The sequence below is a fragment of the Thiohalorhabdus sp. genome, assembly GCF_046545655.1.
Taxonomy (GTDB): domain Bacteria; phylum Pseudomonadota; class Gammaproteobacteria; order Thiohalorhabdales; family Thiohalorhabdaceae; genus Thiohalorhabdus.
Genome location: NZ_JBKGZG010000007.1, coordinates 1 through 54,551, shown reverse-complemented (window position 1 = coordinate 54,551; position 54,551 = coordinate 1). Strand labels below are relative to the sequence as shown.

The 54,551-nt window shown below is 69.1% G+C and carries 57 protein-coding genes (1 of these 57 running past the window's edge); 21 read left to right on the top strand and 36 right to left on the bottom strand.

The window, feature by feature from the left end; translation table 11 throughout:
- From ACLFRB_RS03080 to ACLFRB_RS03005, 16 genes are all read right to left on the bottom strand, one after another.
- Positions 1-273, bottom strand: the 5' end (the start) of a protein-coding gene (locus ACLFRB_RS03080) for a M3 family oligoendopeptidase (protein WP_411067532.1). It extends 1,539 nt beyond the left edge of the window; 273 of the gene's 1,812 nt are visible here — the first part of the coding sequence; the start codon lies at positions 271-273; its stop codon lies off the left edge, out of view.
- Positions 270-722: a DUF1841 family protein gene (locus ACLFRB_RS03075; RefSeq protein WP_411067531.1), complete on the bottom strand. Its 453-nt coding sequence runs from the start codon at positions 720-722 to the stop codon at positions 270-272. Before ACLFRB_RS03075 ends, ACLFRB_RS03080 begins: the two co-directional genes overlap by 4 nt.
- Positions 723-963: 241 nt before the next feature.
- On the bottom strand, positions 964-1,617 hold the full coding sequence (gene nth, locus ACLFRB_RS03070; protein WP_411067545.1) for an endonuclease III: 654 nt from the start codon (positions 1,615-1,617) through the stop codon (positions 964-966).
- A gap of 128 nt (positions 1,618-1,745) precedes the next feature.
- Positions 1,746-2,165, bottom strand: a complete 420-nt coding sequence (locus tag ACLFRB_RS03065; RefSeq protein WP_411067530.1) for a hypothetical protein — start codon at positions 2,163-2,165, stop codon at positions 1,746-1,748.
- 46 nt (positions 2,166-2,211) lie between these two features.
- A complete protein-coding gene (locus ACLFRB_RS03060) occupies positions 2,212-2,481 on the bottom strand; it encodes an HPr family phosphocarrier protein (protein WP_411067529.1) in 270 nt (89 codons plus the stop codon).
- A complete protein-coding gene (locus ACLFRB_RS03055; RefSeq protein ID WP_411067528.1) occupies positions 2,478-2,897 on the bottom strand; it encodes a PTS sugar transporter subunit IIA in 420 nt (139 codons plus the stop codon). The genes ACLFRB_RS03060 and ACLFRB_RS03055 overlap by 4 nt, the downstream gene beginning before the upstream one ends.
- An 8-nt stretch (positions 2,898-2,905) precedes the next feature.
- Positions 2,906-3,805: an RNase adapter RapZ gene (gene rapZ, locus ACLFRB_RS03050; protein ID WP_411067527.1), complete on the bottom strand. Its 900-nt coding sequence runs from the start codon at positions 3,803-3,805 to the stop codon at positions 2,906-2,908.
- Positions 3,796-4,767 (bottom strand): HPr(Ser) kinase/phosphatase, encoded by a 972-nt coding sequence (hprK, locus tag ACLFRB_RS03045; RefSeq protein WP_411067526.1) that lies wholly within the window; start codon positions 4,765-4,767, stop codon positions 3,796-3,798. Before hprK ends, rapZ begins: the two co-directional genes overlap by 10 nt.
- Positions 4,764-5,303 carry a PTS IIA-like nitrogen regulatory protein PtsN gene (ptsN, locus tag ACLFRB_RS03040; RefSeq protein WP_411067525.1) on the bottom strand — a complete coding sequence of 180 codons (540 nt, stop codon included), beginning with the start codon at positions 5,301-5,303 and terminating at the stop codon, positions 4,764-4,766. The genes hprK and ptsN overlap by 4 nt, the downstream gene beginning before the upstream one ends.
- On the bottom strand, positions 5,269-5,607 hold the full coding sequence (gene hpf, locus ACLFRB_RS03035; protein WP_411067524.1) for a ribosome hibernation-promoting factor, HPF/YfiA family: 339 nt from the start codon (positions 5,605-5,607) through the stop codon (positions 5,269-5,271). Before hpf ends, ptsN begins: the two co-directional genes overlap by 35 nt.
- Positions 5,608-5,643: 36 nt before the next feature.
- Positions 5,644-7,104 (bottom strand): RNA polymerase factor sigma-54, encoded by a 1,461-nt coding sequence (locus ACLFRB_RS03030; RefSeq protein ID WP_411067523.1) that lies wholly within the window; start codon positions 7,102-7,104, stop codon positions 5,644-5,646.
- 3 nt (positions 7,105-7,107) lie between these two features.
- Positions 7,108-7,830 carry an LPS export ABC transporter ATP-binding protein gene (gene lptB / locus ACLFRB_RS03025; protein ID WP_411067522.1) on the bottom strand — a complete coding sequence of 241 codons (723 nt, stop codon included), beginning with the start codon at positions 7,828-7,830 and terminating at the stop codon, positions 7,108-7,110.
- Positions 7,823-8,389: a lipopolysaccharide transport periplasmic protein LptA gene (gene lptA, locus ACLFRB_RS03020; RefSeq protein ID WP_411067521.1), complete on the bottom strand. Its 567-nt coding sequence runs from the start codon at positions 8,387-8,389 to the stop codon at positions 7,823-7,825. The genes lptB and lptA overlap by 8 nt, the downstream gene beginning before the upstream one ends.
- Entirely contained in the window at positions 8,376-8,963 is a 588-nt protein-coding gene (gene lptC / locus ACLFRB_RS03015; protein WP_411067520.1) for an LPS export ABC transporter periplasmic protein LptC, read from the bottom strand. Before lptC ends, lptA begins: the two co-directional genes overlap by 14 nt.
- A 2-nt stretch (positions 8,964-8,965) precedes the next feature.
- A complete protein-coding gene (locus ACLFRB_RS03010; RefSeq protein WP_411067519.1) occupies positions 8,966-9,523 on the bottom strand; it encodes a KdsC family phosphatase in 558 nt (185 codons plus the stop codon).
- Positions 9,520-10,485 carry an SIS domain-containing protein gene (locus tag ACLFRB_RS03005; RefSeq protein WP_411067518.1) on the bottom strand — a complete coding sequence of 322 codons (966 nt, stop codon included), beginning with the start codon at positions 10,483-10,485 and terminating at the stop codon, positions 9,520-9,522. The genes ACLFRB_RS03010 and ACLFRB_RS03005 overlap by 4 nt, the downstream gene beginning before the upstream one ends.
- A 76-nt stretch (positions 10,486-10,561) precedes the next feature.
- Here ACLFRB_RS03005 and folB point away from each other — a divergent pair, with 76 nt between their 5' ends.
- On the top strand, positions 10,562-10,918 hold the full coding sequence (gene folB / locus ACLFRB_RS03000) for a dihydroneopterin aldolase (protein WP_411067517.1): 357 nt from the start codon (positions 10,562-10,564) through the stop codon (positions 10,916-10,918).
- 16 nt (positions 10,919-10,934) lie between these two features.
- The gene (gene folK / locus ACLFRB_RS02995) at positions 10,935-11,441 is read left to right on the top strand and encodes a 2-amino-4-hydroxy-6-hydroxymethyldihydropteridine diphosphokinase (protein ID WP_411067516.1); all 507 of its coding nucleotides are present in this window, start codon (positions 10,935-10,937) and stop codon (positions 11,439-11,441) included.
- Between the two features lie 153 nt (positions 11,442-11,594).
- Here the strand turns inward: folK and ACLFRB_RS02990 are convergent, their stop codons facing one another.
- Positions 11,595-12,338 carry a pteridine reductase gene (locus tag ACLFRB_RS02990; protein WP_411067515.1) on the bottom strand — a complete coding sequence of 248 codons (744 nt, stop codon included), beginning with the start codon at positions 12,336-12,338 and terminating at the stop codon, positions 11,595-11,597.
- Between the two features lie 123 nt (positions 12,339-12,461).
- Here ACLFRB_RS02990 and ACLFRB_RS02985 point away from each other — a divergent pair, with 123 nt between their 5' ends.
- Positions 12,462-13,646: a class I SAM-dependent methyltransferase gene (locus ACLFRB_RS02985; protein ID WP_411067514.1), complete on the top strand. Its 1,185-nt coding sequence runs from the start codon at positions 12,462-12,464 to the stop codon at positions 13,644-13,646.
- Positions 13,647-13,880: 234 nt separating this feature from the next.
- Entirely contained in the window at positions 13,881-14,675 is a 795-nt protein-coding gene (locus tag ACLFRB_RS02980; protein WP_411067513.1) for an undecaprenyl-diphosphate phosphatase, read from the top strand.
- 9 nt (positions 14,676-14,684) lie between these two features.
- On the opposite strand, the gene ACLFRB_RS02975 is transcribed toward ACLFRB_RS02980, so the two are convergent.
- From ACLFRB_RS02975 to ACLFRB_RS02930, 10 genes are all read right to left on the bottom strand, one after another.
- Entirely contained in the window at positions 14,685-15,443 is a 759-nt protein-coding gene (locus ACLFRB_RS02975; RefSeq protein ID WP_411067512.1) for a MipA/OmpV family protein, read from the bottom strand.
- Positions 15,440-16,798, bottom strand: a complete 1,359-nt coding sequence (locus ACLFRB_RS02970; protein ID WP_411067511.1) for a hypothetical protein — start codon at positions 16,796-16,798, stop codon at positions 15,440-15,442. Before ACLFRB_RS02970 ends, ACLFRB_RS02975 begins: the two co-directional genes overlap by 4 nt.
- Positions 16,799-16,871: 73 nt before the next feature.
- Complete coding sequence (locus tag ACLFRB_RS02965) at positions 16,872-18,014, bottom strand: hypothetical protein (protein ID WP_411067510.1); 1,143 nt, start codon at positions 18,012-18,014, stop codon at positions 16,872-16,874.
- A 150-nt stretch (positions 18,015-18,164) separates the two neighbouring features.
- Positions 18,165-18,800, bottom strand: a complete 636-nt coding sequence (locus ACLFRB_RS02960) for an SCO family protein (RefSeq protein WP_411067509.1) — start codon at positions 18,798-18,800, stop codon at positions 18,165-18,167.
- Positions 18,801-18,810: 10 nt separating this feature from the next.
- Complete coding sequence (locus ACLFRB_RS02955) at positions 18,811-19,671, bottom strand: cytochrome c oxidase assembly protein (protein ID WP_411067508.1); 861 nt, start codon at positions 19,669-19,671, stop codon at positions 18,811-18,813.
- Positions 19,672-19,760: 89 nt separating this feature from the next.
- Positions 19,761-19,976: a DUF2892 domain-containing protein gene (locus ACLFRB_RS02950; RefSeq protein WP_411067507.1), complete on the bottom strand. Its 216-nt coding sequence runs from the start codon at positions 19,974-19,976 to the stop codon at positions 19,761-19,763.
- Between the two features lie 47 nt (positions 19,977-20,023).
- A complete protein-coding gene (locus ACLFRB_RS02945) occupies positions 20,024-23,293 on the bottom strand; it encodes an efflux RND transporter permease subunit (protein WP_411067506.1) in 3,270 nt (1,089 codons plus the stop codon).
- 81 nt (positions 23,294-23,374) lie between these two features.
- Positions 23,375-24,436: an efflux RND transporter periplasmic adaptor subunit gene (locus ACLFRB_RS02940; RefSeq protein WP_411067505.1), complete on the bottom strand. Its 1,062-nt coding sequence runs from the start codon at positions 24,434-24,436 to the stop codon at positions 23,375-23,377.
- 72 nt (positions 24,437-24,508) lie between these two features.
- On the bottom strand, positions 24,509-25,903 hold the full coding sequence (locus ACLFRB_RS02935; RefSeq protein ID WP_411067504.1) for a TolC family protein: 1,395 nt from the start codon (positions 25,901-25,903) through the stop codon (positions 24,509-24,511).
- Between the two features lie 182 nt (positions 25,904-26,085).
- Positions 26,086-26,409, bottom strand: a complete 324-nt coding sequence (locus tag ACLFRB_RS02930) for an ArsR/SmtB family transcription factor (RefSeq protein WP_411067503.1) — start codon at positions 26,407-26,409, stop codon at positions 26,086-26,088.
- A 194-nt stretch (positions 26,410-26,603) separates the two neighbouring features.
- Here ACLFRB_RS02930 and gpmI point away from each other — a divergent pair, with 194 nt between their 5' ends.
- The 7 genes from gpmI to ACLFRB_RS02895 all read left to right on the top strand — a co-directional run bounded on the left by gpmI (position 26,604) and on the right by ACLFRB_RS02895 (position 33,450).
- Positions 26,604-28,178 (top strand): 2,3-bisphosphoglycerate-independent phosphoglycerate mutase, encoded by a 1,575-nt coding sequence (gene gpmI, locus ACLFRB_RS02925; RefSeq protein WP_411067502.1) that lies wholly within the window; start codon positions 26,604-26,606, stop codon positions 28,176-28,178.
- On the top strand, positions 28,175-29,398 hold the full coding sequence (locus tag ACLFRB_RS02920; RefSeq protein WP_411067501.1) for a murein hydrolase activator EnvC family protein: 1,224 nt from the start codon (positions 28,175-28,177) through the stop codon (positions 29,396-29,398). Before gpmI ends, ACLFRB_RS02920 begins: the two co-directional genes overlap by 4 nt.
- Before the next feature lie 136 nt (positions 29,399-29,534).
- Positions 29,535-30,875 carry a S41 family peptidase gene (locus ACLFRB_RS02915; protein ID WP_411067500.1) on the top strand — a complete coding sequence of 447 codons (1,341 nt, stop codon included), beginning with the start codon at positions 29,535-29,537 and terminating at the stop codon, positions 30,873-30,875.
- Positions 30,876-30,887: 12 nt separating this feature from the next.
- Positions 30,888-31,868 (top strand): divergent polysaccharide deacetylase family protein, encoded by a 981-nt coding sequence (locus ACLFRB_RS02910; protein WP_411067499.1) that lies wholly within the window; start codon positions 30,888-30,890, stop codon positions 31,866-31,868.
- A complete protein-coding gene (locus ACLFRB_RS02905; RefSeq protein WP_411067498.1) occupies positions 31,865-32,434 on the top strand; it encodes a DJ-1 family glyoxalase III in 570 nt (189 codons plus the stop codon). The genes ACLFRB_RS02910 and ACLFRB_RS02905 overlap by 4 nt, the downstream gene beginning before the upstream one ends.
- A gap of 461 nt (positions 32,435-32,895) precedes the next feature.
- Entirely contained in the window at positions 32,896-33,153 is a 258-nt protein-coding gene (locus ACLFRB_RS02900; protein WP_411067497.1) for a hypothetical protein, read from the top strand.
- A gap of 33 nt (positions 33,154-33,186) precedes the next feature.
- A complete protein-coding gene (locus tag ACLFRB_RS02895) occupies positions 33,187-33,450 on the top strand; it encodes a hypothetical protein (RefSeq protein ID WP_411067496.1) in 264 nt (87 codons plus the stop codon).
- Positions 33,451-33,457: 7 nt separating this feature from the next.
- Here the strand turns inward: ACLFRB_RS02895 and ACLFRB_RS02890 are convergent, their stop codons facing one another.
- The 7 genes from ACLFRB_RS02890 to ACLFRB_RS02860 all read right to left on the bottom strand — a co-directional run bounded on the left by ACLFRB_RS02890 (position 33,458) and on the right by ACLFRB_RS02860 (position 41,231).
- On the bottom strand, positions 33,458-34,096 hold the full coding sequence (locus tag ACLFRB_RS02890) for an ABC-type transport auxiliary lipoprotein family protein (protein WP_411067495.1): 639 nt from the start codon (positions 34,094-34,096) through the stop codon (positions 33,458-33,460).
- A complete protein-coding gene (locus tag ACLFRB_RS02885) occupies positions 34,069-35,022 on the bottom strand; it encodes an MlaD family protein (protein WP_411067494.1) in 954 nt (317 codons plus the stop codon). Before ACLFRB_RS02885 ends, ACLFRB_RS02890 begins: the two co-directional genes overlap by 28 nt.
- 2 nt (positions 35,023-35,024) lie before the next feature.
- On the bottom strand, positions 35,025-35,804 hold the full coding sequence (locus ACLFRB_RS02880) for an ABC transporter ATP-binding protein (RefSeq protein WP_411067493.1): 780 nt from the start codon (positions 35,802-35,804) through the stop codon (positions 35,025-35,027).
- 23 nt (positions 35,805-35,827) lie between these two features.
- Positions 35,828-36,946, bottom strand: coding sequence for an MlaE family ABC transporter permease (locus ACLFRB_RS02875; RefSeq protein ID WP_411067492.1), 1,119 nt, complete (start codon positions 36,944-36,946; stop codon positions 35,828-35,830).
- 136 nt (positions 36,947-37,082) lie between these two features.
- A complete protein-coding gene (locus ACLFRB_RS02870) occupies positions 37,083-38,681 on the bottom strand; it encodes a GGDEF domain-containing protein (protein WP_411067491.1) in 1,599 nt (532 codons plus the stop codon).
- Positions 38,682-38,738: 57 nt separating this feature from the next.
- Positions 38,739-40,436, bottom strand: coding sequence for a 2-polyprenylphenol 6-hydroxylase (ubiB, locus tag ACLFRB_RS02865; protein ID WP_411067490.1), 1,698 nt, complete (start codon positions 40,434-40,436; stop codon positions 38,739-38,741).
- A 15-nt stretch (positions 40,437-40,451) separates the two neighbouring features.
- Entirely contained in the window at positions 40,452-41,231 is a 780-nt protein-coding gene (locus tag ACLFRB_RS02860; RefSeq protein WP_411067489.1) for a class I SAM-dependent methyltransferase, read from the bottom strand.
- 322 nt (positions 41,232-41,553) lie between these two features.
- Between ACLFRB_RS02860 and ACLFRB_RS02855 the strand changes: the two genes are divergently transcribed.
- The 9 genes from ACLFRB_RS02855 (at position 41,554) to ACLFRB_RS02815 (ending at position 51,498) form a co-directional block, all read left to right on the top strand.
- A complete protein-coding gene (locus ACLFRB_RS02855; protein WP_411067488.1) occupies positions 41,554-44,823 on the top strand; it encodes an LAGLIDADG family homing endonuclease in 3,270 nt (1,089 codons plus the stop codon).
- A 67-nt stretch (positions 44,824-44,890) separates the two neighbouring features.
- Positions 44,891-46,624, top strand: a complete 1,734-nt coding sequence (locus ACLFRB_RS02850) for a hypothetical protein (RefSeq protein ID WP_411067487.1) — start codon at positions 44,891-44,893, stop codon at positions 46,622-46,624.
- Between the two features lie 192 nt (positions 46,625-46,816).
- Positions 46,817-47,047 (top strand): type II toxin-antitoxin system Phd/YefM family antitoxin, encoded by a 231-nt coding sequence (locus ACLFRB_RS02845; RefSeq protein ID WP_411067486.1) that lies wholly within the window; start codon positions 46,817-46,819, stop codon positions 47,045-47,047.
- Positions 47,048-47,434, top strand: a complete 387-nt coding sequence (locus ACLFRB_RS02840) for a type II toxin-antitoxin system VapC family toxin (protein ID WP_411067485.1) — start codon at positions 47,048-47,050, stop codon at positions 47,432-47,434.
- An 81-nt stretch (positions 47,435-47,515) separates the two neighbouring features.
- Positions 47,516-48,172, top strand: coding sequence for a TSCPD domain-containing protein (locus ACLFRB_RS02835; RefSeq protein ID WP_411067484.1), 657 nt, complete (start codon positions 47,516-47,518; stop codon positions 48,170-48,172).
- 22 nt (positions 48,173-48,194) lie between these two features.
- A complete protein-coding gene (locus ACLFRB_RS02830; RefSeq protein ID WP_411067483.1) occupies positions 48,195-49,442 on the top strand; it encodes a DNA cytosine methyltransferase in 1,248 nt (415 codons plus the stop codon).
- Between the two features lie 6 nt (positions 49,443-49,448).
- Positions 49,449-50,636 carry a hypothetical protein gene (locus ACLFRB_RS02825; RefSeq protein WP_411067482.1) on the top strand — a complete coding sequence of 396 codons (1,188 nt, stop codon included), beginning with the start codon at positions 49,449-49,451 and terminating at the stop codon, positions 50,634-50,636.
- A 9-nt stretch (positions 50,637-50,645) separates the two neighbouring features.
- Positions 50,646-51,095, top strand: coding sequence for a very short patch repair endonuclease (locus ACLFRB_RS02820; RefSeq protein ID WP_411067481.1), 450 nt, complete (start codon positions 50,646-50,648; stop codon positions 51,093-51,095).
- An 88-nt stretch (positions 51,096-51,183) separates the two neighbouring features.
- Positions 51,184-51,498, top strand: a complete 315-nt coding sequence (locus ACLFRB_RS02815; protein ID WP_411067480.1) for a type II toxin-antitoxin system Phd/YefM family antitoxin — start codon at positions 51,184-51,186, stop codon at positions 51,496-51,498.
- A 54-nt stretch (positions 51,499-51,552) separates the two neighbouring features.
- Here ACLFRB_RS02815 and ACLFRB_RS02810 read toward each other — a convergent pair whose 3' ends face one another.
- Both ACLFRB_RS02810 and ACLFRB_RS02805 read right to left on the bottom strand, forming a co-directional pair.
- Complete coding sequence (locus tag ACLFRB_RS02810) at positions 51,553-52,005, bottom strand: CZB domain-containing protein (RefSeq protein ID WP_411067479.1); 453 nt, start codon at positions 52,003-52,005, stop codon at positions 51,553-51,555.
- Between the two features lie 233 nt (positions 52,006-52,238).
- Positions 52,239-53,831: a BCCT family transporter gene (locus ACLFRB_RS02805; RefSeq protein WP_411067478.1), complete on the bottom strand. Its 1,593-nt coding sequence runs from the start codon at positions 53,829-53,831 to the stop codon at positions 52,239-52,241.
- 130 nt (positions 53,832-53,961) lie between these two features.
- Here ACLFRB_RS02805 and ACLFRB_RS02800 point away from each other — a divergent pair.
- On the top strand, positions 53,962-54,551 hold a 590-nt coding region (locus ACLFRB_RS02800; RefSeq protein ID WP_411067477.1), incomplete at its 3' end, for a cation:proton antiporter.

The window sequence follows — 54,551 nt, the reverse complement described above, 5'->3', positions numbered from 1 at the left end:
CAGGGCCCCCACCTCCGGGTCGTCGGTGCGCACGGTGTGCAGGAGCTGGATGTAGACCGCCGGCCGGGCGAGCCGCTGCTCCAGGGCCTCCAGCTCCGCCACCGCCGCGGCCAGCTCCTCCGCCTCCAGCTCGGCCACCCGGCCGTGGTAGCGCTCGCGGAAGCCGCCCGCCGCCGATTCGGCGGCGTCCAGGTCCTGCTGGATCGCCGGATCCTCCGGCCCGCCATAGAGATCGGAGAGGTCCCAGCGGACCGCTTGCACGTCCGTGGTCATTGCGCGGGTCCCCCCTTGTCGCGGGCCAGCCGCTGGACGCACTCCAGGTAGCCCTGCTCGTCGGGCTGGGTGCCGGAGCGCTGCGCCTCCCACAGGGCCCGGCCCAGGCACTCCATGATCTCGTGCTCGGCGGCGTGGGTGTCGCCCATGCCGGCCGCCAGGCGCTGGTAGGCCTCGCGGATCCCCTGCGGGCGGTCGGTGCCCACCTGCTCGGCGATGGCGATGTGCATGCCCATGTGCAGGAAGGGGTTGGTCTCGCCGCTCTCCGGGGTCCACTCGTAGTCGGCGTAGCCGGCGCGGTCGCCCACCACCCGGTGGTACTCGGGGTGGCGGTGGAGGACGTCGATCACCAGCTGCTCCCCGGGCTCCAGGGGCTCGCCCTTGTGGAACTTCTCCCAGGAGCGGAAGAACACCTCGCGGGTCTCGGAGCGGTCGTTGCCGAATAGCATGGGGGGATCCTTGTTCGCGTTTTCGCAGGTCTAAATCGGAGTATTTACCACGGACGGCACGGAGGTCACGAAATGTGAGCTCTAGGCAGAGGCGCCTTCGTAGGAGCTCGCTTCAGCGAGCGATCCGATCCGATGCTCGTGTGGGCCGAATCGGGCGTTCGCTCGCTGAAGCGAGCTCCTACAGGAGGCGGGCTGTGGTTCTGAGTCTTCCCTTGCCGGTTTGGCGTTGTCGTTCTGCCGTTCACGAGGCCGCCGACTCGGCGTACTCCGCCTTCTCCGGCCACAGGCACAGGTCGTAGACCCGACACTGGGCGCACTTGGGCCGGCGGGCCGTGCAGGTGTAGCGGCCGTGGAGGATGAGCCAGTGGTGGGCGTGGCGCTTGTAATCCGCCGGCACGATGGCCTCCAGGGCCCGTTCCACGGCATTGACGTTCTTGCCCGGGGCCAGGCCGGTGCGGTTGGAGACCCGGAAGATGTGGGTGTCCACGGCGATGGTGGGGTGGCCGAAGGCGGTGTTGAGGATGACGTTGGCGGTCTTGCGGCCCACCCCCGGCAGGCGCTCCAAGGCGGCGCGGTCCTCGGGGACCTCGCCGCCGTGCTCCTCCACCAGGATGCGGGCGGTCTCCGCCAGGTTCCGGGCCTTGTTGTTGTACAGGCCCAGGTTGCGGATGTAGTCGCGGATGCCCTCCTCGCCCAGCTCCAGCATGGCCTGCGGGGTGCTGGCCACGCGGAACAGCTTCTCCGTGGCCTTGTTCACGCCCACGTCGGTGCTCTGCGCCGACAGGCTCACCGCCACCAGCAGCTCGAAGGGGGTGCTGTAGTTCAGCTCGGTGGTGGGGGCGGGGTCGGTCTCCGCGAGGCGGGCAATGAAGGCCTCGGCTTCCTCGGCGGTCATGGCGCGCGGGGCGTCGGACATGCGCTTGCTCCCTGGGCTGCGGGGCGGGCTCGGGCCAATTCCAAAGATGCAACAAGCAGGGCGGCCCCGCGGGACCGCCCTTGCGTGGGGCCGGAGGGGCCGGGCCCTCAGGTGTGGCGGAAGGCCGGGATGTCGTCCGTCTCTTCCTTGGGCTTCTGCTCCGCCTTCTTGCTCAGCTCGGCCACCTTCTCCTCGTGCCGGCGGGCGAACTCCTGCTTCTCCTCCTCGGGCATGGCCAGGTAGGCCGTCTTGCCGATGAAGTTGCCCAGATCGGCGGTGCGCACCGCCCACTTGTGGCCGTGGAGGTGGAAGTCCTCGCCGTGGTGCTGGCCGTGGGGGTAGTGCTGGAAGGTGGGGCCGAAGGCGGCCTTGAGGCCGTTGTCCTTCTCCATCCGCTCCAGGACGAAATCGTACAGGAAGCGGTAGTACTCCTCCTCCAGCTCCTCGTCGAAGCCGTGGTACTCGAAGAAGCTATGCATGGCATTGCGGTCGACGCGCTTCTCGAAAGGCAGCTCGTGTCCGCTCATGGTTCTTTCCTCGTCGCTGGGTTTGCCTAACGGTGATGCAACCCGGTCATTCTCCCTCGCCGAAGCGATCCTCCACCAGCTCGTTGATGGCGTCGGCGGCGGCCTCCTCGTCCGGGCCCTCCACGGTGAGCTCGAGCTCCGTACCGCGGCTGGCGCCCAGCATCATGACCCCCATGATGCTCTTGGCCGAGACCGTCTGGCCGTCGCGGGTGAGGCTGATCTCCGAGTCGTAGGCGGAGGCCAGGGAAACCAGCTTGGAGGCCGCACGCGCGTGCAGGCCCAGCTTGTTGATGATGCGCAAAGGCCGCCGGATCATAGGCGGCCCGGGGACGGGTGGCGCAGGGAGCGGCTACGGCCCAGAACCACCCCTTCCCGGCCTCCTTCCAGGGCCTTCTGCACCTGCTCCTCCAGGGGCCGGGAACGGTAGGTGAGCAGGCGCACCAGCATGGGGAGACTGACCCCCGCGATCACCTCGATCCGGCCCGGGTCCAGGAAGTCCATGCCCAGATTGGCCGGGGTCCCGCCGTACATGTCGGTGAGGATGATCACGCCCTCCTCCCCGGCCACCTCGGTCAGGGCGGCCCGGATGCGCTCGCGGGCCTCCTCGTAGGCGGTCTCCGGGCCGATGTCCACGGCCGCCAGGGCGGCCTCGTCGCGGCCTATGATGTGCTGGGCGGCCCGGACCAGCTCGTGGCCGAGGTGCTGATGGGCGATGATCAGGATTCCGGCCATGGGCGAAGTCATTGCGTTCCCGGATCCGGTTGATGCCCCCCCGGCTGCCCGGAGCCCAGCTCCCGGTGGCGCACCAGCACGTGCGGCGCCCGGTCGGCGAAGCGCTCGGCCAGGCGATCCACCATGTACACGGAACGGTGCCGCCCCCCCGTGCAGCCGATGGAGACCGTCAGGTAGCTGCGCGGCTCCTCGGAGTAGGCGGGCAGCCAGTCCTCCAGCAGGCGGTGGACGTCCGCCAGCCGCTGCTCCAGCTCGGGCTGGGCCTCCAGGTAGTCCCGGACCGGCTGGTCCAGCCCGGTGAGCTCGGCCAGGCCGGACTCGTAGTTCGGGTTGGGCAGAAAGCGTATGTCGAAAAGGAGGTCGCTGTCCATCGGTATGCCGTGCTTGAAGCCGAAGGACTGGAACAGCAGCGTCAGGGGGCGGTGGGCCGAACCGCCGGAGGCGAAGTCCTGAACCCGCCGGCGCAGGGTGTGGACGGAGAGCTCGCTGGTGTCCAGGACGCGGTCGGCGGCCTCGGCGAGCGGGGCAAGGTGGCGCCGCTCCAGGCCGATGGCCTCGGGCAGGCTGTGGCCGCCCTCGGCCAGGGGATGGCGGCGGCGGGTCTCGCTGAAGCGCCGCAGCAGGCTGGCCTCGTTGGCCTCCAGGAAGAGGCCGCGGATGTCCAGATCGCCCTCTTTCTCCAGGCCGTGCAGCACCTGCGGCAGGTCCTCCAGATGGGCGCGGGTGCGCACGTCCATGCCCACCGCGGCCTTGCGCACCGGCTTGGGCCCGGAGGCCAGCACCCGGGCCAGGTCGCACAGCAGGTCGGGCGGCAGGTTGTCGACGCAGTAGTAGCCGGCGTCCTCCAGGGCGTGGATGGCGCTGGATTTGCCCGAGCCGGAGATGCCGCTGACGATGATCAGTTCCATTCACCGCCCCGGTCGTCTTCCTGCAGCCGCTTGCGCAGCCGGTCCCGGAAGTCCTTCTCGGGGTTGAATCCCGAGGCCTTGTGGAAGTAGCTCTGCACGGCCACCTCCACCATCACGGCCAGGTTGCGGCCCGGCGTCACCGGCAGCACCACCCGGGGGATCTCGATGCCCAGGATGGACTGGGTATCCTGCTCCTGCTGGAGGCGGTCGATCTGGGAGAGGTCGTCGCCCTGGACCCGCTTGAACTGGATGATCAGCCGCAACCGCTTGCTGGCCACGATGGTGGCCGGCCCGAACAGGTGGCGGATGTTGAGGATGCCCAGGCCCCGCACCTCCATGTGGTCCTGGAGGAGCTCCGGGCTGCGCCCCACCAGCATGCCCGGGACCTCCGCGGCGAGCTCGGGGGCGTCGTCGGCGATGAGGTGGTGGCCGCGGGTGAGTAGCTCCAGGGCCACCTCGCTCTTGCCCACGCCACTGGGTCCGGTGAGCAGGGTGCCCAGGCCCATGACATCCAGGAAGACGCCGTGGACGGTGGTGCGCTCGGCGAGCACTCGGCTCAGGTAGTGGTGCAGGTGGTGCACCAGCCGGGGGCTGGGGAGGCGGGCCAGGAGCAGGGGGGTGCTGTGGGCCTCGGCCACCTCGGTGAGCTCGGGGGGCAGGTCCTGGCGGCCGCGGTCGCTGACCATCAGCGCCGACAAGCCCTTGCCGAACAGGCCCTCCAGGGCGCCGCGCCGCTCGTCCGAGGCCATCTTGTTGAGGAAGCTGATCTCGGCGCGGCCGAAGACTTGCAGGCGGTTGGGGTAGACAAAGTCCAGCTGGCCGGCGAGGGCCAGGGAGGGCTTCTGGACCATCTCCGACTCGATCTCGTGGCCCCCGGCCCCCCGCGCCGCCACCCATTCCAGGCCGAGGGGCTCGGCCTGGGCGTTGAAGACCTCCTCAACGGTGATGGTGGTGGCGCTCACGGGCTGGCCATTTCCTCGTCCTTGTCCACCAGGAGGTCGTAGAGCTCGGACCCCGGAGCCTGGCGCAGGCGCTCCCGGAACGCCCCGTCGTCGAGCATGCGCGCCAGCCGGGAGAGCACCTGCAGGTGCTGCTCGTTCTCCTCGTCCGGCACCAGCAGGGCGAACACCAGGGACACCGGCTGGTCGTCGAGGGCGTCGAAGTCCGTGGGCTCCTCGAGCCGCGTAAAGGCGCCGAGGGGCCGGTCCAGGTCGGCCATGCGCCCGTGGGGGAGGGCGACTCCGTGACCGACGGCGGTGGAGCCGAGCTGCTCCCGGCGCAGGAGGGTCTGGAACACCTCGCGCTCATCCAGGTCCGGGCGGTCGGCGTGGAACTCCTCCGCCAGCTGGTCCAGCAGGCTCTTCTTGCTGGAGGCGGCCAGATCGGTGCGGATCCGCCCCCGGGACAGGAGGTCCCGCACCCGGATGGGGCCCGGGTCCTCCCGGGGCTCGCCGTCCTCCGCCTCAGTCGGTGGCTTCGGGGGGCTGTTCCTTGGCATTGCGGGCTTCACGCTGGTGGTGGTCTTTGGCTTTGCCTTGGTGCCGGCGCGCCTGGCGGTCGATCTTGTCGGCCATCGCATCGATTGCCGCATACATGTCCTTGTCTTCGGCTTCGGCGTGCAGGGTCTCGCCCTCGACGGTGACGGTGATCTCGGCGATGTTGCGGATCTTCTCCACCGACAGCACCACGTGCGCCCCGGTGGCGTCGTCGAGGTGGCGCTCCACCCGGTCCACCTTTTCCCGGACGTAGTTGCGCAGGGCGTCGGTGATCTCCAGGTTTTGACCGCTAACCTCTAACTGCATTTGCTTCCTCCCTGTGGGGGGCGGGGGCCGCCCGGGTCAGCGCCGCGTCATCCGGCGCCGCTGGCTGGAGGAGGGGATGCCAAGGGCCTTGCGGTATTTCACCACGGTCCGGCGGGCCACCTGGAATCCCTGCTCCTCGAGGATCTCGGCGAGCTTGGCGTCGCTGTACGGCTTGCCCGGCTCCTCCTCCTCCACCAGCCGCTGGATCCGGGCCCGGATGGCGGTGGCGGAGACGCCCTCGCCGTCGGAGGTGCCCAGCTGGCTGGAGAAGAAGTACTTGAGCTCGAATACCCCCTGCGGGGTGTGCATGTATTTCTGGGTGGTGACCCGGGAGACGGTGGATTCGTGCAGGTCCACGGCCTCGGCGATGTCGCGCAGGACCATGGGCCGCATGGCGGTGGGGCCGTGCTCCAAAAAGCTCTGCTGCCGTTCGACGATGGCCGTGGCCACCTTGAGCAGGGTCTCGTTGCGGCTGGCCAGGCTCTTGATGAACCAGCGCGCCTGCTGGAGATGGTCCCGCACGTACTTGCGGGCCTCCTGGTCGGCGGCGGTGCCCCGCACCAGATCGGAGTAGGCGGCGTTGATGCGCAGCCGGGGGATGGCCTCGGCGTTCAGCTCCACCTGCCAGCGGTCGCCCCGGTGGTAGACCAGCACATCGGGGAGGACCGTGGGGGCGGTCTGGCCGCCCATGACCGAGCCGGGGCGGGGGTTGAGGGTGCGGATCAGGTCCACCGCGGTGTCCAGTTCCTCCTCCCCCACATCCAGTGCCTTGCGGATGCCCTTCAGGTCATGCTTGCCCAGGTTCTCCAGGTGGTGGGCTACCACCGCTCGGGCCGTCTCCAAGCCCGGGGTGCCCCGTTCCACGAGGTCCAGCTGCGCCCCCAGGCACTCCGCGAGGTCCCGGGCCCCCACCCCCACCGGATCCAGATGCATGACCCAGACGTGCACGGCGTGCACGTCTTCCTCGGGGACGTCGAGGGTTTCCGCCACCTCGGCGAGGGTCGCTGTCTGGTACCCCTCGTCGCTGATCCCGGAGACCAGGGCCTCGGCGATGGTCCGGTCCCCCGGGGAAAGGGGGGCCATGTGGATCTGCCACAGGAGGTGGTCGCCGAGGGTCTCGGGCGCGGAGTTGCGGGCCTCGATCCCGGGGAGCTCGTCCTCCTCGCCGGAGCCCCCCAGCCCGGGGCTGTCGGGGGCCACCCCGGCGTCCCAGTCGGTATCCACCGACTCGGCCGCGCCCCGGTCCTCGGCGTCCCGGTCGGGCTCGGAGGTCCGGTCCTCCACTTCCATGGAGGAGAGAGGCTCGGAATCGGCCTCGCCCTCGAGCTCGTCCTCGTTCCCGGGGGTGACCTCCTCCAGCAGGGGGTTCTCCTCGAGGGTTTCCCGGATCTCCTGGTCCAGTTCCAGGCGCGATAGCTGCAGCAGATGGATGGCCTGCCGCAGCTGCGGGGTCATCTTGAGCTGCTGGGAGACCTTGAGTTCGAGGGCTGGTTTCATAACCTACAGTTGGAAGTTCTCGCCCAGGTAGACGCGCCTGACGCGCTCATCACCAATGATAGCGTCTGGCCGCCCGGACGTCAGCACGGTGCCTTCGGAAAGGATGTAGGCCCGGTGGCAGATGCCGAGCGTCTCGCGGACGTTGTGGTCCGTGATGAGGATGCCGATGCCCCGCTCCTCGAGCTGGTGGATGATGTGCTGGATGTCCCGCACGGCGATCGGGTCCACGCCGGCAAAGGGCTCGTCGAGAAGGATGAACTGGGGATCGGTGGTCAGCGCCCGGGCGATCTCCACCCGGCGGCGCTCGCCGCCGGAAAGGGACTGGCCCTTCTGCCGGCGGACGTGCTCCACCCCCAGCTCCAGGAGCAGGCTCTCCAGGCGTTCCTCCATCTGGGCGCGGGGCAGGTCTAGGGTCTCCAGGATGGCCAGCAGGTTCTGCTCCACGGTGAGCCGACGGAAGACCGAGGCTTCCTGGGGCAGGTAGCCGATGCCCAGCCGGGCCCGGCGGTACATGGGCAGCTCGGTGATATCGGCCCCGTCCAGGGCGATGGAGCCGGCGTCGGGCCGCACCAGGCCCACGATCATGTAGAAGCTGGTGGTCTTGCCGGCGCCGTTGGGCCCGAGCAGGCCCACGATCTCACCGGGGTGCAGGGTCAGGTCAACCCCGGAGACCACCGTGCGGCCCTTGTACTGCTTGGTGAGGTTGGCGGCCTCGAGCTTACTCATCGTCCGGCGCGCCATCTTGCTGTCGGGATTCCCGCCCCCCCGGGTCGCTGCCGGGCTGGAACACGGCCCGCGCCCGGCCGTTGTCCTCTTCCTCGTTGCTGAAAACCTCGGTGCGCTCCTCGTCGAGGTAATAGCGGATGCGCGCCCCCTCCAGGGAGTTGGGCCCCTCCTCCAGATAGGCGGAGCCGGTGAGCAGCACGGTGCCCTCCCGGGCGTCGTAAAAGGCCTCCTCCGCCTCCCCGTGGCGCTCGCCCTGGTCCATGGTTACCGGGGAGCCGGAGGCCCGGATGGTGCGCATGCCCTGCTCGCCGTAGCTCACCACCACGCGCCGGGCACGCAGCACCATGTCCCCCTGGGTGGCCACCACGTTGCCGGTGTAGACGGCCTCCTCCTCGGCGTCGCGGACGGTCATCTCGTCGGATTCCACCACCAGCGGTTCCTCGCGGGTGGGGCCGTCCTGTGCGGCGGAGGGGGGCTCCTGGGCCGCCGCCCCGTGGCACAGGGCGGTGGCCAGGAGCAGGAGCATCAGGGATGGGAGGATGCGGTCAGCCGGGCTCACTCGGGGTCTTCCAGAAGGTGGTGTTGACCTGCTCGTGGATCCTTACGCGGCGTTCCTCGGTCCAGACGGTGGCGCCGATGCCGTCGGCGGTGCCGAAATCGGCAGTGACCTGCACCGGCTCTTCGGTGGAGGCCCGCTGCTCCTGCGGGAAATAATGCAGGGTTTCGGTGGTCATGCGATAGCCCTCCGGGTCGGCGACCCGGACGTCGCCCTCCAGGGTGACCTGGTTGTTGTCGTCAGCCACCCGGCCCCGCCGGGAGCGGACCGTCAGGGGCGGCCCGTCGGGGCGGCTCACCTCCAGGTGGACCGTGCGCAGACGGGTTTGACCGAGCTCGGGGAAGTGGGCGGCGTGGTCGGCGTTGAGCTGCCAGCGGTCCCCATCGGCGGAGCGTTGGCGCAGCCGCACGTCCCAGGCCTCCATGTCGGCTTCGGGGCCCGCCTCCTGGACGGCGGGGGCGCGGCCCCGGTCCTGCCAGAGCAGGGCCACGCCCACCCCCGCGCCCACCGCCACCACCAGGGCCAGGAGGAAGGGGCGTCCCCCCGGGGCCAGGCGTCGCCCCGTGCCCGCCGCCATGGTCAGGGGGCGTCCCCGAGGTAACCGGCCAGGATCTTCCCCTCCAGGCCCTTCGCCCGCAGCAGGCGGTCGGTCACCTCGCGCACGGCCCCCTGGCCGCCAAGGGACTCCGTACACCAATGGGCGCGCTCGCGCACGGCGGGATGGGCGTTGGGCACGGTCACCGCCAGCCCCGCCCGGGACAATATGGGCAGGTCCACCACGTCGTCGCCCACCATGGCCACCGCTTCGGGGGCCACATTAACCCGCTCCAGCAGCTCCTGGAAAGCCGGCGCCTTCTGCTCGCGGCCCTGGTAGAGGTGGGCGATGCCCAGCTCCTCGGCGCGGGCCGCCACCACCCCCGAGGTGCGGCCGGTGACCACGGCCACGGGCACGCCGTGGCGCTGCAGGAGCTTGATGCCGTGGCCGTCGCGCACGTGGAAGCGCTTGAGCTCCCTGCCGTCGTCGTCCAGGACGATGCCGCCGTCGGTGAGCACTCCGTCCACGTCCAGCACCAGCAGCTCCACCGCCGCGGCGCGCCGGTCCACCTCGGCCGGGCTCAGGGGCTGGAGGCCGCTCATATCACACCCGCCCGCAGGAAGTCGTGCATGTTCAGGGCCCCCACCACGCGGTGGTCGCCGTCCACCACCAGCAGGCCGTTGATGGCCTTCTCCTCCATGAACTGCAGGCCGCGGGCGGCCAGCTCGTCGGGGCCGATGGTGAAGGGGTCCGGGGTCATGGCGTCGCCGGCGGTGGTGGCCAGGAGGTCCATCTCCTCGTCCAGGGCGCGGCGCAGGTCGCCGTCGGTGATCAGGCCCACCAGCCGGCCGTCGCCGTCCTCCACCGCGGTCATGCCCAGCCGCTTGGAGGTCATCTCCAGCAGGGCCTCGCGCATGGAGGCGCTGGTGGCCACCCGGGGGATGTCCTCGCCGGTATGCATGAGGTCGCGGATGTGCAGCAGCAGCCGCTTGCCCAGGCTGCCGCCGGGGTGGAAGCGGGCGAAGTCCTCCGGGGTGAAGCCGCGCTCCTCCAGCAGGGCCACGGCCAGGGCGTCGCCCAGGGCCAGGGTCACGGTGGTGGAGGCGGTGGGCGCCAGGTTCATGGGGCAGGCCTCCGTCTCCACGCTGATGTCCAGCACCGCGTCGGAGCGGCTGCCGAGGGCGGAATCGGGCCGCCCCACCATGGCCACCAGCGGCACCTTGAGGCGCTGCAGCAGCGGCAGCAGGGCCACCACCTCCTGGGTCTCGCCCGAGGAGGAGATGGCCAGCACCACGTCCTGGCGGGTCACCATGCCCAGGTCGCCGTGGCTGCCCTCCGCCGGGTGCATGAAGAAGGCGGGAGTGCCGGTGCTGGCCAGGGTGGCGGCGATCTTGCGGCCGATGAGGCCCGACTTGCCCATGCCGGTGACCACCACCCGCCCCTGGGACGCCAGAATCAGCTCCACCGCCCGCTCGAAGGCCCCGTCCAGGCCGCGCTCGGCGGCGCGGATGGCGTCGGCCTCGATGGCGAGGGTGCGTCGAGCGTTCTCAAGGGCTCGGCTCATGCGGCGCTACCTGTGCTTGCGGGGCGACCGCCCCGGCCGTAGAGTGAGGGCGGATTCGGACCGGCTTGGGGTGCCCATGGACAAGGTGTTCATCACCGACCTGCGGGTCAGCGCGGTGATCGGTATTTTCGAATGGGAGCGGCGCATCCGCCAGACCCTGGCCGTGGATCTGGAGGTGGCGGCGGACTGCGCCACCGCGGCGGCCACCGACCGGGTGACGGAAGCCGTGGACTACAAGGCCCTGGCCAAGCGGGTCTCCGCCTTCCTGGGGGAGGGCGAGTTCCAGCTGGTGGAGACGGCCGCCGAGCGCACGGCCGAGATGGTGCGGGCCGAGTTCGGCGTGCCGTGGATCCGCCTCCGGCTGCACAAGCCCGGGGCCCTGAGCGGTGCCCGCGACGTGGGCGTCGAGGTGGAGCGCGGCCAATGCCCCTGACCCGGACCGCGGCCCCATGACTATCGCCTATGTCGGCATCGGGAGCAACCTGGATCCGGCCGTCCACGTGCGGGCCGGGGTGGAGGAGCTGCGAGCCCGTTTCCCGGAGGTGGCCTGCTCCCCCGTCTACCGCACCGAGCCCGTGGGCTTCGAGGGGCCCTCCTTCCTCAACCTGGTGGCGCGCCTGGCCACCGAGGACTCCCTGGAGGCGGTCCGGGATCGTCTCCGCGCCATCGAGGCCCGCTGCGGGCGGGAGCGCTCGGGCGGCGGGGCCAGGGATCCCTCCGGCAGCCGCACCCTCGACCTGGACCTGCTGCTGTTCGGTGACCGGGTCGCGGCCGAGCCGGTGGCCCTGCCCCGCGAGGACGTGACCCGCTACGCCTTCGTCGCCAAGCCTCTGGCCGAGCTGGATCCGGAAGGGCGGCTGCCCGGGGACGGGCGGACCTTCCGCGAGGTGTGGGCCTCTTTTCCGAAGGGCGCCGAGGCCGGCATGCGCCGCGAGGAGCTGGATCTGCCTTGTTGAGAGGGCCCCGGGCCTTTCTCCCCCAGGACCGATCGGCCTGCTGTAGGAGCCCGCTTTAGCGGGCGATGGGTTCGATCTTGCCCGGAAGCCAAGTTCGGATCGCTCACTGAAGTGAGCTCCTACAAACGCCACCCCACCGCGGGACCAGCGCCCTCAGTACAGCAGCCGGCCACCCTCGATGCCGAGCACCTGGCCGGTAATATAGTCGGCGCGGGCCAGGAAGTGAACCGCCTCGGCGACGGGCTCGGGCCCGCTGGACCGGCCCAGGGCCGTATGGCGCAGGAGGGCCTCCTTGTCGTGCTCGCTCTTGCCCGACTCCGGCCACAGGGCCGCCCCGGGGGCCACGGCGTTGACCCGCACCCGCGGCCCCATCTCCTTGGCCAGGGCGCGGGTCAGCATCACCAGCCCCGCCTTGGAGACGGAATAGACGGGGTGATGCTCCAGGGGGCGCTCGGCGTAGACGTCGGCCAGATTGATGATGGCCCCGCCGCGAACCTCCAGGTACTCCTGGGCCGCCTGGGCCAGGATGAAGGGCGCCTTGAGGTTGGTGCCCAGCAGGTCGTCCCAGGCCGCCTCGCTCGCCTCCCGCAAGGGGGTGGAATAGAAGCGGGCGGCGTTGTTGACCAGGATGTCCAGGCCGCCGAAGGCGGCCGCCACCGAATCCACCAGCGGACCCAGGTTGGCGGTGTCCTCCAGGGCGCAGCCGAAGGCCCGCGCCCGGGCCGGTCCCCGGGCCTCGAGCTCCTCGGCCAGGGCCTCCGCCTCGGCGCGGCTGGTATGGTAGTGGATGGCCACGTCCGCCCCCGCCGCGTGCAGCCGCCGGGCGGTGGCCCGCCCGAGGCGGTGGGCGGCCCCGGTCACCAGGGCCACGTGGCCGGCGAGATCGCCATCGGCCATAGGTCGTCCTTCAGAAGGTTGGGGAGCTCCCATCGCTTTCCCCGCCGTGCGGGGCCGGGCCCCGGCGGCCCGTGTAAAGGCCGCCCCGATCGCCAAGCATTGCCAATCCCGCCGAGGATGTCCATGGAATACACCGAGTCCGCCCTCCCCGAGCCCAACGACGCCGAGCGCGAGCGCGCCGAGACCGTGGCCGCCGCCCTGCGCGAGCGCATGGCCGAACGCGGTGCCATCCCCTTCGACGCGTTCATGCGCACCGCCCTCTACGAGCCCGGCCTGGGCTACTACGTGGGCGGCCGCGAGCGACTGGGGCGCGGCGGCGACTTCGTCACCGCCCCCGAGCTGACCCCCTTCTTCGGCTACACCGTGGCCGGGCAGGTGGTGGACCTGCTGGCGCGCTGTGGCGGCGGGGACGTGCTGGAGGCCGGGGCCGGCAGCGGCGCCCTAGCCACTCAGCTGCTCGCCGAGCTGGAGCGGCTGGGCAACCTCCCCGAGCGCTACCGCATCCTGGAGGTAAGCCCCGACCTCAAGGAGCGCCAGCGCCGCACCCTGGAGCGGACCCTGCCGCACCTCCTGGACCGGGTGGAGTGGCTGGAGGATTTTCCCGCCGAGCCCTGGTCGGGCGTCCTGGTGGCCAACGAGCTGCTGGACAGCCTGCCGGTGCACCGGGTGCGTCTCACCGAGGACGACCTCAAGGAGCTCTACGTGGCCCCGGACGAGGACAGCGGCGGCTTCCAGTGGCGCGAAGGCCCCGTGAGCGACCCCCTGGTCGCCGACAGCCTCGGCGACCTCTCGGGGCTGCCGGTGGGCATGGAGACGGAGGTGAACCTGGAGGCGCCGGCCTGGGTGGCCCAGGCCGCGGAGCGCCTGGAGCGCGGTGGGCTGCTCCTCATCGACTACGGCCATCCCGCCGCCGAGCTCTACCGCCCCGAGCGCGCCCGGGGCACCCTCATGTGCCACTTCCGCCACCGCGCCCACGACGACCCCTTCTACCTGCCCGGGGTGCAGGACATCACGGCCCACGTGGACTTCTCGGCCGTGGCCGAGGCCGCCCAGGCGGTCGGATTGGAGGTGGGCGGCTTCACCAACCAGGCCCAGTTCCTCATCAACCTGGGGCTCACCCACCGGGTGGAGGAGTACCTGGGCGGCGGCGCGGTGTGCGACGAGGAGCAGCTCCAGCTCGCCACGGCCCTGAAGCAGCTCACCCTGCCCCAGGGCATGGGCGAGTCCTTCAAGGCTCTGCTGCTGGTGCGGGGGGTGGAGGGGCCCTTCCCGGGCTTCCGCCAGGGCGACCGGGCCGGGGAGCTATGACGGCAAGTTGCACCGCGGAGACGCCGAGGGCGCGGAGGATGGCGGAACCGATCTGGGCCGAGGCCCGGTAGTAGGGGCGTCCACACTGCTCGGCCAGCCGGGGCGCCTACGTGGTGGCTTGCGGCCGCTTCACAACCGCCTGCTGGCCAGTTGTTTTTTTGCCCTTCTCCGCGCCCTCGGCGTCTCTGCGGTTTGTTTCCTCCAGGACGAGTCTCGAACCCGGAAAGGCCCCGCATGACCTATTTCCAGGCCCTCATCCTCGCCCTCATCCAGGGGATCACCGAGTGGCTGCCCATCTCCAGCTCCGCGCACCTGATTCTGTTCCCGGCCCTGGCGGGCTGGCCCGATCAGGGTCTGGCCTTCGACGTGGCGGTGCACGTGGGCTCGCTGACGGCGGTGCTGCTCTACTTCCGCGCCGACCTGGCGGCCATGGCGCGAGACTGGGGACGGTCGCTGGTTATCCGGCGCCTGGAGGGGGAGGCCCGCCTGGCCTGGGCGGTGCTGCTCGGCACCATCCCGGTGGGGCTGGCGGGACTGGCCTTCAAGGACGTGGTGGAGGGCGCCATGCGCGATCCGCACGTGCTGGCCTGGGCGCTGATCGGCTTCGGCGTGGTGCTGTGGGCGGCGGATCGCTGGGGCCGCCGGGTGCGCACCGAGCGCCAGCTCACCTGGAAGGACGTGGCGTTCATCGGTTGCGCCCAGGCCCTGGCCCTGATCCCCGGCACATCGCGGTCGGGCATCACCATGACCGCCGGCCTGGCGCTGGGCTGGACCCGCGAGGCCGCCGCCCGCTTCGCCTTCCTGCTCGCCATCCCGGTAATCGTCCTGGCCGGCGGCCTGGACGCCGTGGATATCGCCCGCGGCGCGGCGGGCCAGCCCCTGGACCTGCTGGCGGTGGGCTTCCTCGCCAGCGCCCTCTCCGCCTACCTGTGCATCTGGGCCTTCCTGGCGTGGATCCGCCGCATCGGCATGGGGCCCTTCGCCCTCTACCGGATCGCCCTGGGCCTCCTGCTCCTGGCGGTTTTTTGACCCCCCGGTCTACCCGCCTCCGAAGGCGTAGCTGACCGCCACCACCCCGCTGTAGACGGTGGTGCGATCCACGATGGGGCTGTCGGTGATGGCGTCCTCCAGCCAGGTGTGGCGCAGGTAGGCGAACAGCCCCCAGCGCCCGGCGAGCCGCATCCGGCCCGTCAGGGAGACGTAGGGGCTCCAGGCCGCCGCCCCGGAATAGGCCGGCCGCCCCGGGCGAACCTCCCCGGGGCGCACCCCGTAGTAGTAGTCCACGAAGGCGGCGCTCGCCCATTCCAGTCCCGCGCCGGGGGAGAGGCTCCGCGCCCCGCCTCCGAGCCGGTACCTGCCGCCCAGCGTCACCTCCTGGCCGTCGTGGCGGCCCAGCACGTCCGTGGTCGCCTGGAGCCGGTAGTCCCAGGGGCCCACCTGGCCGTTGAGCCGCAGCCCTGTCTCGGCCGTCCGGCGGCGCGGTTCCATGCCCGCCAAGTCCGGGCTGTCGTCGGCCCGGTAGCTCTGAAAGCGGGGCTGGGCCACCGCGTCCAGATGGAGGTCGCGGCCGCCCCACAAGCGGTAGCGCGCCTGGATGCCGCGGAAGCGGAACCGGCCCGCCTCCAGGTTGACCATGGGCACCGGGGTCAGGTTGCTGGAGACCCCCGCGTAGGGGGAGGGCGCGGCCACCACCCCCGCCCCCACCATCACCGGCGGGGCGCCCGGCGGCCCCTGCGCGGCACACCAGGCCGGCGCCGCCAGGGCCAGGAGGGCGGCGGGCAGGGCCCGGCGACTCACCCGGCGCCCGCCGCCGGACCGCCGTAGGCGATGAGCACCAGGATCAGCAGGGTCACGATGGCGGTCACGATGGTGGTGTCCAGGATCCCCAGGGTGTGGTCCTCCTCGATGAGCTCCAGGAGGACGAAGAAGGTGGGGAACAGGAACAGCAGCAGGAAGGTATTGGCCAGGTCGAAGCCCAGCGGCAGGGCCGGGTGCCCCGGATCCACCCATCCCTGGTAGAAAGCGATGGCCAGCAGGGTGATCGGCACCACCAGGAACATCACCTGGGTAATGCCGCCGAAGGCGTTGGCCAGGGCGATGCCGAACTCCCCCTTGCGGTGCGCCTGCCACAGGATCACGTACTCGCTCATGCCGGCGAAGCCGGCCAGGATCAGCGCGGTGAGCAGCGGGTTGAGACCGAAGTCGGCCAGGGCCAGCCCGGCGAAATGGGCCACCCGCTCGCCCCCCAGGAAGGCGCCGCCGATGCCGGCCAGCAGCAGCCAGGCGATCACCGGCAGGGGGCTGCGGGCCACCCCGCGGTAGACCAGGTCCAGGCGCCGCTCCACCTCGCTCTCCGACAGCTCCAGCACCTCCCGCACCTCCGACTCTTCGCGGGCGTACTCCTGCAGCAGCTTGTAGATGTACACGGCGAAGATAACCAAAAGCACCACCCCTACCACGGCCAGGTCCAGGGGGGAGAAGGCGTCCTTGGCGTGGCCGTTGGCGTTCAGGGTCAGCATGGTAATCCCCAGCACCAGCCCCATGGCGGCGCCGGCGATGAGCACCTGGGTGCCGGCCTCGGTGATGGGGCGGGGCATGAGGAACTTGCCGTGGATGTCCTTGGGCAGGAAGTGGGAGTACAGGCTGAACACGAGGGTGTTCAGGTAGATGGTGATCAGGGCCAAGGTGAAGGCGGCCACCGGGCTTACCGGCACCACGAAGGCGATGGCCACCAGCTCGGGGAGAGTGGACAGGACCTCCGCCACCGTACCGGCCACGTAATGGTCCCATTCCAGCCGCGCCGCCAGGCGCTGGCTGCCCACCACGAAGGCCTCGCAGGCCGCCTGCAGGAGCAGGATCCCCGCGGCCAGCGCGCCCGTGGCCGCGGCCCATTCCGGCAGGACCACCCCGAGGTCCTCGCCGAGGTACAGGAAGGCCCACAGGAGCACCCCGAGCACCATGCGGCGGGCCCAGGGCGGATAGGGCGGGCGGAAGGCCCCTGCCGGCAGGCCCAGGTGAAGGATGGGCAGGCGGTCGGGGTCGATGCCCGCCCGGCGCAGCCGGCGCTCGGCCCGGGAGGGGGCCCCGGGCAGGCCGGCGGCGGCGCGGTCGCGGGAGGAGGGCGGCTCTTGTGGTGGCGGTGCGCTGCCCATGGGATGTCCGGGAACGGGTTGGGATTCCCGGATTATGGCGCAGGCGCCCGGGCCCGTCATCCGGCGGCCGGCCTCAGGTGGACTCCGAGCCGGTGCGGATCCGCTGCCGGTAGCCGAAGGCGGCCTGACGGACGTTCTCCTCGTCCTCCAGGCCGCTCCCCAGCGCCCCGCCGATGGTGGCCAGGGAGCTGGCCAGCCAGGCCAGGGTGAGGTAATCGGTCCATCCCAAGGAGTAGCCCTTGATGGCGTCCTGGATCGCCGCCCGGAAGACGTTTTCGGGGACAAAGAGCCAGGCGCCCGCCAGGAGCAACGTGAACAGGGTGACGTAGAACAGGAAGGCGGCGGTGCTCATGGTCAGGGCGGTCACGGTGTTGTACAGCGCGGTTAGGCCCCGGCTGCTCCGCTTGTAGCGGCCGGCCTCCCACAGGTGGTGGGCGACGATGGTCCAGCCGGTGAGGCTGAGGAGGGAGACCGCCATCAGGGCGAGGAGCTTGGCCTCCCCGAGGGACGCGCTCACCTGGTGCACGCTGGTGAAGAACAGGGCATAGGCCCCGGTGGCGGCGGCCGCGGCGAGGGCCCCCCGGAAGCTCAGGAACAGGTTGCGGGGGCTGTTGTTCAGCACCATGCCGCCCAGGAGCCTCGGCAGCCCCCGGCGCTTGGGGGTGGTGTATTCCACGTTGCCCCCGATGTCGGCCTCCCCCCGGGCGATCTGGGCGTGCTGGCGGATGGGGGCCAGGAGCTGGGAAAGGGGGCCGAAGAAGAGCCGCGGCCGCTGGCGAGCGCGGCGCCGCGGGCTCGCGCCGTCGGCCTCTCCCGCCTCCGGCTCGGCGATCTCGCGGACCAGCTGCAGGACGGCGTCCCGGGCCCGCCGGCGAAGCCGGCAGGCGCCGAGGGCGGGCAGGGACACCCCGCCGATCCCCTTCGCTTGGCTCTCCGTGGCCACCACGATCCGCTTGCTGCGCAGGATCGGCAGGTCGGTAAGGAACAGGGCCATATCCCAGCCTTCCCTCTCCTGGCGGTCCTCGCAGTGGGGCAGCAGGTCCGGCGCTTCCAGGTCGCTCCCCGTCAGGGGGTCGGTCCGGATCTGCACCTCCCAGGTGACGGCGGGGTCCACACGGTCTTCCAGCAGCTCGGGGAGCTCATCGGCGAGCCTGCGGGCCACCTGCTCGGAAAGGCCGGGGGCCGGCACCAATCCCAGCGTGATTCGGTCGGTCATAGGGGCTCCCAGTGCAGCCCCGTGCCGGTGGAGCCCGGGGCGGAGGCCACTGGCCCCATCGTGGGCCGAAACAGGGCCCCGGATCAGTCCGGAAGATTCCGGTTCCGGAAGGGGGTCGGGAAAGGCGGCGGGCGCGAAAGGGGGCAGGGCCTACCGCCGGGCGAGGCTGGAATCCCCGTGGGCGGAAAGCAGGCGGTCCAGGTCCTGGGCGATGGCCTCGGGGCCGTCGTCGGGCAGGGCCAGCAGGCGCGGCTCGCCCTCGGGACCGAAGACGAACAGGCCCGTGCTGTGGGAGACGTCGTAGCTGCCGTGGGCGTCGGGCTCGCCGTAGCCGTAGGCCACGCGGTAGCGCTTGGTGAAGGCGTCGAGCTGCTCGCGGCCGCCGCGCAGGCCGACGAACTGCGGGCCGAAGGCGCGCACGTAGGAGCGCAGCGCTTCGCGGGTGTCGCGCTCGGGGTCCACGGTAACGAACAGCACCCGCACCCGGTCGGCCTGTTCCTCCCCCAGGCGGGCCAGGGCCTGCCGGACGTTGGCGAGGGTGGCGGGGCAGACGTCGGGGCAGTGGGTGAAGCCGAAGTAGACCAGGGTCACCTTCCCCCGGTAGTCGGCGCCGTGCACTGTCGCGCCCTGGTGGTCGGTCATGGTGAAGGCGAGGCGCGGCATGAGCCCCGAGATGTCCTTGAGCCGCCAGGGCCCATCGTCGCTGCAGCCGGCCAGCAGCAGGACACCAAGGAGCAGCAGGACGGGGAGCCGGCGGCGGGGCATCAGGGGCATCAGCCGGGGCATGGGGCCCTCCTCAGCGCGTTCCCGCGGCGTCGGCCATCGTGGCCCGGCGCCGGGGCTGGTGGCCGTCCCGCATCCACATGCGCAGCACGATGAGCCCCACCACCACGCTCATCATGGCCGCCGGGATCCAGGTGAGCAGGCCACCGATCTGCTGGTCGAGCAGGGGCGCGATGGGCCAGGCCTGGCCGCAGACCTGGTAGATGTCGAACAGCACCTCGTTGCTGAGGCTGATGTAGGCGCCCAGGGCGATCTGCGGAAGCATGATGGCCCACAGCATGAGGATCCGCGTGCCGAAGCCGACGCCGCCGCGGGCCGGCGAGCGCGGGTCCACCGCCAGCCACCAGAACAGGAGGCCGTCCACCACCATGCTCCAGTTCATGGCCTGGTACAGGGGCAGGCTGAGCATGGCGTCGAAGTGGACCGGCGGGTACAGCCACAGGAAGATCAGCCCCACGAACAGCAGGGAGGCCACCAGGGGATTCTGCACCGACCAGTAGGTCCCCCGAACGACGGGGTGGTGCCAGAAACGGCGCAGGGCCCCCTTGAGCCGCCCCTCGGGCAGCCCGCTGCCCATGACCTCATGGGGTGTTGCCAGCACCATGAGCACCGGGCCGAGATGGTGCAGCACCAGGTGCTGACCGCGGTGGATCCAGAAGATGCTCTGGGCGTAGTAGTCGATCTGGGTCTGGAGCATGGCGTAGGTGAGGCCCAGGCCCAGGAGGAAGGAGGCGGAGCGCCAGAAGCCGGTGCCCTCGCCGGTGCGCCGGCGGATCACCACACCGCGCAGGAACAGCGCGGCCGCGGCCAGGGTGATGGCCAGCACGGTGGGGGAGAATTCGTAGGGCAGCAGGAAGCCGGCGACGGATTCCATGGGTGGGCGCGCCCGCGAAAGCCTGGGATCCGGCCAGAATGCCTCGGGGCGGAGGCCGGGGCAAGCGGGACGCGCCGGGGCCCTGTCGCTTATCTTTCCGCGGGGCGCTGGAGGCCGCCGGCGGGCAGGCCGGCCTTGCCCAGGATGGAGTCGAGCGGGCAGAAGCGGGTGAAACCGCTCTGTAGCAGGTTCAGGCCCACGAAGCCGGTGAGCAGCAGCCACCACTGACTGTGGTAGAGCACCAGCAGGATGGAAACCAGGATCACGGTTCCGGCGAAGATGCGGACCACGCGCTCGGTCGTCATGGGGTCGTTCCCTCCGTCGTGTCGTACAGGGTGCGGCCGGGTCCGGCTCAGCCGCCCCGGCCCGCCTCGATCACCCGATCCATGCGCTTGCGCATGAAGGCGAAGTACATCACCGGGATCACCACCAGCGTCAGCAGGGTGGCGGCGAAGATCCCGAACAGCAGGGAGATGGCCAGACCCTGGAAGATGGGGTCGAACAGGATCACGAAGGCGCCCACCATGGCCGCCGCCGCGGTGAGGACAATGGGCCGCAGCCGCACCGCCCCGGAGCGGATCACCGCCTCCTTGAAGTCCACGCCCTGGGCCGTCTCCTGGTTGATGAAGTCCACCAGCAGGATGGAGTTGCGCACGATGATGCCGCCCAGGGCGATCATGCCGATCATGGAGGTGGCGGTGAAATGGGCGCCGAACAGGGCGTGTCCGGGCATCACCCCCACCACCGTCAGCGGAATGGGCGCCATGATGATGATGGGCACCAGGTAGCTGCGGAACTGCCCGACGATGAGCAGGAAGATCAGCACCAGCCCCACCGCGTAGGCGGCGCCCATGTCCCGGAAGGTCTCGTAGGTGACCTGGGCTTCGCCGTCCCATTTGAGGGCGTACTTGTACTCCTGCTCCGGCTGTTGGGTGAACAGCTGCGGGATGGTGTAGCCCTGGTCGATGGGCTCCTCCTGCAGGCTGTCCCAGATGGAGTAGAGGCCGTAGAGCGGGCTGTCGTTGGGCTGCGCCTTGTCGCCCGTGACATAGACCACCGGCTTCAGGTTCTTGTGGTAGATGGTCTGGTCCCGGGTGGTCTCCTTGGGGGTCACCAGCTCCGCCAGCGGCACCAGGGTGCCGTCGCGGGACTGCACCCGCATCTCCAGCAGGGAGTCGATGCGCGCCTTCTGGGCATCGGGCAGCTCGGCGCGGATCAGCAGCGGATACTTCTGGTTCTCGCGGTGCAGCGCCGAGATGTCCTCGCCCTCCAGGGCCATGTTGATGGCCTGGGCGATGCGCTGCTCGGAGACCCCGGCGCGGGCCGCCTTCTCCTTGTCCACCACCAGTCGCACCTTCTCTCCCTGGGCCTCCACGGTGCTGTCCACGTCGGTGACCGTGTCCACCTGGCGGAAGCGCTCCTCCACCTGCTTGGCCACGTCCAGCTGGCCTTCGTAGGAGGGCCCGTAGATCTCCGCCACCAGGGGTGACAGCACGGGGGGGCCCGGCGGCACCTCGACGATCTTCACGTTGGCGCCGTGCTCCTCGCCGATGGCGTGCAGCGCGCTGCGCACGTCCATGGCGATCTCGTGGCTGGACCGCTCCCGGTGCTCCTTGTGGGCCAGGTTCACCTGGATGTCGGCCTGATGGGGCGCCTCCCGCATGTAGTACTGCCGCACCAGGCCGTTGAAGTTGATGGGCGAGTGGATGCCCACGTACTCCTGGTAGTCGGTGACCTCGGGCACGGTGGCCAGGTACTGCCCCAGCTCCTGGGTCACCTGGGCGGTGGTCTCCAGGGCGGTGCCCTCGGGCATGTCCACCACCACCTGGAACTCCGACTTGTTGTCGAAGGGCAGCATTTTCAGCGTCACCAGCTTGAAGTAGGCCAGCGACATGGCCGCCCCCATGAGCACCAGCACCACCGCGAACATGGCCCAGCGCTTGGCGCGGCTTTCGAAGAAGGGCGTCAGGAACCAGCGATAGAAGCGGAAGGTCCAGCCCTCCTCGGGATGGCGGTCGGCGCCGCCCTTCGCCGGGGGCTCCTCCCCGTTGGACTCCCTTTGCCGGTGGGCCGCGCTGCGCTTGAGCAGCAGGTAGGCCAGCCAGGGCGTAACGATGAAGGCCACCAGCAGGGAGAAGAACATGGCGAAGGAGGCGTTGATGGGGATGGGGCTCATGTAGGGCCCCATCAGCCCGGTCACGAACGCCATGGGCAGCAGGGCGGCGATCACCGTGAAGGTGGCCAGGATGGTGGGGTTGCCCACCTCGTCCACCGCGTAGGGGGTGGCCGTGTCCAGGGACTGTTTGCCCAGCATGTGGTGGCGGTGGATGTTCTCCACCACCACGATGGCGTCGTCCACCAGGATGCCGATGGAGAAGATCAGAGCGAACAGCGACACCCGGTTGATGGTGAAGCCCCACATGTAGGAGGCGAACAGGGTCAGGCCCAGGGTGATGGGAATCACCACCAGGACCACGGCGCCTTCCTTGCGCCCCAGGGCCAGGCCGATGAACAGCACCACGGAGACCGTGGCCACGCCCAGGTGGAACAGCAGCTCGTTGGCCTTGTGGTTGGCGGTGTAGCCGTAGTCCCGGGTGATGCTGTACTCGATGTCCTCGGGGACGATGTGGCCGCTCAGGTCCTCGAAGCGCTCCACCACCGCCTCGGCCACGTCCACGGCGTTGGTGCCCTTCTTCTTGGCCACCGCCACGGTCACCGCAGGGGTGCGGGTGCCGCTCTCGAGGCCCTTCTGGCCGGCGGCCGGTCCGGTGCCCATCCACACGTACTGGTCGGGATCCCCCGGCCCCTCGGAGACCTCGGCCACGTCTTTGAGATAGACGGGGGCCTGCTCGTGCACCCCCACCACCAGGTTCCGGGTCTCTTCCACGGTGGTCAGGAAGGTCCCCGTCTGCACGATGACGGACTGGTCGTCGCGGGTCAGCTCGCCGGAGGGAAGGCTGCTGTTGGAGACTTTCAGGGCGTCGCGGATGGCCCCCGGGCTGACGCCGAACTCGGCCATTCGGTCCGGCTGCAGATCGATGCGGACGTTGTGGTCCGGGCCGCCGAGGGTATAGACGTCGGCGGTGTTCTCCACCTTCTTGAGCTCCGCCTCCACCGCGTGGGCGGCCTGCCGCAGCTCGTAGCCGGTGTACTCGTCCGAGAATAGGGTCAGGTTGACCACCGGGACGTCGTTGATGCTTTTGGGCTTGACGATGGGGTCGCCCACGCCCACCGCCTCGGGAATCCAGTCGCGGTTGGCCATCACCTTGTTGTAGGTCTTGACCAGGGCGTCGGTGCGGTCCGAGCCCACCTCGAAGCGCACCGTGATCACGGCCATCCCCGGCCTGGAGGCCGAGTAGACGTACTCGGCGCCGTTGATCTCCGAGATGACCTGCTCGGCGGGGGTGGCCACCAGGGACTCCACTTCCTCCGCCGAGGCGCCCGGGAAGGGGATGAAGATGTCCACGAGGGGCACCTTGATCTGGGGCTCCTCTTCGCGGGGTGTCAGCACCACCGCCAGGAGGCCGGCCAGCAGGGCCAGGATTCCCAGCAGCGGGGTGATCCGGGCCCGCATGAACTTGGCGGCCATCCGTCCGGCGATGCCGTAGGTTTGCTCGGCCATGGGCTCGTCCTTGCCTGGTTCGCTGACCGTAAAGCGGGTTGCAGGGGGCCGCGCCCGTCGCGCGGCCCCGGGCGTCTCCGGCTAGTGGGCCGCCTCCGCGGCCTCGTCTCCTGCGGCGGGCTGCTCCTCCTTGAGGTAGCGCAGCGCCCGTTCGGGGTCCAGGGCGACGCGATCGCCTTCGCGCAGGCCCGCGAGCACCTCGCGGCCCTCCTCGGTGTGCTCGCCGAGCTCCACCAGGCGGAATACCACCCGCTCGTCTCGCACTACGTACACCCCGGTGATCTCGTTGCGGTGGACCAGGGCCCGGCGAGGAACCACCAGCGTCTCCTCGGCGTCCATCAGGAACTCGGCCCGGCCGAACATGCCGGAGGAAACGGGGGCCTCCTCGGGAAGGCGCAGGCGAACCTGGAAGGTGTGGGTGGTGGGGTCGCCTTGGGGCACGATGGTGACCCGCTCGGCCGGGAAGCGCTCCTCCAGCGCGGGGATCCAGGCGCGGGCCTCGCCGTCGGCCATGAGCTCGGGGATGCGGCTTTCCTGGACCCGGGCGGTCAGGCGCAGCCGGCTGGGATCCAGCACCGTGATCAGGGGGGCTCCCGGCTGGGCCAGCTCGCCCTCCTCCATGTGCGTGGCCGTCACCACGCCGTCCACCGGGGCATTGATCTCGGTCTTGTCCAGCCGGATGCGCAGCCTGCGGATCTCGGCCTCCGCCTTGGTGCGCTGGGCCTCGGCGCGGTTCAGGGCCGCGCTTGCCTCGTCCATCTGCTGCTCGGAGGCGGAGTTCTGCTCGTAGAGGTTCTTGGTTCGCTGGAAGGTGCTCTGGGCCTCCTCGGACCGTGCCTCCGCGGCCTCCCGGGCGGCCTCGGCCACTGCCAGCTGGGCCCGGAGCCCCTCGTCGTCGAGGCGCACCAGGGTGTCGCCCTTGGCCACCGAGTCCCCCACCTCATAGGGCATGGCGACCACGCGGCCAGTCACCTCCGCGGAGATCTGGGAGGCGCGCCGCGACTCCACGGTGCCGGGGGCGCTTCGTATCCGTTCCACGGGCTGGGGCTCCAGCACCATGGTTTCGAAGGGCATCTCCGCCGCTTCGGCGGACACCGTCGCGAAAAGGGCAGCTCCGGCCAGAACAGTGGCGAGCCTTTTCATGCGGTGCTCCTGTGGTTGGGATCGTCGGGCCGGGGCGCGCAGGGCGCTCCGGGACAAGGCTGCGGTGGTGCGTCAGCCGCGGGGGTCCGCGTCGCTCCCGTCTGAGCCCGCGAGGCGGTCCAGGACGGGGGTCTGGCCCACCGCCTTCTGCAGACGCGCGTGGCTCAGGCGCAGGTCGTAGAAGGCCTCCAGCTGGCGCAGCCGGGCTTGCTGACGGGCCAGTTGGGCGTCGAGGACCTCCACCATGGTCGCCGCCCCCTGCCGGTAGCGGTCGGTGTTGGTGCGCAGGCTCTCCCGGGCGCTTGCCACGGCGTGCCCCACGGTGTCCAGGCGACGCCGGGCGGTATCCAGGTCGAGCTTGGCCTGCTTCACCTCCAGCCGGACCTTGCGGCGGATGTCGGTGAGCTGGGCCCGGGCGGCGAAGCGCTCGGCCTCTGCCGCGTTGCGGCTGGCCCAGCGGCCACCGCCGAACAGGCGCCAGTCCATCCGCACCCCCGCCAGCCAGCTCTGGTCGGCGGCGCTGGCGCGGTGGTCCTCCAGCCGCGCCTCCAGGTTGATCCGGGGCAGCAGCTCTGCGCTGGCGGCGTCCACCCCCGCGCGGGCCGCGCCGAGCTCGGCCTCGGTGGCGGCGATGGTAGGCCGCTTGGCGATGGCCCGCTCTACCAGGACCTCCAGGCCGGGCGCCTCGGCGGGCAGGTCCTCACCCAGGTCGCGGTCGAGGCTCACCGGGGCGTCGAGGTCGCGCCCGAGCCGCTCGTTAAGGGCGCTCTTGGCCACGGCTACCTCATTGCGATGGGCGAGGAGCTGCTCCTCCAGCTCGCTGACCCGGGTTCGAGCCTGGAGCATGTCCCCGCGCATGGCCGCGCCTGTCTCCAGCCGGTTCTCGGCGATGCGCAGGTGCTCGCGGGCGGCCTTCAGGGCCTCTTCGGTCACCGCCACCCGGGCTTCGGCCAGCTGCACCTGCAGAAAGGCCTTGGTGGCGCCCAGGGCCACGTCAAGCCGGGTCCGATCGGCCTGGCGGCTCATGGCCTCCTGGTTGGAGCGGGCCCGGCGCACCTCCGCGCTGGTGGCCCCGCCGCGGTAGAGCGGCTGGCGCAGCACCAGGGCGGTGGCGAGGTCGCTGGTGGTGTCGGGGTCGTTGAGGGTTCCGTACGGGTCCCCCGCGGGATCCCCGAAGTCCGATTGGTCGATATCGCCTTGGTTAAGCTTGGCCATGAAGGCCTGGGCCGGGCTGTTGGTGGCACGGGCGCCCACCTCCAGGTCCACCATGGGGAGGTAGCCGCTGCGGGATGCCTCGGTGCGGTACCCGGCGGCTTCCTGCTGGTGGCGCTGGGCCTGGACCTGGCTGTTGTTCTCCAGGGCCTGGCGCACGGCCTCGCGGAGCTCCAGGCCCTGGGCGGCGCCCGGGGCGAGGGCGGCGCCCAAGAGGCCCACGGGGAGGATTCGCAGCAGGTGTTTAATAACCATATTATTAAATTACCATTTGCTTATATAAAAAACCATAAATAAATCCGAGCACATTGCCCGGACGTTGCCGTACGGCCAGCTGGGAGAACCTTTCCCGCATGGGCCTGTCCTTTGCGGTCAGGTGGGGGCGGCGGACCCGCTCCCCTGGGGTCCGGCGGAGCCGGACCCTCCCAGGGTAGAAGCTACACGTGATCGTCGTCGAATGGGCAAAAGACCTCGCGCATCAAGGAGATCAGCTTCAGGGTGCGGGGATCGCCGACCCGGTAGTACACCTTGTTGGCGTTCTTTCGGGCCTTGAGGATGCCCTTGTCGCGCATGATCCCCAGGTGCTGGGAAATATTGCTCTGAGACGTGCCCACCTCCTCCACGATCTCCTGCACGCTCATCTCCTTGTCGTTGAGCGTGCACAGGACCTTGAGGCGCAAGGGGTGCGACATCGCCTTGAGGGAGCGAGAGGCCTGCTCGATGTTCTCGTCGCCCTCGAGCAGGTGTTCGGTGGACTCCATGACCTTCCTCCCCCAGAATTCTGGGCTGTTTTACTGAGTAATAATAATATTATATGTCCGAGTCAAGGAACCTGGGGGTTCCCCGGGCGTCACATGGCTATGGGTTTTTGCTAGAATTTAAAACCTTTCTATAAGTCCCGCGGGCTCCCGCGGGGTTGTCCGTGACCGCGGCGGGAGACGAAGAGGGAGGCCCGATGGCGCTGCCGCATCGTCCTATGGTGCTTATGATTCTCGATGGCTGGGGGTACCGGGAAGACCCGGAGGCCAACGCCGTGCATGCCGCGCATCTGCCGGTGATGGACGGCCTGTGGCGCGATTACCCCCATACCCTGATCCAAGCCTCCGCCGCTTCCGTGGGCCTGCCCTCCGGCCAGATGGGCAGCTCCGAGGTGGGCCACCTGAACCTGGGCGCGGGCCGCGTGGTGTACCAGGAGTATGCCCGGATCAATCGTGCCATCGAGGACGGCTCATTTTATAGCAACCACGAGCTTACCGCTGCCGTGGATGCCGTGAAAGCCAGCGGCAAGGCCCTCCACATCATGGGTCTGCTCTCCGATGGCGGCGTGCACAGCCACCAGTCGCACATCGAGGCCATGGTGAAGCTGGCGGTGCAGCGCGGCGCCCCGGAAGTGTATGTCCACGCCTTCCTCGACGGCCGCGACACCGCGCCCCAGAGCGCGCACCGCTACATCCACCGCCTGCAGAAGTTCATGGCGGAGGTGGGTGGGGGCAAGATCGCCACGGTCATCGGCCGCTACTACGCCATGGACCGCGACCGGCGCTGGCAGCGGGTGCAGGCGGCCTACGACCTCCTCACCCAGGGCAAGGGCCACGCCGCCCGCGGCGCCATCGAGGCCGTGGACATGGCCTACGAGCGGGGCGAGACGGACGAGTTCGTAGAGGCCACCGCCATGGTCGATGAGGAGGGGTCCCCCATCGGGGTGATCGGCGACGGCGACGCGGTGGTGTTCATGAACTTCCGCTCCGACCGCGCCCGCCAGGTCACGCAGCCCTTCATCGAGCCCGGCTTCGACAAGTTCGAGCGGGAGGTGGTCCCGGCTCTGGCGCGCTTCGTGTGCCTGACCGAGTACAACGACGCCTTCGACGTGCCCATGGCGTTCCCGCCCCAGCGCCTGAAGCGCATCTTCGGCGAGTACCTCGCCTCCCTGGGCATGCGGCAGCTGCGCATCGCCGAGACGGAGAAGTACGCCCACGTCACCTTCTTCTTCAACGGGGGCGAGGAGACGCCGTTCCCCGGCGAGGACCGGATCCTGATCCACTCGCCGCAGGTGGCCACCTACGACCTGCAACCGGAGATGAGCGCCTACGAGCTCACCGACGAGGTGGTGAAGGCGGTGGACGCCGGCACCTACGACGTCATCATCATGAACTACGCCAACGCGGACATGGTGGGCCACACCGGCAACTTCGACGCCACCGTGCAGGCCCTGGAGGCGGTGGACGAGTGCGTGGGCCGGGTGGTGGAGTCGGTGCGCGCCCACGGCGGCGAGCTGCTGGTCACTGCCGACCACGGCAACGCCGAGCAGATGGCGGACCCGGAGACCGGCAAGCCGCACACCGCCCACAGCATCAACCCCGTGCCCTTCATCTACGTGGGCGACCGCAAGGTGACCATGGCCGAGACCGGCGCCCTGGAGGACGTGGTGCCGACCATGCTCCACCTCATGGGGCTGCCCCAGCCCCACGAGATGACCGGCCACGCCCTGGCCCAGCTCGACGTGGCCACGGAACAGGCCGAAGGGGTGTGACCGCACGGCGGGCCGCGCGGCCTCCCCTGCCGCGGGCCGCCGGGCTGCTCCTGCTCGGTGCCCTGGGGGGGATGCCCGCCTCCGCCACGGCGGAGGATTCCCAGGCCCGCCTGGAGCGGAAGAAGGAGGAGCTGGCCGAGCTGCGCCGCGCCGCCCGGGAGATCGGCGAGGAGCTGGAGCGCACCCGGCAGCGCGAGGCGGATGCCCGCGAGGCGGTTTTCGAACTGGAAGAGCGCATCACCGTCCTGCGCAACCGCCGCCGACAGAGCGAGCGCGCCCTGGCGGCCAACTCGGAGCGCCGGAGGGAGCTGGAGGCGGAACGGAAACGCCTCCGGGAGCGGATGGACCGGCACCGCGAGCGCCTGGTGGCCTACCTGCGGGCCGCCCACCGCAGCGGCCAGAGCGGATTCCTGCGCCAGCTGTTCGGGCACCGGGACGCGGGGCGCGTTCGTCGCGCCCTGACCTTCATGAGCTACCTGCACGAGGCGCGCCGTCGGGAGATGGAGCGGCTGCGGGAGGCTCGGGGGCGGGCCGCGGAGGTGATGGACGAGCTGGCGGAGGAACGGGCGGACAAGGAGCGCCTCCGGGACCGGCTGGCCAAACAGAAGGGGGCCATCGCCAAGCGCCTGGAGGAGCGCCGGGCCCTGCTGGAGGAGCTGGAGGCCCAGGCCGAGCGGCAGCGGAACCGTCTGGCCGCAGCACGGTCCGACCAGCAGGCCCTGAAGAAGGTTATCGAGCGACTGCGTGGACTGCGCGAGGACGGGGTCCTCCAGGAGGTGGGCGAAAAGCACATGGCGGCGCGCAAGGGGGAGCTCTCCCTGCCCGTGGCCGAGCCCGCGGTCCTGGCCCGCTTCGGGGAGTCCAGAGAGGGCCGTTCCATGCAGTGGCAGGGACTGCTGCTGGGCGCCGAGGCGGGAACCGAGGTTCGCTCCATCTTCCGGGGTCGGGTGGCCTACGCGGGCCGTCTCCGGGGCTATGGGCTCATCACCATCATCGACCACGGCGACAATCTGCTCTCGTTGTATGCCCATAACCGTGTGGTATACAAGGAAGTAGGGGAATGGGTGGAAACAGGGGCCCCGGTGGCCGAAGTGGGCACCACCGGTGGCCGGCCACGACCTGCCACCTACTTTGAGATTCGCCAGGACGGCCAGCCCGTTGACCCCTTGAAATGGTGTCGTGCGCCGGGCGGCGGCGACGAACGCTCCGCCGGCCGTTAAAAAAATTCCGGGCCCCTGCCCTCCGGGATGGCCGAACCTCCCGGGTGGGTCGCATCCGGAGACCCCCCGCCGGAGCCTGATCCCCCCCTGCACGCCGGCGCGGAGCGGGGAACGTATTCGCCATATGGAGCCATGCATGAAATCGCGGAAACGCCTGCAAACCTTTTTCGTCCTGATGCTGGGCATCCTCATCGGGACCGGCCTTACGCTGGAGAGGATCTCCCAGGCGGAGCGGGAGATCTCCTCGGAGGAGGTGCCCATTCCCTACGAGCAGCTCCAGCTCTTCAGCGAGGTGTACTCCCAGATCAAGGGCAAGTACGTGGAGGAGGTGTCCGACGAGGACCTGATGAAGGGGGCCATCGACGGCATGCTCCGCGAGCTCGATCCCCATTCCTCCTACCTCACCAAGGACATGCTCGGCGAGATGCAGGTGGAGACGGAGGGCAAGTTCGGCGGCCTGGGCATTGAGGTCACCACCGAAAACGGCTTCATCAAGGTGGTCTCCCCCATCGATGGCACTCCCGCGGATAAGGCCGGGCTGAAGGCGGGCGATCTGATCGTGCGCATCGACGACACCCCGACCAAGGACATGAACCTCATGGAGGCGGTGGACGAGATGCGGGGTGAGCCTGGCTCCGACATCAAGCTCACCGTGGTCCGCGAGGGCTTCGAGCAGCCGCGGGACTTCACCGTCACCCGGGACGTGATCCGCATCGAGAGCGTGAGCTCCCGCATGCTGCCCCACGGGGTCGGCTACCTGCGGGTCAAGCAGTTCCAGCAGGATACCGGGGCCAAAGTGCGCGAGCAGCTCAACGAACTGCAGGAACAGGGGGAGAGCGACGAGCTTCGGGGCCTCGTCCTCGACCTGCGCAACAACCCCGGGGGCGTCCTTTCCTCGGCGGTGGAGGTGGCTGACGCCTTCGTCGAGGGAGGCAAGATCGTCTACACCGAGGGCCGCGAGTCCGACAGCGAAATGACCCTCAATGCCAACCCGGACGAGGCCATGAACGGAAAGCCCATGGTGGTGCTGGTGAACAGCGGCTCCGCGTCGGCCTCCGAGATCGTCGCCGGCGCCCTGCAGGACGCCGAACGGGCCCTGGTGGTGGGCACTCCCACCTTCGGCAAGGGGTCGGTGCAGAGCATCCTGGAGCTGTCCGACGGCTCCGGTCTCAAGCTCACTACCGCCCGGTACTTCACGCCCGAGGGTCGGTCCATCCAGGCCGATGGCATCGAGCCGGACATCGCCGTCCAGCCGCTGGAGGTCTCTCAGCCCGAGGACAACGGCGATCGCCTGACCGAGCAGGACCTCCCCGGCCACTTGATGAACAACAGCCTGGATGGCGAAGAAGGCGGCGAGGAGGGCCAGGAGCCGTCGGAGGATGATGAAACGCCGGATTACATGGACGATTATCAGCTCAACCAGGCCCTGAACCTCCTGCGCGGCATCATCCTTATGGAGTCCAAGCAGGCCTCCTGAGGGAAGCGGAGCGTGGCCCGAAACGGTAGTGCCAGGCGCAAGAAGCCGAGCCCGGCCCAGCGCCGGCGGCGGTACTTGGCCGCCGGCTTCCTGGGGGTCGGGCTTCTCCTGGGGCTGGTGGCCGGTATCGGGGTGTGGATGTACAGCGGCGGGGATTCCGCGGCCCACCGCACCGTGCAGCGGACGCCCCAGGTAGGAGAGGGGCTCGCAGAGGGTCCCTCTGATCCCCAGGGCGAGGGTTCGGGACTGCGGGATCGCGGTCCGCGCGCTGCCATCATCATCGACGACCTGGGCCGCAGCCGCGCCGAGGCGCGGGCCATCAGCCGGCTGCCCTTCCCGGTGGCCATGGCCGTCCTCCCGGGTACCCAACATGCCGAAGATACGGCGCGTCAGGCCCATGCCCGCAAAAAGGAAGTCCTGGTGCATATGCCCATGGAGCCGGGGGACAGCGGCATCCCCTTGGGGCCCACCTTCCTGCGTGCGGACATGGACCGGGAGGCCCTGCTGCGTAGGCTGCGCGCCAATCTGGAAGGCATCCCCCACGCTGTGGGCATCAACAACCACATGGGCAGCGCCATGACCGCCGATGCCCGGTCCATGGGCTGGGTGATGGAGGCCCTCGGCGACCACGGCCTGTTCTTCGTGGACTCGCGAACCACCCACAAGAGCCGGGGGCTGGAGGAGGCCCGGTCCGCCGGGATCCATTCGGCGAGCCGGGACGTCTTCCTCGACCACGAGCCGACGGAGGAATACGTCCGCGGCCAGTTCCGGGAGCTTCTGAAAGAGGCCCGGCAACGGGGCACGGCCATCGCCATTGGCCACCCCCACCCTGCGACTCTCAAGGTCTTGCAGGAGATGCTGCCCTCGGCCTCGGCGGCGGGGGTGGAGATCGTTCCGGTGCGCGAGGTGGTGGCGGTGCGCTCCAGCGAGGCGGCCCGAGCCGGAACGCTGGCCCGCAGCAAAACCAACCAAGGCGAAGGAGAGGCACCATGAGCCGCGTTGTCGTACCCCTGGTGGAAGGCTTCGAGGAAGTGGAAGCCCTCACTATCGTGGACATCCTGCGGCGCGCGGGGGTCGACGTGGTCACCGCCGCGGTGGGCGACAGCCCCGTGCGCTCCTCCCACGACGTGCCGGTGGGGGCGGACACCACCGTCGCCGCCGTCAAGGACGACCCGGAGGTGGAGATGGTGGCGCTTCCGGGCGGTCCGGGCACGCCCCGGCTCGCCGAGAGCGGCGACCTCCAGGCCCTGGTGGAGCGGCTTCAGGGCGAGGACAAGGAGATTGCCGCCATCTGCGCGGCCCCTTCGGTGCTCGCGGGCTTCGGGGTGCTCGACGGCAAGCGCGCCACCAGTTTCCCCGCCGTCAAGGAGAAGCTCACCGCCGTGGGCGTGGACTACCGGGAGGAGCCTGTGGTCCGCGACGGCAAGGTGACCACCTCCCGCGGCCCTGGAACCGCCATGGACTTCGCCCTGGAGCTGGTGGAGATCCTGGAGGGCCGGGCCAAGCGCGACGAGGTGGAATCGGGACTCATGCGCCCCCAGGCGGCCGCCCCCGCCTGAGCGCGCCGCGGCAAAGCCGAGCGGAGCAAGCAGAAGGGCCCGCCCCACGGGGGCGGGCCCTTCTGCGTCCGGGCGGTCGGCGCGTTCGCCGGGGTCAGAGGTGCCTTCCAGGCTCGGGGATTCCGGGGGAAGGAGCCGAGCCAAGCGCTCTGGAATCCAACCCGATCCCGTGCGGGCCGGGGAATTGGGCCGGCTCCCCCGCTGGGGAGGGCTTGGACCCCGGGCGTGGCCGGGGAATGCCGAGCTCACCGGAGCCGTTTCCGAACATGGGGAAGATCCGGCCGGTGTAAAGGAGGCCCCGGATCCTGGGAACCGTGCTGACACTTTAGGATGGTCGCGCACGGGTTGGCTTTTCCCCCATACGGTTCCGGCAGGGATCCCGCCTTTCCCCTTTCGACCCCCGCCCACTCGTGCCGGAAAGGTGTCCTTTCCCGGCCCGGCTACCGCCGGAGGAGGTTGCCATGGAGCGCAGCAGTCACCTTGTGGATCCGGAGACCATGCAGATGGGCGTGATGATGGGGTTGGTCCGCCCACCCCATGCGGAGTGGGACCCCGGCGCGGGGGTGTGGCGCGTGCGTGCCCGCCCTCGCCAGGAGGGGCATTCCTGGGTCCTGCGCGGCGAGCAGGGTCCCGCCGCCTTCGGCGCCTGGGAGCCCGCCCGGGAGACGGCCCTGGACCTGCAAAAGCGGGGGACCATCTTCCTGGTGGGCGCCCGGTAGCGGCCCGCCCGGCGAAAGGCAGGAGACCCGCCCATGCCCGCTCCCGATCCCGCGGCCTTGCCCCTCTACGACCGGGGTATGGTCTTCCACCAGGGGCTCCCCGTCGCCATGGGGGCCGTTACCCGCATCAACCGCCACCGGGTGGACCTCGAGGTGGGTTCCCTGGGCTTCGAGGCCGAAACTCCGGTCTCCGTGGACCTCTACCCCCGGGGCGACGTGCATGCCCCCGAGCGACGGGTGACCGGCTACGTGGAGGGCACGGACCGGGGCCTGCTGGCCATCCGCCTGGAGCGGTAACGGCCGGTCAGCGCCTCTCGCGCACGGCCTCGAGGAGCCACCGCTCCAGGTCCCGGCAGAGGCGTGCCAGGTTGCGCTCCTGGCCCTCCGCGGCCGCCCGGGCGTCGGCGCGCGGGCTGGCCCGCTGGTAGGAGAACCGCTCCTGCCGCGGGGGTTCCTCCCGGGAACCCCGCAGGCCGGCCTGGACCACCAGGACCGCGCGGCCCTCCCGGGGGGCGGGAAAGACCTGCATGAGCTCCAGCACCTCCAGGTGCAGCACGTAATCGGCCTTCCCCGGGTCGTCCGGGCCCAGGACCGCCTCCCAGTGGCCCCCCGCCGCGAGCCAGGCGGCCACGGCCTCTCCGATCATGCGGCGGGGCGGGGCCGCCCAGCGGGACTCGCCGTAGCGGCCCACGTGGACGGGGGACTGGTACCGCAGGCTGTAATGGATGTCCCGCCCCGCCGCGCTGAAGGTGCCCCGCACCGGGGCCACCCGCAAGGTGGTTTCCGGGAACGTCGGGGCTTCCACCGCCGCCTCCTCGCGGGAGACGGCCAACCGATAGGAATCCGGCCAGGGGGCCGAGCGCGGCGCGCAGGCGGCGCACCCGAGCACCACCACCCCGATCCAGCCACGCACCCTCACCGCTGGCCGCCCGGGTCGGGCCACTCGAATCCCTCCTCCCCGGGTCCCGGCGGGGCCGCCGGCGGGCCGTAGATCACCGCCTGGGGCTGCTCCCGCAGGAGCGCGCTGAGCTCCTCCAGGCTGGCGGCGATGCGGTCGAAGCGCCCGGCGAGGGCATCCACCCGGGGCAGGAGGCGCTGCTCGCCCTCCGCCACGGCCTCCCGGCCCGCCTCCCCCAGGCGTTGCCAGGACCGCGCGGCCGTCCCCACCCGCCCCACCTCCTCCCGGGCGGACCCGGCCAGCTCGCGGATGCGGGCCAGGGTGTGGCGGCCGTCGCGGACCGCCCGGTCCGTTTCCGCCAGCACGCCCTCCACCCGCTCGGCGCCCGGCCGCAGCGCCGTGCTCAGGGCCTCCACGCGGTCCAGCACCCGCACGGCCCCGTCGAGCACGCCGGCGACCCGCTCGCGGTTCCCCTCGTCCACCAGGCGGTTGAGGCGCCGGGTCAGGGTGGTCATCTGCTCGGCGACCTCCCGGGCGTTGCCCAGCAAGGTGGCGTAGGTCCCTTCCCGCAATGGGATCCGGCCCGGGGAGTCCGGCGAAGTGGCCAGGGGGCGGTCGCCGTCCTCCGGGTCCTTTTCCAGGGCCAGGTGGCTGGCCCCGGTGATGCCGCGCGTGGCGATCTCCGCGTAGGTGGACTCGGTGACGGGGACCCCCTCCCGGACCCCAAGCTCGATGACCACCCGGTCGGGGTCCTCGGGGTGGAGCTCCACCGCCCGGACATGGCCCGCCACCAGGCCCTTGTAGGTCACCTCCGAATGGGCCCGGAGGCTTCCCACGGACTGGGTGGTGACCACCCGGTAGATGCGGTCCTCGGGCTCGGGCCCGCGCATCCAGGCGTAGAGGTAGGCGCCCCCCAGGCCGAGCAGCAGCAGGAAGAGGATGGCCGCGAGGGCGTGGGCGCGGTTCTCCATGGTCAGCCGGTCCCCTGGGTCAGGCGGCGGATCCGCTCCTGGCCGCGGCTGGGCCGGAGCAGGCCCTGGATGAAGGGGTGGTCCACCCGGGCCACCTCCTCCAGGGTCCCCTGGGCCACGATGCGGCCCGCGGCCAGCACCGCCACCCGGTCGCTCAGGGTGGCCAGGAGGTCCAGGTCGTGGCTGATCACCAGGCCGCTGAGCTCCAGTTCCGCGCGCAACCCCGTGACCAGATCGGCGAACTCCCCGGCCAGGGCCGGGTCCAGGCCGGCGGTGGGCTCGTCGAGCAGGAGCAGGGAGGGGTCCAGGATCAGGGCGCGGGCCAGGGCGGCGCGCTTCGCCATGCCCTCGGAGAGGGCCTCCGGGCGCTTGTGGGCGTCCGCCGGCTCGAGCTGCACGCTGTCCAGCTTCAGCCAGGTCAGCTCGCGGATCAGCTCCTCCTCCAGGCGGTTCCCCGCCCGCGCCAGCTCCCGGAGCGGGAAGGCCACGTTGTCGAACACGCTGAAGGCGCTGAACAGGGCCCCGGTCTGGAAGAGGACCCCCCACTGGCTGCGCAGCCACTGGTAGTCGCCGGGGGAGGCCCGGAAGGGATCCACTCCGTGCACCCGCACCGTCCCCTCGTCGGGCCGCAGGAGGCCGAGGATCTGGTGGAGCAGCAGGGATTTCCCGCTGCCGCTCGCCCCCGCGACCCCCACCACCTCTCCGGACGCCGTCTCCAGGTCCAGGTGGCGGTGAATCCAGCGGGGCCCGATCCGGGTGCCGAGGCCCCGGATCTGGATCATGGCTCCCTCGGTCGTTGCCGCTGTCACAGCAGGCCCACGTCCACGAACAGGGCGCCGATGGCGGCGTCTAGGACCAGAACCGTGGCCAGCCCCGTGACCACCGAGGCCGTGGTCCGCCGGCTCAGGCTCTCGGTGTTGGGGGCGCTGTGCAGGCCGAAGAAGCTCGCCACCACCCCGATGATCACGCCGTTGGAGGCCCCCTTGATCATGCCGATCCAGAAGTTCACCGGCGGGACGTCGTGGGGGAGCCGCTCCAGGAAGCGCCCGGGGGCCATGCCCAGGGCGGGCTCGGCGATGACCATGCCGCCCAGGACGGCGAAGAACCCCCCCAGGACCACCAGCAGGGGGACGGTGACGGCCAGCGCCGCCACGCGGGGCAGGGCCAGCCGGAGCACGGGGGAGATGCCCAGGGTGCGCAGGGCCAGCATCTCCCGGGTGAGGTGCATGGCCCCGATCTCGGCGGTGATGGCCGATCCCGTGCGGCCGGCGACGATGATGGCGGTGACCCAGGGGGCGATCTCGCGCAGCACGGCGGTGCCGAATACGCCCACCAGGGCGGTGTTGGGGCCGTAGCGGCTGATGGCTAGGCCGATCTGGTAGGCCATCACCAGGCCCACCAGGAAATTGACCAGGATCACCAGCGGGACGGCCCGGTAGCCGGCCTTGTAGACCGTGGCGGCCAGCTCGGTCCAGGGGACGGAGCGGGGATGGGTCAGGGTATGGAGCCCCGCCAGGAGCACCTGCCCGGCGTGGACGGTCAGGTCGGCCGTCCGCCCCAGGACCAGGGCGATGGCTGCCCCCAGGCGGACCAGGGGCCCCGGCGAAACCTCCTCGGCGGGGGTGGTCGGGGCGGCCGGCCGCTCCAGCCGCCGGAAGATGTTCTCCTGATAGGGGTGCAGGCGCAGGTCGGCGGGCAGCCGGCGCCCCCAGGCCCGCCAGAGGAGGAGGGCGCCGGCCGTGTCGATTCCCTCGATGCCCCGCAGGTCCCAGCCCATGGCCCGGGGGCGGGCGAGGGCGGCGAGCTGGTCCCGGGCGCGGCGCCGGTCCCGCGGGGCGGTAAGCAGGGCCCAGCGACCGGTGGGCTTCGCCCGGACGCCGCCGGCCACGCTGTGCAGGTGGATGGTGGGAGGGGATGGCGCCATGCGGGGTCGGCCTCCCTGTCCGGTTCGGCCCGTCGGCATCGGACGGCGCTCGATGGAAGGGGCTACTTTCACCATAGGACAGGTGGGGAAGGGGGCAAACCGGCGGCCGTCCTCGCCGCCGGCCCCGTGGGGCGGGCTAGCGCTGGTCTCCGGGGTCGCGGGGCGCCGGCGGATGGTCGGGGGCCCGCACCAGCCGGTTGCGTCCGGCGGTCTTGGCGGTGTAGAGGGCGTCGTCCACCCGCTTGAGCAGGGCCTTCATGGTGTCCCCCCGATGGATGCCGGCCACGCCCACGCTGATGGTGAGGGACAGGCCCTCGGCGAAGGTGGTGCCAGCCACCAGGCGGCGCAGGTCCTCGCCCACCTTGACCGCCGCGGCGGCGTCCGTCTCCGGCAGGAGCACCAGGAACTCCTCGCCGCCCCAGCGGGCCAGCACGTCGGTGTCCCGGAGCCGCCCCTGGACCCGGGCCGCCAGCTCCCGGAGCACGGCGTCGCCCGTGGCGTGGCCGTGGGCGTCGTTGACGGCCTTGAAGAAGTCCAGGTCGAACATCACCAGGGCCGCCTCCCCCTCGTAGCGGTCCACCCGGTACAGCTCCCGGTCCAGGAGGTCCTCGAAGTGCAGGCGGTTCACGGCGCCGGTGAGGGCGTCGTAGGTGGCCCGGTACTCCAGCTCCGCCTCGGCGGCCTTCCGCGCGCGGATGTCGTTGGCCACGGCGATGTAGCGGATGTCTCCGCCCGCCGCGTCCCGCAGCCGCGATAAGGTGAGGTCCACCCACACGGAGCGGCCCCCGTGGTCCAGGAAGCGCTTCTCCAGGCGCACCGAGCCTGAGCCGGCGGCCAGGCCCTCGCGGATCCGCTCGACCTCCTCGGCGACGTCATCGGGATGGGTGAGCTCGCGGAAGGAGCGGCCCTCCAGCTCTTCTACCGATCGCCCCAGAAGATCGGCGAAGGCAGCGTTGGCGAGGACGATGCGCCCCTCCTCGTCCCCCAGGGCGATGGCGTTGGCGCTGTGCTCGAACACCGAGCGGAACAGACGCTCGCTCCGGCGCCGGGAGGCCACCTCCCGCTCCAGGGTGCGGCGCAGGTCCAGGGTGATCAGCCACAGGAAGCCCAGGGTCCAGCCGGCCACCGCGGCGACGAGCACGGCCTTGGAGACCCCGTGGACCAGGAGGTTGCCGAAGGGCCCGGCGGGCGGCGCGGCCAGGGCCAGCACCGCGCGGGCCGCGAGCCCCGCGGCGGCGACCAGGAAGGCCCCGCCCATGAGGAGGTGGGTCCAGGTGCGCTGCCGGACAGGGGTGGCGAGGAGAACCGCGCTACAGGCGCCCAGGAGCGCCGCGCCGGCTACGGTGTAGAGTACGATCCGGGCGGGCGGGCTGGGCAGCAGGTAGGTGTAGAAGGCCATGCCGGCCCCCGCCGCGACCACCCCGGCCAGGGCCCAGGCGTCGGCGAAGGCCCGACCGGCGCGCTGGTGGAGGGCCTTGAGGAGGAGCACCGCGCCGGCGAGCACCAGGGTCTCGCCCAGCACCGTGGCCACCAGTTCCGGGGCGCTGCCGCGCAGGGCGGAGAGGAGGTAACCCAGGCCGGCCAGGCCGTGCCCGGCGGCCCAGGGGCCGGACTCCGGCCGGCCCACCCCCTGCACCCACAGGCCGCCGAACACCACGGCCACCAGCGCCCCCAGCACCGCCAGCAGGAGGAACAGGGTCTGGATATCCAGGTGCAGGAGCACGCTGTCCGGCATGGGCCAGGCCCTCCGAGGGGCGCCCACGGGGCGAGAAGCCCGGGATCGGGCGGAGCCTCAGCGCCGGTCGGCGGGACTCCACAGGACGGCGGCCAGGCCCGCCCCCGCCAGTCCGGCGGCCAGCCACCACGCCGGGAAGCCCAGGCGCGCGCCGAGGCCGGGGATCAGGGCGGAGGCGGCCCCCGCCACCAGCAGGGTGGCCCCGGTCCAGGTGAGGGCCAGCCGGCGGATGCCGGTGCGCACCTCCTGGCGGAGCTGGTCCAGCTGCGGGCCGCGGAGGTTGAGGACCAGCTCGTCGTTCACGGCCCGTTCCAGGAAGGCGGAGGTGACCCGGGGCAGGCGGGGCAGCAGCCGGTTCCACTCCGGGGCCTCCTGCCGCAGCTCGTTCCACAGCCGCGTGGGCCCCTTCTCCTCCTCCATCCACTCGCGCAGCAGGGGCTGCACGGCCAGCCAGATGTTCATCTCCGGGTTGAAGTCCCGGGCGATGCCCTCCACGTTGACCATGGTCTTCTGCAGCAGCACCAGCTGCGGCTGGGTCTGCATGTGGAAGCGCCGGGTGGTCTGGAACAGCCGCATGAGCAGGTTGGCCATGGAGATGTCCTGCAGCGGCCGGTCCAGCACCGGCTCGGCGATGGCGCGCAGGGCGTCCTCGAAGGCCACCATGTCCGTGTCCGGCGGCACGTACCCCGCCTCCAGGTGCACCTCCGCGGCACGGGTGTAGTCGCGGCGCAGGAAGGCCAGCAGCATGTCGGCCAGGTAGCGGCGCTGGTCGGCGGCCAGGATGCCCATGATGCCGAAATCCACCACCCGCAGCTGGTTCCCCGGCCCCACGAAGACGTTGCCCGGGTGCATGTCGGCGTGGAAGTAGCCGTCCCGGAACACCTGCTGGAAGAACACCTCCGCGGCGTTGCGCGACACCTCCACCACGTCCACCCCCGCCTCGGCGAGCTTGTCGGGCTCGTCGATGGGGAGCCCTTCCACCCATTCCATGGTAAGCACATCGCGGGTGGTGTGGCCCCAGTAGATGCGCGGCACGCGCAGCACGGGGTTGTTGCGGAAGTTGCGGCGCAGCTGGCTGGCGTGGGCCCCCTCCTTCTCCAGGTCCAGCTCGTCGTGGATGGTCTTGGCGAACTCCCCCACCACCGCCACGAAGCGCAGCCGCCGCGCCTCCGCCAGGTAGCGCTCCGCCTGCGCGGCGAAGGCGAACATCACCGCCAGGTCCGTCTCGATGACACGCTCGATGCCGGGCCGGCGCACCTTCACCGCCACCACCTCGCCGTCGGGCAGCACCGCCCGGTGCACCTGGGCAATGGAGGCGGAGGCTACCGGCTCCCGGTCGAACTCGAGGAAGCTCTCCGCCAGGGGCGCGCCCAGGGAGCGCTCCACCATGGCCGCGGCCTGGTCGCTGGGGAAGGACGGTACCGCGTCCTGCAGGGCGGAGAGCTCGCCGATGATGTCCTCGGGCAGCAGGTCGCGGCGGGTGGAGAGAATCTGGCCCAGCTTGATGAAGGGCGGTCCCAGCGCCTCCATGGCCAGGCGCAGCCGGGCGCCGCGGCTGTGGGTGCGGACGATGCGGTTGCGGAAGGGCACCAGCCGGCTGACCCAGGCGTAGGGCCGGAAGAAGGGGATGGCGCCGATCAGCTCGTCCAGGCCGTACTTGGCGAAGGTGCGGGCGATGCGCAGCATGCGCAGCACATGCCGCGGCCGCAGGCGCCGGTAGGCGGCGGGCGGCTTGGCGGGAGGCGGGGCGGGCACGGCGTTCCCCGGCGGTTAGGGCTTGAAGCCGGTGTGCAGGGCCACCACGCCCCCGGTGAGGTTGGTGTAGCCGGTGCGGGTGAAGCCGGCGTCGGCGAACATCTCGCGCAGGGTCTCCTGGTCCGGGTGCTGGCGGATGGACTCCACCAGGTACTGGTAGCTGTCGGAGTCCCCCGTTACCACCTTGCCCATGCGCGGGATCATGTGGAAGGAGTAGGCGTCGTAGAAGGGCTTGAGCGGGGCTACCGGGTGGGAGAACTCCAGCACCAGCAGCTGCCCGCCCGGCTTCAGCACCCGCAGGAATTCCTGCAGGGCCTTGCCCTTGCGGGTCATGTTGCGCAGGCCGAAGGCCACCGTGACCACGTTGAAGTGGTCCGAGGGCAGCGGCAGCTGCTCGCTGTCGGCGGTGAGCCAGTCCAGATTGCCCACCAGCCCCTCGTCCGCCAGCCGCCGGCGGCCCACGTGCAGCATCTCGTAGTTGATGTCCGACACCAGCACCCAGCCGCGCGGCCCCACCTTGGGGCTGAACAGCCGCGCCAGGTCCCCCGTTCCCCCGGCCGCGTCCAGGATCCGGTCCCCGGGCTTGGGCTCGGCGCGCATGACCGTGTAGCGCTTCCACCAGCGGTGCAGGCCGCCCGACATGAGGTCGTTCATCAGGTCGTAGTTGCCCGCCACCGAGTCGAACACGCCCTTGACCCGCTTGGCCTTCTCGGAGAGCGGCACCTCCTGGAAGCCGAAGTGGGTGGTGGGCGTGGCGTTTTCCTGCTTGGCGTCGTCGCTGCGGTCGGCGCTCATGGCGGCTCGGTCCTCTGGCTCCGGAGTCAGTCCGCTCGGCGGGGACGGGGAAAGGGGGCAGCCTACTGCAGATCCGGGATCCCTTCAATTCGGGACGGTTTGTGTGCGCTTACAATGTCCGAAAGGCCGACGAAAATGGCCCCCGCTTCCGGAGGAGGGCCAGGGACAAAGTCCTCCTTGCGGTCGGCCATATATTTGGTTAGCTTGAATCGGGAGACACAAGATATTGTGTTTTTCCACAGGTTCCACATTTTCCACAGGGCCGCGTCCCCCCCGGCGCCGGCCTGCTGTGGCTGCCATACCGTCACCCCGGAGGAAGCCCATGACCGCCAACGTCCAGCCGCTCAACGAGAACGCCGCGCCGGCCCGGGTGGAGTTCCAGGCCGCCTCCCTGGACATCTGGGACAAGAAGTACCGCCTCAAGGACCTGCGCGGCGAGCCGGTGGACGCGGACGTGGACGGCACCTACCGGCGCGTGGCCCGCGCCCTGGCGGACGTGGAGGAGGCCGACCAGCGCGAGCACTGGTACGAGCGCTTCCTGTGGGCCCTGCGCCAGGGCGCCATCCCCGCGGGGCGCATCGTCTCCAACGCCGGCGGCCAGGACTACAAGCCCGCTACCTCCACCATCAACTGCACCGTCTCCGGCACCGTGGACGACTCCATGGACGGCATCCTCCGCAAGGTGCACGAGGCGGGGCTGACCCTGAAGGCGGGCTGCGGCATCGGCTACGACTTCTCCACCCTGCGGCCCAAGGGCGCCTTCGTGGCGGGCGCCGGCGCCATCACCTCCGGGCCCCTGTCCTTCATGGACATCTTCGACCGCATGTGCTTCACCATCTCCTCCGCGGGCGGGCGCCGCGGCGCGCAGATGGCCACCTTCGAAGTGGGCCACCCGGATGTGCAGGACTTCATCCGCGCCAAGCGCGAGGACGGCCGCCTGCGCCAGTTCAACATGTCGCTGCTGGTGACCCACGATTTCATGGAGGCGGTGAAGAGCGACGGCTGGTGGCCGCTGGTGTTCCCCATCTCCGAGAAGCAGGCGGAGGTGGAGGACATCGACTTCAACGATCCCGAGCAGGTGGTGTGGCGCGACTGGCCCTCCAAGGAGGGCTACATCACCGGCAACGACGGGCGCGTGGCGTGCAAGGTGTACCGCACCATCAAGGCGCGCCACCTGTGGAACGCCATCATGTCCTCCACCTACGACTACGCCGAGCCCGGCTTCATCCTCATCGACCAGTACAACGACATGAACAACAACTGGTACGTGGAGAACATCCGGGCGACCAATCCGTGCGTGACCGCGGACACCTGGGTGCAGACCGGCGAGGGGCCGCGCCAGGTGCGGGATCTCATCGGAACCTCTTTCCATGCCCGGGTGGACGGATCCGACCACCCCACCGCGCCCGAGGGCTTCTTCCATACCGCCGACAAGCCGGTGGTACGCCTGACCACCCAGGAGGGCTATAGCCTGCGGCTCACCAGTGACCACCAGGTACGCAAGGTGGTGCGCCAGACCCGCTGGTCCACCGAGACCGCCTGGGTGGCTGCCGGGGAGCTGGAAGCCGGGGACCGAGTGCTGCTCCACGACCACCGCGGAAACGCTGATTGGGAGGGTCCCTATACCCACGAGCAGGGCTATCTGTCCGGCCTGCTGGTGGGTGACGGAACGCTCAAGGCCGACCAGGCGGTACTGTCCGTTTGGCAGTCCGCCCCCGCCGCTGACGGAACCCAGGCGATGGGCCCGAAGGCGGTAATGGCGGAAGCCCTAAGGGCTGCCGAGGGCCTGCCCCATCGAGCCGATTTCGCGGGTTGGCGGGAGATCCCCGAAAGAAACGAGTCCCGCCTGACCATGAAGGCGCTCAAGGACCTGGCCGGCGAGCTGGGCATGGCCCCGGGCGACAAGGCCATTACCCCGGCGATGGAGCGTGCCTCCGCCGATTTCTATCGTGGTTTCCTGCGGGGACTGTTCGACGCCGATGGCTCGGTGCAGGGCACCCAGGCCAAGGGCGTATCCGTGCGCCTTGCGCAGTCGGACCTCCCGCGCCTGGAGGCGGTGCAGCGGATGCTGCTGCGCCTGGGCATCAAGTCCACTCTCTACACCGATCGCAGGGCGGGCGTTGGCACCGCCGAGCTTCCCGACGGCAAGGGCGGCAGCGCCGACTACGCCATCCAGCCCCAGCACGAGCTGGTGATCGCCGGCGAGAATCTGGCCCGCTTCCGGGAGGAGATCGGCTTCGCGGATACCGACAAGCACGCCCGGCTCACGAACCTGCTTGGCAGCTACAAGCGCTCCCTCAACCGCGAGCGCTTTACCGCCCGGGTGGAGACCATCGTCGAAGAAGGCACCGAGCCGGTCTACGACGTCCAGGTCCCCGGCGTGAACGAGTTCGACGCCAACGGCATTCACGCCCACAACTGCGGGGAGCAGGGCCTGCCTCCCTACGGCGCCTGCCTGCTGGGCTCGGTGAACCTCACCCAGTTCGTGCGCAATCCCTTCACCGAGGACGCCTACTTCGACTGGGACCAGTACCGCGAGGTGGTGGCGGTGTTCACCCGCATGCTGGACAACGTGGTGGAGATCTCCGGCCTGCCCCTGGACCGCCAGCAGGAGGAGATCCAGAGGAAGCGCCGCCACGGCATGGGCTTCCTGGGGCTGGGCTCCACCCTGGCCATGCTGCGCATGAAGTACGGCGAGCCCAAGTCCGTGGACTTCACGGAAAAGGTCTCCCGCGAGCTGGCCGAGACCGGCTGGCGCACCGCCGCCGAGCTGGCAAAAGAGAAAGGCCCGGCACCGATCATGGAAGAGGTCTTCACCGTGGACGAGGAGATGCTGCGCCTGCGCCCGGAGATGGCGGAGGACGGCTACCAGGTGGGCGACCAGGTGCCGGGCAAGGTGCTCATGGCCCGCTACAGCCGCTACATGCAGCAGTTCCCCAAGGAGGTCACCGACCCCATCGCCGAGCACGGGGCGCGCTTCACCCACCACAGCTCCATCGCGCCCACGGGCACCATCTCCCTGTCCCTGGCCAACAACGCCAGCAACGGCATCGAGCCGTCCTTCGCCCACAAGTACTTCCGCAACGTGATCCGGGACGGCAAGAAGTCCAAGGAGAAGGTGGAGGTGGACTCCTACGAGCTGCTCGCCTACAAGCAGTTCGTCGACCCCGAGGCCGACCCGGAGGCCGAGGACCCGGAGCACCGGCTGCCCGACTACTTCGTGGACACCAACACCATCTCCCCGCAGCAGCACGTGGAGATCCAGGCCGCCGCGCAGAAGTGGATCGACAGCTCCATCTCCAAGACCATCAACGTGCCCCAGGACTTCGACTTCCAGGACTTCAAGGACATCTACCTCTACGCCTACGACAAGGGCCTCAAGGGCTGCACCACCTTCCGCTTCAACCCGGAGGCCTTCCAGGGCGTGCTGGTGCAGGACAAGGACCTGAAGAACACCACCTACCGCTTCGAGCTGGAGGACGGCTCCACGGTGGAGGTCCGCGGCGACGAGGAGATCGAGTACGACGGCGAGGTGCACAACGCGGCGAATCTGTATGACGCGTTGAAGGAGGGGTATTACGGGCGGTTTTAAATGCTAAGGGGAAGACTTTTCTCCCCCTTGACCACCCCTGAGAGATAATAATTTTAAGGGGGAATTAATGATGGATTTGGAAAACGAAAAAATCGATAACTTAGTTGCGAGGTTGGATGAACTTGTTAGATGGCGCCCTGGTGGGGATGGAAGTTATCAAGATCCGAATAGTGCTCTTAGTAGGATTCAGGGAAAAACTAACCACGTAGTAATGGGCCGGCGAGGTTCTGGTAAAACCAGGCTCTTATCGGAATTAAGTCGGGAAGCAGAAGAAAAAGATGTTTTGGTGATTAAGTTTGGGGTCGAAGAAGCAAAAGAATTAGCTTACCCAGATATATTAATTCAGATCCTTCGGTCTTTTGTTGAATCTTTCCATTCTAGGTTGACAGAAAAGCCTGATCTCTTAACCAAAGATTGGTTTTTGGGTTATTCCCAGAAAGTAACGCATCCGGTTAATGAATATATCAAAGGGAAAAAGAGAAAAGAGCTTTTGCCTAAGGTGGAGAAGCTCCGTGATAGGTTGAATGCTCTTCTAGAAGAGTCAGATGAAATTGATGCAGAATATCAAAGGAGTGAGTCAGGGGAAAAAAGCGAAGAGCTGGGAATTGGGGGCGGCGTAGAAAAAAGTGGGAAGGATGCCCGCTTCAATCGCACCACCCGAGAGATGTCCAGTGAGAGCAGAACCTCATTGGCAAGGCAAAAAGAAAATAAAAAAGAAAAAGTAGAGAGGCTTCTTCTTGATTTCAAGGATTTGATGGAGGGTGTTGCTGAGCATTTCGGTTCTTGTATATTTTTTGTGGTTGATGACTTTTACTTTATAAGGAGGATCGATCAGCCTCCTGTAATTGATTACATTCACCGTATTTGCAAAGACTCAAGTTCTTTTCTAAAAATTGCGACGATTAGGCATAGAAGTCAGCTTTACGAGGAAAAGGATCTGCGCCGAGGTGTAGTAGCGGGCCATGAGGCCCAAGTTGTTGATTTGGAGTTGCCATTAGGGCGCCTAGATTCAATAAATAGATTCCTTAAGGCTCTTTGGAGAGGAGTCTGCGAAGAGGTTGGCATTGAAGATCCCGAATCAATTTTTAAAGGGCAGGGGTTTGAACAAGCGGTTTTGGCCTCAGGGGGTGTGCCCCGTGATTTTTTTGGGGTGGTAAAGACTTCTATTTCCATTTCCCGGGAGCGCAATGAAGATTCTGTTGGGAAAATGCGCGTTAATGAGGCCGCCCAGCAGTATGCTGAAGATACAAAGATGCCTGAATTGCAGGTAGATACTGAGGAAGGAAGTGGGGTTGAAAGGGAGCTAAGGGATCTAATGTTGTTCGATATTGTAAGATTTTGCAGGGATATAAAAAAGAAAAATTGTTTTCATATAAATAAAGACGCTTTGGATGCCGAGCCTGGCATTAAAAGGTTGGTGGATCTGCTTGTTGATGCGAGGCTTATCCACTTGATTACCGACAATACGAGTAATTCGAAGAGGGCTGGTAGGTATTCTGCTTACTTTTTGGATGTTGGGCTGTATGCGCATCCGCAAAGAAGGGGGGAAAATTCCATTGATGAAGTTGCCTTTTGGGTGCGAGATGACGCTGGAAGATTAAAGAACCTGGAACGGTCGCCCGTTTATCAACCTCGCAAGTACGGGCAGCTTGAGGAATTGGCTAGGCGGGTTAGGGACAAAGAGGTTGATTTAAAAGATGCAATCTTAAGTGGGAGTATTGATATGTCCGATACAGATGGAAAAACGCAGGATATGATTGATCAATTAAAACTTGAAATGCCGGTAACCACCGATGAATAAGTTGAAATCCTTTTTGAAGAAATAGAGATAAACATAAAATTTGATTGGAGAGCCCCGTCTAACTGGTGGTCAAGGCGGACAAAGCGCAGGGGCGGGGCCGACAGAAGCCGTCCTCCGCACCCAAAATTGCACCCGGGAACCCGGCTTAGCTAAACTGGACTAACCAGGGCCAAACCATTGGGGGATACGCCCATGCAGGTGAACATCCACGAGGCCAAGACCAAGCTCTCCAAGCTGGGCGAGCTGGTGCTGAAGGGGGAGCGGGTGGTGATCGCCCGGGCCGGCAAGCCCTATCTGGACCTGGTGCCGCACCGAGAGCGCACCGAGCCGCGCGCGCCGGGGCGGTTCAAGGGCCGGATCCACATGGCCGAGGACTTCGACGCGACGCCTGAGGAGGTGATTCGGGACTTCGAGGACGGCTGAATGGAGCGCCTGCTCCTCGATACCCACGCCTTCCTCTGGTGGCTCGCCGAAGATCCCCGGCTGGGGGCGGGCGCGAGGAAAAGAATTGCCGAGCCCGCCAACCCGGTGTACGTGAGCGCGGCCACCGGTTGGGAGATCGGCATCAAGAAGGCCCTGGGCAAGCTCCAGGCCCCGGACGATCTGGACGCGGTGGTGGCGGAGGAGGGGTTCACGCACCTCCCGATAACCTTTTTCCACGGCGAGCAGGCGGGCGCCCTGCCCGCCCACCATCGGGATCCCTTCGACCGGATGCTGGTGGCGCAGGCCCAGGCGGAAGGCTTGGTGGTCGTCACCCGGGACCCGCAGATCAAGGCCTACGGCATCCGCACCCTGAACGCCGAAGCCTGACCATACCCCGGAGCATCCGGGACCGAATTCATCGGGCTTCAGGGGGGAGGCCCACCCGCACAACGGCAGAAGGAAACGGAAATGACCATCAAGATCGACAAGCAGATCACCGGCTACGCGGTGGTGAAGGACGAGGAAGACCAGAACCAGGGCCCGCAGGTGGCCGCCGAGCAGGGCGAGGCGGACGTGGTGCACGTGACGCCGCCCGACGAGCGACCGGAGCGGCTGGAAGGGTCCACCTACAAGATCAAGACGCCCCTGTCCGAGCACGCCCTGTACGTCACCATCAACGACGTGGTCATGCACGAGGGCACGGCCAAGGAGCACCGCCGGCCCTTCGAGATCTTCATCAACTCCAAGAACATGGAGCACTTCCAGTGGATCGTCGCCCTGACCCGGGTGATCTCCGGGGTGTTCCGCAAGGGCGGCGACGTCTGCTTCCTGGTGGAGGAGCTGCGCTCCGTGTTCGACCCCTCCGGCGGCTACTTCAAGAAGGGCGGCCGCTATATGCCCTCCCTGGTGGCCGAGCTCGGCGAGGTGCTGGAGATGCACCTGCAGCGCATCGGCATGATCGAGAAGCAGGAGACGCCGGAGGAGCTCAAGGCCAAGAAGGCCAAGGCCGAGGAGTCCGGAGCCCTTTCCAACGCCACCCAGTGCGGCGCCTGCGGCGCCATGGCCATGGTGCGCATGGACGGCTGCAACCTGTGCCTGGAGTGCGGCGACTCCAAGTGCGGCTGAGCCACCTGTAAAAGGGGTAATCGTGTCTGGGCTTCGGGCGATCAGTCTTTATTCAGGGGCGGGAGGCCTCGACCTTGGCATGGAAGCCGCTGGCTTCCGTGTGGGCTCCGCCGTGGAGTCGGATGCCGACTGTGTGGAGACCCTGCGGGCCAACCGCGACTGGCCCGTCTTCCTCGACTACATCCAGGAAGTCCCCTCCGAATCCCTGCTTGAGGCCGCCGGCCTGGCCCCCGAAGAGCCCGACCTCCTGTTCGGGGGCCCGCCCTGCCAGCCCTTCTCCAAGTGCGGCTACTGGGCCACCGGCGATTCCGCCCGCCTGGACGATCCCCGGGCGGATACCGTGGAGGCCTTCCTGCGCGTGCTGCGCGATACCCGGCCCCGGGCCTTCCTCATGGAGAACGTCACGGGGATGGCCTATTCGGGCAAGGACGAGGGGCTCCAGCTCATCCGCCGAGCCCTGGAGGACATCAACCGCCAGCACGGTACCGCCTACGGTGTGGAGGTGCTGATCCTCAACGCCGCCGATTTCGGCGTGCCGCAGACCCGCGAGCGGGTGTTCCTGATCGGCTCCCGGGACGGGCGTACCTTCGGGGAGCTGAAGCCCACCCATCAGGCGCCGCCCGGCCTGGAGAAGCAGCGCGCCCTGCCCCTGGACGAGGGCCTGCCCTACTGGCGCACCGCCTGGGATGCCCTCGGCGATCTGGAAACGGACGAGGACGACCCCGAGCTGCAGCCCCGGGGCAAATGGGGCGACCTCTTGCCTGCGGTCCCCGAGGGCCAGAACTACCTCTACCACACGGAGCGCGGCGAGGGGCTGCCGCTGTTCGGCTGGCGCCGGCGCTTCTGGAACTTCCTGCTCAAGATCGCCAAGGACCGGCCCTCCTGGACCCTGACCGCCCAGCCCGGGCCGGCCACCGGGCCCTTCCACTGGAACAGCCGCCGCCTGTCCATGCGCGAGCTGTGCCGGCTGCAGACCTTTCCCGACGATTTCGTGGTGCAGGGAGATATCAACAGCGTGCAGAAGCAGCTGGGCAACGCCGTCCCCTCCGCGCTCGCCGAGAAGCTGGGCCTGGAGATCCGCGCCCGTTTCTTCGACGACGAGAGCGCCCGTGACCGCACCCCTTCCCTGATTCCGGCGGCCCGGGGCGACTGCCCGCCGCCGGAGCCGGTGGCCCCGGTCCCCGGAAAATACCTGCACCTGGTGGACAGTGACACGGCCCATCCGGGCACGGGCCAGGGCCGCCGGGCCAGCCAGGCTGCCGCCGAATAACCCCGCATGGAATACCGCACCTATTCCGTCCAGCGCCACGCCCGCGAGCCCCTGGTTCGCTTCATGCGGGAGGCGCTGGAGGCGAGCGGCTGCCGGATTCTCAAGGCCTCCGAGCCCGACCATGCCCCCTTCCGCCTCACCTTCGAGGTCCCGGACGGCGAGCGCATGGGCATCGTGGCCTACGCCTTCAACGCCAATCAGCGCGAGACCAAGAACCGCCCCGAGGACGAGCACCGCTTCCAGGTGAAGTACGGCTCGGAGCAGCGGGAGGGCAAGGAGCTGCACGAGCTGTGGCAGGACCCCTACGAGCTGTATACGACCCTGCTCGTGGGCATCAACACCGAGCGCGGCTTCTTCGTGGCTGCCGATCCGGTCCTTCACAGCCCCACCCGCTTCTTCATCTCCATGGAGTACAAGGAGGAGCACGTCCAGGCCATCGAGGAATCCGGGTGGCATGCCTGGGAGCGGGAGAAGCGGGACCAGTCGGGTCTGGAGGAGCCTACCGAGGTGCTGGTGGGTGGCAAGCCGGAGCAATTCCTGGAGTACGTCCGCTTCGAGCGGGCCGCCAAGGGCCTTTCCCAGGGCCACCGCTCTTTGCTGGCGGACAAGTTTGGCGACCTGAGCGCCATCCGCAAGGCGGGCCTGGAGGCGCCCGGGCCGGCTGTGGAGCCGGGCCGCCTGCACGACCTCGCTGCGGAGTTCGAACTGACCACCGACGAGATCCTGGACCTGATCCAGAGCGCCCCGCGCCTGAAGATGGCGGTGCGTGGCTGGGTGGCCGAGCGTCATCTGGTGGAGCAGCTGCGGGCGTTGCCGGAGCTGGAGGAATGTCGGCCTTTGGAGGGCGAGGGCCAGCCAGATGTGGAGGTGCGTCTTCCCGGGCAGGCGCCTGTGCTGATCGAATGCAAGAATATTCTTCGTGACACCTACGCCGATGGCAGCTACAAGCTGGACTTCCAGCGTACTCGGGCCGCCAAGGGGGACCCTTGCTCCCGGTACTATGCCCCCTCGGAGTTTCAGGTGGCCGCGGCCTGTCTGCACCCCCGGACCGAGCAGTGGGAATTCCGCTATGCCTTGACCCGGGAGCTGGACGAGCATCAAAAATGCCCCGGTCGTATCAGTAACCGGGTGAAGGTCAACCAGGGCTGGGCCTCCAATCCCCTGGATATCATCCGGTCGGCCTCACAAGCCTAGGAGGGCGAAATGGGCGGCCAGCGCAAGGCGCCCCGCTTCGATAACCGCAGTCCCGCCTCCGAGCAGGCCTCCAAAGCCAAGCGCAGAAATCGCCGCACGGGTACCCGCGCCGAAATGCTGCTCCGCCGGGCGCTTTGGGCACGGGGTGCGCGCTATCGCCTGCATGCCAAAGACCTTCCCGGCAAGCCCGATCTTGTCTTCCGGGGAAAGCGGGTCGCGGTGTTTGTGGACGGCGATTTCTGGCATGGCCGGAATTGGGACCAGAACCGGGGAAAGGTTGCCCGACGTAGCAACGGCGACTACTGGATAGCCAAGATCGAGTACAACATGGAGCGGGATCGGCGCCAGACGGCCGACCTTCGTGAGCGGGGCTGGCGCGTTGTCCGTCTCTGGGAGACCGACGTAAAGAAAGATCCCGAATGGGCTGCTCAGGAGGTAGCTTCCCACCTCGGCAAGTAGTGGCTGGACTCCCTGAAGCCACTCGGCTTATGGGGGAGGCCGGTTAAGCTAAGAGAGGCGAAAAGGGCAATCCGTCGGGAGCGCGTCCATGCAGATAGACCTCAGCGAGGCGGAGGTCATGCTCGCCCAGCTGGGTGAGCTGGTGCTGAAGGGCGAAGAGGTGGTGATCGCCAAGGCCGGAAAGCCTTACTTGGATCTGGTGCCGCACCAGGAGCACACCGGGCCGCGCCTGCCGGGGCGGTTCAAGGGGCGGATCCAGATGGCCGAGGACTTCGACGAGATGCCGGAGGAGTCCGGAGCCCTGTCCAACGCCACCCAGTGCGGCGCCTGCGGCGCCATGGCCATGGTGCGCATGGACGGCTGCAACCTGTGCCTGGAGTGCGGCGACTCCAAATGCGGCTGACCGGTTGGCCCGGGACGGGCGGAAAGGGGGGCACGATCGAAGGACGCGGTCGGGCTAGCCCATCCGCTCCGTCAGCTCCTCTTCATCCATGGCGCTCACCTCCCTTTCCAGCTCGTCCAGGAGGTGCATGATCGCCGCGGACTTCTCCTTGAGCTCCGGGAGGAGGGCGCGGGCCTTTTCCTTCTGCTCGGCCTCCTGGGCCGCCGCGGTTCCCAGCAGGCGGGAAAGCCCGGAGGGCTTGCTCTCCTGGAACAGGGTCACGAAGATCCTCTGGTAGGTGCGATGAATCGCATCGTGGGGCTCTTCCATCTTCTGATAGGCCGGCAGGTCCGCGAGGCCCCGCCCCTCCCCGTAGTACCACTTCCCGAACTCGCATTCGGCGGGCGTCAGGGGGACCTTCTCCTGGTCCAGGGGAATCCCATTGATCAACGCCTCCGCGTAGCCCACCCATAGCTTGTGGCCCACGCGCGCCTTATTGATGCGCCCGAGCACTTCGCTCTTCTTCATTTTCCCCCCCTTTCCCCATCCCCCTGCCGGAATGGGCTCTTTACCCATGGGTACAAGGAAGGGTCATTATTCTTTTTTTCTTACCTCTTTTGCAATGCATACAACCTGCTAGCCACCATTTTTCCTGATAAAACGAGTAAAGGCCTGAGCAATTGTCCGGCCTGGGGGCGCGGCCGATAGCCGCTCCCAAAGGGTGCGCGCTACACCCGCTCCTCCTCCACCTCGGCGAAGGTCTACGCCTCGGTGTCCACGCCCGTCCAGGGCTCGTCGGGCAGGTGGTGCTTGAGGCCTTCGCGCGGGGCGAAGCGCTCTTCGCGCAGTCCCTTCATGACGCCCACCACCATCAGGATCATGATGAAGGAAAAGGGCAGCGCCGCGGCGATGACCGCGTCCTGCAGGGTCTGGGTGCCGCCGCCCACCACCAGCACGGCGGTGAGCACGCCGATGCCCAGGCCCCAGGCGATGCGGTGGCGCAGGGGCGGGCTGGGGTTGCCGTAGGCCATGATGGTGTTGATCACCAGGGTCCCGGAGTCGGCGGAGGTGATGAAGAAGATGGCGATGAGCAGGGTGGCCAGGGCGGCAGCGCCCGTGGCCAGGGCGTCCACGCTGGTGAGGGCCTCGATGGTGCGATACAGGGCCACGGTGACGTCCTGCTGGACGGCGCCGGCGATGGCCACCGTGTCGTTCATCTCCAGGTCGATGGCGGTGCCGCCGAGGGCGGCGATCCAGACGAAGTTGAACACGGTGGGCAGCAACAGGACGCCGAAGACGAACTCGCGCAGGGTGCGGCCCCGAGACACGCGGGCGATGAACATGCCCACGAAGGGCGACCAGGCGATCCACCAGCCCCAGTAGAACACCGTCCATTCGGTGTGCCAGTCGCGGTGGCCGTCCATGCCCGTCCAGAAGGAGTGGCCGATCAGCGTCTGGAAGTACTCGCCGCCGGCCTGCAGGAGGTAGCCGAGCAGCTGCCAGGTGGGGCCGAGGACCAGGAACAGCACCAGCAGCACAATGGCGAGCCACAGGTTGATCTCCGACAGCCGCCGCACGCCGCGCCGGACGCCGGAGGCCACCGAGGCGGTGGCGGCCAGGGTGACCACAGCGATGATGGTGAGCTGCAGGGTCTGGCTGCGCTCGATGCCGAGCAGCTCCGAGAGGCCGGTCTCCATCTGCTGGGCGCCGAAGCCCAGGGTGGTGGCCACGCCGAACACGGTGGCCAGCACGGCGAAGATGTCCACGAGGTGGCCGGCGGGGCCGTGGATGCGGTTGCCGAGCAGGGGGTGCAGGGCCGAGCGCAGGGTCAGGGGCAGGCCCTGACGGTAGGCGAAGTAGGCCAGGGACAAGGCCACCACGGCGAACACGCTCCACGCCGACAGGCCCCAGTGGAAGAAGGTAAGCCGCAGGGCCGCCATGGCCGCCTCCGGGGAGCCGCCGTCCTCCACCAGCGGGTTGTCGCCGAGGTGGAGGATGGGCTCGGCGATGCTCCAGAACAGCAGCCCCACGCCGGTGCCGGCGGCGAACAGCATGGCCAGCCAGGGGACCAGGGTGAACTCCGGCTGCTCCAGGTCGCTCCCCAGGCGGACGTTCTTGTAGCGGCCGATGCCCAGCCAGACCACGAAGGCCAGGAGGAAGGCCACCAGCCCCACGTAGTACCAGGCGAGGAAGGGGTTCACGCGGTCGCGCAGCTCCTCCAGGAAGCGGGCCGTCTCCCCGCTGGCCAGGGTCCCCATCAGCAGCATGGCCACCATGAGGGCGGAGGCGCCCAGGTAGACCACCGGGCTCATGCCCTTCAGGGGGCCGCGCGTGGCCCGTTTGCCTTCCTCCATGACCGTTTCCTTGTCTGCTCGGGAGTTTCCCGGGTTGGGGCCGGGTGCGGGTAGCGTCCCGCGCCGGTTTCCGCCGCCGGGGACAGGCCCTAGAATGAGGCAGTTCCCACCCGCCACCCAGGGGCTTGCGATGGCCTCCACCTACCACGAGATCGCCCTGCTGCTGCTCATCTCCGCGGGGGTGGGCCTGCTGGGCATCCGGCTGCGTCAGCCCCTGATCGTGGCCTTCATCGTGGTGGGGCTGGCGGTGGGGCCCGCCGGGCTGGGCCTGGTCACCGCCCATACCCAGATCGAGCTGCTGGCCGAGATCGGCATCACCATCCTGCTGTTCCTGGTGGGCCTGAAGCTGGACCTCCACCTGGTGCGGCGGCTGGGGCCGGTGGCCCTGGCCACGGGTCTGGGGCAGCTCGGCTTCACCATCGCCTTCGGCTACCTGATCGGCCTGGCCCTGGGGCTGGAGCCCATGACGGCGCTGTATGTGGCGGTGGCCCTCACCTTCTCCAGCACCATCATCATCGTCAAGCTCCTGTCCGACAAGCACGAGATCGACGCCCTGCACGGCCGCATCGCCATGGGCTTCCTGATTGTCCAGGACATCGCGGTGGTGGTGGCCATGGCCCTGCTGGGCGCCTCCGGGGGCCAGGAGGGCGGCGTGATGACCGCCGTTACGGCGGCGGGGACCCTGGTGGCCGTGATGGGCGCGGTGCTGCTGCTCATGCG

Excerpts from the sequence above, each read along its gene's own strand:
- ACLFRB_RS03075 (WP_411067531.1), bottom strand. The coding sequence starts at position 722 with ATGCTATTCGGCAACGACCGCTCCGAGACCCGCGAGGTGTTCTTCCGC.
- nth (WP_411067545.1), bottom strand. The coding sequence starts at position 1,617 with ATGACCGCCGAGGAAGCCGAGGCCTTCATTGCCCGCCTCGCGGAGACC.
- ACLFRB_RS03065 (WP_411067530.1), bottom strand. The coding sequence starts at position 2,165 with ATGAGCGGACACGAGCTGCCTTTCGAGAAGCGCGTCGACCGCAATGCC.
- ACLFRB_RS03060 (WP_411067529.1), bottom strand. The coding sequence starts at position 2,481 with ATGATCCGGCGGCCTTTGCGCATCATCAACAAGCTGGGCCTGCACGCG.
- ACLFRB_RS03055 (WP_411067528.1), bottom strand. The coding sequence starts at position 2,897 with ATGGCCGGAATCCTGATCATCGCCCATCAGCACCTCGGCCACGAGCTG.
- rapZ (WP_411067527.1), bottom strand. The coding sequence starts at position 3,805 with ATGGAACTGATCATCGTCAGCGGCATCTCCGGCTCGGGCAAATCCAGC.
- ptsN (WP_411067525.1), bottom strand. The coding sequence starts at position 5,303 with ATGCCAAGGAACAGCCCCCCGAAGCCACCGACTGAGGCGGAGGACGGC.
- hpf (WP_411067524.1), bottom strand. The coding sequence starts at position 5,607 with ATGCAGTTAGAGGTTAGCGGTCAAAACCTGGAGATCACCGACGCCCTG.
- ACLFRB_RS03030 (WP_411067523.1), bottom strand. The coding sequence starts at position 7,104 with ATGAAACCAGCCCTCGAACTCAAGGTCTCCCAGCAGCTCAAGATGACC.
- lptB (WP_411067522.1), bottom strand. The coding sequence starts at position 7,830 with ATGAGTAAGCTCGAGGCCGCCAACCTCACCAAGCAGTACAAGGGCCGC.
- lptC (WP_411067520.1), bottom strand. The coding sequence starts at position 8,963 with ATGGCGGCGGGCACGGGGCGACGCCTGGCCCCGGGGGGACGCCCCTTC.
- ACLFRB_RS03010 (WP_411067519.1), bottom strand. The coding sequence starts at position 9,523 with ATGAGCGGCCTCCAGCCCCTGAGCCCGGCCGAGGTGGACCGGCGCGCC.
- ACLFRB_RS03005 (WP_411067518.1), bottom strand. The coding sequence starts at position 10,485 with ATGAGCCGAGCCCTTGAGAACGCTCGACGCACCCTCGCCATCGAGGCC.
- folB (WP_411067517.1), top strand. The coding sequence starts at position 10,562 with ATGGACAAGGTGTTCATCACCGACCTGCGGGTCAGCGCGGTGATCGGT.
- folK (WP_411067516.1), top strand. The coding sequence starts at position 10,935 with ATGACTATCGCCTATGTCGGCATCGGGAGCAACCTGGATCCGGCCGTC.
- ACLFRB_RS02990 (WP_411067515.1), bottom strand. The coding sequence starts at position 12,338 with ATGGCCGATGGCGATCTCGCCGGCCACGTGGCCCTGGTGACCGGGGCC.
- ACLFRB_RS02985 (WP_411067514.1), top strand. The coding sequence starts at position 12,462 with ATGGAATACACCGAGTCCGCCCTCCCCGAGCCCAACGACGCCGAGCGC.
- ACLFRB_RS02980 (WP_411067513.1), top strand. The coding sequence starts at position 13,881 with ATGACCTATTTCCAGGCCCTCATCCTCGCCCTCATCCAGGGGATCACC.
- ACLFRB_RS02970 (WP_411067511.1), bottom strand. The coding sequence starts at position 16,798 with ATGGGCAGCGCACCGCCACCACAAGAGCCGCCCTCCTCCCGCGACCGC.
- ACLFRB_RS02965 (WP_411067510.1), bottom strand. The coding sequence starts at position 18,014 with ATGACCGACCGAATCACGCTGGGATTGGTGCCGGCCCCCGGCCTTTCC.
- ACLFRB_RS02960 (WP_411067509.1), bottom strand. The coding sequence starts at position 18,800 with ATGCCCCGGCTGATGCCCCTGATGCCCCGCCGCCGGCTCCCCGTCCTG.
- ACLFRB_RS02955 (WP_411067508.1), bottom strand. The coding sequence starts at position 19,671 with ATGGAATCCGTCGCCGGCTTCCTGCTGCCCTACGAATTCTCCCCCACC.
- ACLFRB_RS02950 (WP_411067507.1), bottom strand. The coding sequence starts at position 19,976 with ATGACGACCGAGCGCGTGGTCCGCATCTTCGCCGGAACCGTGATCCTG.
- ACLFRB_RS02945 (WP_411067506.1), bottom strand. The coding sequence starts at position 23,293 with ATGGCCGAGCAAACCTACGGCATCGCCGGACGGATGGCCGCCAAGTTC.
- ACLFRB_RS02940 (WP_411067505.1), bottom strand. The coding sequence starts at position 24,436 with ATGAAAAGGCTCGCCACTGTTCTGGCCGGAGCTGCCCTTTTCGCGACG.
- ACLFRB_RS02935 (WP_411067504.1), bottom strand. The coding sequence starts at position 25,903 with ATGGTTATTAAACACCTGCTGCGAATCCTCCCCGTGGGCCTCTTGGGC.
- ACLFRB_RS02930 (WP_411067503.1), bottom strand. The coding sequence starts at position 26,409 with ATGGAGTCCACCGAACACCTGCTCGAGGGCGACGAGAACATCGAGCAG.
- gpmI (WP_411067502.1), top strand. The coding sequence starts at position 26,604 with ATGGCGCTGCCGCATCGTCCTATGGTGCTTATGATTCTCGATGGCTGG.
- ACLFRB_RS02915 (WP_411067500.1), top strand. The coding sequence starts at position 29,535 with ATGAAATCGCGGAAACGCCTGCAAACCTTTTTCGTCCTGATGCTGGGC.
- ACLFRB_RS02905 (WP_411067498.1), top strand. The coding sequence starts at position 31,865 with ATGAGCCGCGTTGTCGTACCCCTGGTGGAAGGCTTCGAGGAAGTGGAA.
- ACLFRB_RS02900 (WP_411067497.1), top strand. The coding sequence starts at position 32,896 with ATGGAGCGCAGCAGTCACCTTGTGGATCCGGAGACCATGCAGATGGGC.
- ACLFRB_RS02895 (WP_411067496.1), top strand. The coding sequence starts at position 33,187 with ATGCCCGCTCCCGATCCCGCGGCCTTGCCCCTCTACGACCGGGGTATG.
- ACLFRB_RS02885 (WP_411067494.1), bottom strand. The coding sequence starts at position 35,022 with ATGGAGAACCGCGCCCACGCCCTCGCGGCCATCCTCTTCCTGCTGCTG.
- ACLFRB_RS02880 (WP_411067493.1), bottom strand. The coding sequence starts at position 35,804 with ATGATCCAGATCCGGGGCCTCGGCACCCGGATCGGGCCCCGCTGGATT.
- ACLFRB_RS02875 (WP_411067492.1), bottom strand. The coding sequence starts at position 36,946 with ATGGCGCCATCCCCTCCCACCATCCACCTGCACAGCGTGGCCGGCGGC.
- ACLFRB_RS02870 (WP_411067491.1), bottom strand. The coding sequence starts at position 38,681 with ATGCCGGACAGCGTGCTCCTGCACCTGGATATCCAGACCCTGTTCCTC.
- ACLFRB_RS02860 (WP_411067489.1), bottom strand. The coding sequence starts at position 41,231 with ATGAGCGCCGACCGCAGCGACGACGCCAAGCAGGAAAACGCCACGCCC.
- ACLFRB_RS02855 (WP_411067488.1), top strand. The coding sequence starts at position 41,554 with ATGACCGCCAACGTCCAGCCGCTCAACGAGAACGCCGCGCCGGCCCGG.
- ACLFRB_RS02850 (WP_411067487.1), top strand. The coding sequence starts at position 44,891 with ATGATGGATTTGGAAAACGAAAAAATCGATAACTTAGTTGCGAGGTTG.
- ACLFRB_RS02845 (WP_411067486.1), top strand. The coding sequence starts at position 46,817 with ATGCAGGTGAACATCCACGAGGCCAAGACCAAGCTCTCCAAGCTGGGC.
- ACLFRB_RS02840 (WP_411067485.1), top strand. The coding sequence starts at position 47,048 with ATGGAGCGCCTGCTCCTCGATACCCACGCCTTCCTCTGGTGGCTCGCC.
- ACLFRB_RS02835 (WP_411067484.1), top strand. The coding sequence starts at position 47,516 with ATGACCATCAAGATCGACAAGCAGATCACCGGCTACGCGGTGGTGAAG.
- ACLFRB_RS02825 (WP_411067482.1), top strand. The coding sequence starts at position 49,449 with ATGGAATACCGCACCTATTCCGTCCAGCGCCACGCCCGCGAGCCCCTG.
- ACLFRB_RS02820 (WP_411067481.1), top strand. The coding sequence starts at position 50,646 with ATGGGCGGCCAGCGCAAGGCGCCCCGCTTCGATAACCGCAGTCCCGCC.
- ACLFRB_RS02815 (WP_411067480.1), top strand. The coding sequence starts at position 51,184 with ATGCAGATAGACCTCAGCGAGGCGGAGGTCATGCTCGCCCAGCTGGGT.
- ACLFRB_RS02810 (WP_411067479.1), bottom strand. The coding sequence starts at position 52,005 with ATGAAGAAGAGCGAAGTGCTCGGGCGCATCAATAAGGCGCGCGTGGGC.
- ACLFRB_RS02805 (WP_411067478.1), bottom strand. The coding sequence starts at position 53,831 with ATGGAGGAAGGCAAACGGGCCACGCGCGGCCCCCTGAAGGGCATGAGC.